The sequence below is a fragment of the Mycobacterium sp. NPDC050551 genome (genome assembly GCF_040674075.1).
GTDB lineage: Bacteria > Actinomycetota > Actinomycetes > Mycobacteriales > Mycobacteriaceae > Mycobacterium.
In genome coordinates this window covers 469,253-525,824 of sequence record NZ_JBFARC010000004.1, presented here as the reverse complement: position 1 = coordinate 525,824, position 56,572 = coordinate 469,253, and the positions used below count along the sequence as shown (strand labels likewise).

Below are 56,572 nucleotides of genomic sequence, written 5' to 3'. Positions count from 1 at the left end.
CGCCTTGGTGATCCGGTCGGCGATCGCGAACCCCGGCTGACCGTAGTGCACCCGCGCCGAATCCTTCAGCGCCGCTTTGGTTTTGATGGTGCCGAAGGTGATGACCTGGGCCACCCGGTCGCTACCCCACTTGTTGGCGGCATAGCGCAGCATCTCACCGCGACGGCGGTCGTCGAAGTCGATGTCGATGTCGGGCATCGAGACCCGCTCGGGGTTGAGGAACCGCTCGAACAGCAGCCCGTACGGGATCGGGTCGATGTTCGTGATGCCCATCGCGTAGGCCACCAGCGAGCCCGCCGCCGATCCGCGCCCCGGGCCCACCCGGATGTCCACCGAGCGGGCGTAGTTGATCAGGTCGGCGACGATGAGGAAGTACGACGGGTAACCCTTGTCGCAGATCACGGTGATCTCGAAGTCGGCGCGGTCGACGTATTCCTGCGGCACCGTGCCGCCCGAGAAGCGGCGCGCCAGACCGGCGCTCACCTCGTGCCGCAGCCAGCTCTCCTGCGAATGACCCTCCGGCACCGGGAACACCGGCATCCGGTCGCGCGGCTGCCACACGTCGGCGTAGGACTGCACGCGCTCGGCGATCAGCAACGTCGAGTCGCACGCACCGGGGACCTGCTGGTCCCACAGCGCGCGCATCTCCGACGCCGATTTCAGGTAGTAGCCGTCACCGTCGAACTTGAAGCGGGTGGGGTCCGACAGCGTCTTGCCGGTCTGGATGCACAGCAACGCCTCGTGGTTCTGGGACGCGTCCCGGGTGACGTAGTGGCAGTCGTTGGTGGCCAGCGGCGGGATCGAGAGCTTGCGGCCCACCTCCAGCAGCCCCTCGCGGACCCGGCGCTCGATGTCGAGGCCGTGGTCCATCAGCTCGAGGAAGAAGTTCTCCGGCCCGAAGATCTCCCGCCACTTCGCCGCCGCCTCCAGCGCCTCGCGCTCGTGTCCGAGCCGCAGCCGCGTCTGCACCTCGCCGGACGGACAGCCGGTGGTGGCGATGATGCCCTCGGCGTGCTCGGCGATGATCTCGGCGTCCATCCGGGACCACTTGCCGAGCTGCCCCTCGAACGACGCCAGTGACGACAGCTTGAACAGGTTCCGCAAGCCGGTGGCGTTCTCGGCCACCATCGTCATGTGGGTGTAGGAGCCGCTGCCCGACACGTCGTCGCTCTTCTGGCTCGGGTCTCCCCAGAGCACCCGCTTGGTGTCGAAACGCGAGGCCGGGGCGATGTAGGCCTCGACCCCGATGATCGGCGTGATCCCGACATCGGTGGCGGCGTTGTAGAACTCGCTGGCGCCGAACATGTTGCCGTGGTCGGTCATCCCGAGCGCGGGCATCTCGAGCCGTTGCGCCTCGGCGAGCATCGGCTTGACCTTCGCTGCACCGTCGAGCATCGAGTATTCGGTGTGGTTATGCAGGTGCACGAAAGACCGTGAATCAGAACCGCTCATAGGGTGGCCAGTCTATGACCGACCTCCGACACCGCTCGGCGTGTCGCGATGCGTGTCTTCGGCCTCAACCCGGGCGGTCGCCTGCGCCCTCGGTGGACAGTCCGCCGGCGAACAGCCGGACCAGCTGCCGGGTCACCGGCTCCATGTCGTCGGGACGTGCGACGAAGCTCGCGTAGCAGCCGAGCCCCCACATCACGACGTGCAGCATCGACACGATCGCGGCGGTGTCGGCGTCGGCCCGGATCTCGCCGTGCGCGACGCCGTCCTCCACCACCCTGGTGAGGAACTGCCGCACCGGGGACGGCGCGCTGAACGGCAGCAGCTCGGGGTTGCGCTGCGGCTCCAGCCGCGCCGAGATGGTGAACGCGATGGTCGACCGGTCGCGCTGCTCGGCCTCCTGCAGCGCGACGAAGAAGGTGGCCAGCCGGTCGAGCAACGCGTCGTGGGCCAGCGAACGCTCGATCGCCGACGTCAGCATCGATTTCGCCTCTTCCATCACCGCGCGGTACAGATCCTCGCGGGTGGCGAAGTAGTAGTGCAGGGTCGGCCTGCTCAGTCCGGTGTGCTTCGAGATCGCCTGGAACGTCATCGCCGGATAGCCCCGCTGGTTGATCACCTCACGCGCGGCACGCACGATGCGGCGGCGGGTCTGGGCGGAGTCCGCGCCGACGGGGCGACCACGCCCACGCGCAGCCGGCACGCTGCGACCCCCTCGCTGCACGAGCAAACCGTATGACATCGGTGTTGATCATGGCAACGGCCTGCGGTCCCGGCATCCGGTCATCACAGCTGCCGCCGCAGATGGGCGGCCACGCCGGCGTCGCCGGTCAGCTCGATGGCGCGCCGGTAGGCGGCCGCCGCCTCGTCGGTCCGGCCCGCCTCGGCGAGCAGGTGACCACGGGTCGTCCACGCCGGCTGGAAGCGGACGACCGCCGGGTCGGTGATCGCGTCGAGCAGCCGCAGACCCGCGGCCGGACCGTCGATCCGCGCTTCCACGGCCGCGGTCGCCACCGCCGCGCCGAGTGACGGCGCAACGCGCATGAGTGCCCGGTGCAGACGGCGCAGCGCCTCGAGGTCGACGGGCCCGTGCCTGCGTGCGCAGTGTGCGGACTGGATCGCCGCCTCGTACTGGAAGCGCCCGGGCCTCGCCCTGGCGTGCGCGCGCCGCAGCAGGTCCTCTCCGCGCGCGATGAGCCTGGCGTCCCACCGTGCGGTGTCCTGCTCGTCGAGCGGGACGAACGCCCCGTCGGGGCCGCGCCTGGCCGAGCGGCGGGCCTCTGCGAGGCAGATCAGGGCCAGCAGGCCGAGCACCTCCGGTTCGTCGGGCATCAGTTCGGCCAGCACGTCGGCCAGGTGCAGCGCGTCGGCGGCCGGCGTCTGCGACGCGTCGCCGGCCGGACAGTCGATGGCGGGCCAGTCGATGGAGTAGGCCCCGTAGACCGCCTCCAGCACGGCGGGCAGGCGAACCGCCAGTTCGGCGGGATCGGGGACGACGAACGGGATCCCGGCATCCCGGATGCGCTTCTTCGCCCGCACCAGCCGTTGCGCCATCGTCGCCGGCTCCACGGCGAACGCCGCGGCGATGTCGGCGGCCCGCACGCCGAGCACCGTCTGCAGCATCAGCGGCGTGCGGACGTCGGCTGCGATCGCGGGATGTGCGCACACCAGCATGAGCTCGAGGCGGCGGTCCGGGATCGCGACCGGCTCGTCGGCCTCCGCCGCCCGCTCGTCGGTCCCGGTGAGCGGCCGGGTGCTCCGATGGGCCGCGGACTTCCAGGTGTCGCGCAGCCGGTTTCGCGCCACGGTGAGCACCCAGCCCTCCGGATTGGCCGGGACGCCGTCGTCCGGCCAGCGCCGCAGGGCGCGCTCGAAGGCGTCGGCCAGCGCGTCCTCCGCCGCGGCGATGTCGCGGCTCGGCGCGGCCAGCACCGCGAGCAGCCGGCCGTACGACTCGCGGGTGAGCCGGGCGAGCTGCGCGGCGGGCGCGTTCTCACTCAGGGCGGTACCAGCCGCGGCCGCTGGCGTAGGTGACGGCCACCGGACGGATCTCGACCGCACCGAACTGCGCGGCGGGATTGCGCTGCGCCCACCCGATCGCCGCGTCGAGGTCGGGCACGTCGATGACGAAGATGCCGCCCAGCCGCTCCCTGGTGTCGGCGAACGGACCGTCCTGGATGTCGACGGCGCCGGTGCGCGCCGTCACCGTGGTGGTGGCCGCCGCGGACTCCAGCACCTGCGTGCCGACGAGCACGCCTGCGGCATCGAGGTCGTCGGCGTAGCGGGCGAAGGCGGCCCGGCCCTCGGCCAGCGCCTCCTCGGGCACGCCGGCCTCCGCGCCCTCCTGGTAGTGGGTGATCAGGCAGTACTGCATGGCTCCTCCTCCGTCGCGGTGTGCACCGCGTCGTGCGGTGTCACCGTGATGACGATCCGGACGTCGCCGGATCGACAGGTGAAGCCTCGCCGTCCGGTTTCCTGCGCAGTGCGTCGAACGTCATCACCGCCAGCGCCGTCCAGATCAACGCGAAACCGACCCACCGGGCCACCGGCATCGGTTCGTGTCCGATCAGCACGCCCCACACCATCTGCAGTCCGGGGTTGAGGTAGAACAGCAGCCCCATCGTCACGAGCGGCAGCCGCTGCGCCGCCGCGGCGAACAGCAGCAGCGGGACGGCCGTGATGGGCCCCGAGAGCACCATCAGCACCGAGTGCGCGGTGCCCTCGTGCGGGAAGTGTCCCTGCCCCAGCACCGCCAGCACGACGAGATAGCCGCCCGCCACCGGCAGCGAGATGAAGTTCTCGACGGCCACGCTGACCCGAGGGTCGGCCACCACCACCTTCTTCACGACGCCGTACACCGCGAACGACACCGCGAGGACGCCCGCGATGTAGGGCGGGGTGCCCACGCCCACCGTCAACACCACCACCGCCACCGCGGCGAGCACCAGCGCGACGAGCTGCCACCTCCCGATGCGCTCGCGGAACACCAGCACGCCGAGCGCCACCGTGACCAGCGGATTGACGAAGTACCCGAGCGCCGCATCGACGACGTGACCGTTGGTCGCGGCGTAGATGTAGACCCCCCAGTTCAGGGCGATCAGCACCGATGCGGCCGCAAGCAGCAGCCAGGTGCGCGCACTGAGCCTGCGCAGATCGCCGAACCGGCGGACCACCAGCAGCACCAGCGCCATGCACACAGCACTCCACACGATGCGGTGGGCCAGCACCTCGACCGATCCGGCGGGCAGCAGCAGCGGGAAGTAGCCGGGGCACAGGCCCCACCACGTGAAGGCACCGACGCCGAACAGTGTGCCCGTGCGCCTGGTGCGGGCGTCGCCGGTCACAGCGCGTGATCGCGCAGCACGTCGAGGGCGTGCCGCAGATCCGCGGGATACGGGCTGGTGATCTCGACCCGCCGGCCGTCCGCGGGATGCACGAACGCCAGCGACCGCGCGTGCAGCCACTGCCGTTCCAGCCCGAGGCGGCGGGCCAGCGTGGGATCGGCGCCGTAGGTCAGGTCACCGCAGCACGGGTGGTGCAGCGCGGCGAAGTGCACCCGGATCTGATGCGTGCGCCCGGTTTCCAGCTCGATGTCGAGCAGGCTGGCGGCCTGGAACGCCTCGACGGTGTCGTAGTGCGTGATGCTGTGCCGCCCGCCCTCGGTCACCGCGAACTTCCAGTCGTGCCCGCGGTGCCTGCCGATGGGCGCGTCGATGGTTCCGCTGCTGGGGTCCGGGTGACCCTGCACCAGTGCGTGGTAGCGCTTGTGCACGGTGCGTTCCTTGAACGCCCGCTTGAGCACGGTGTAGGCCCGTTCGGACAGCGCAACGACCATCACCCCGGAGGTGCCGACGTCGAGCCGGTGCACGATGCCCTGGCGTTCGTGGATGCCCGAGGTGCTGATCCGGAATCCCGCCGCGGCCAGCCCGCCGAGCACCGTGGGGCCGTGCCAGCCGACGGTGGCGTGCGCCGCCACCCCTGGCGGCTTGTCGACCGCCACGATGTCGTCGTCGGAGTACAGGATGTCCATGCCCTCGATGTCGACCGGGGTGTTCTCCACCGGCGCCGGCGCCTCGGGCAGCCGGACCTCCAGCCACGCCCCCGCGGTGAGCCTGTCGGACTTGCCCGCCGGGGCGCCGTCGAGATCGACCCCGCCGTCCTCGGCGAGCGCCGCCGCGGCGGTCCGCGACAGCCCGAGCAGGCGCGACAGACCGGCGTCCACCCGCATACCGCTCAGCCCCTCGGGGACCGGCATGGATCTGGTGGCCACTACGCGTTGTCGACGGTCGGGTCGGCGGGACGGTCGGCCGGCGTCCCGGTGGCCGTTTCCGACGTGCGGCGGGTCGGGCTGTCGAAGTCGAAGCCGAACAGCGACAGCGCCACCAGCAGGATCGCGCCGCCCACCACCGACGGGTCGGCGACGTTGAAGACGGGGAACCAGCCCACCGAGAAGAAGTCGACGACGTGACCGCGCAGCGGCCCGGGCGAACGGAAGAAGCGGTCGACGAGGTTGCCCGTCGCGCCGCCGAGGATCATGCCGAGGCCGAGCGCCCACCACGGTGACACCAGCCGCCTGCCCATCCAGATGATGCCGATCACCACGCCCGTGGCGACCAGGGTGAGCGCCCAGGTGTAGCCGGTGGCCATCGAGAACGCGGCGCCGGAGTTGCGCACCAGCGTCCACGTCACGGTGTCACCGATGATCGAGACCGGCTGACCCGGTGTGAGCAGCTTGACGGCCAGCACCTTGGTGACGATGTCGCAGATCAGCACCACCGCGGCCACGCTCACCAGCAGCCGCACCCGGCGCCGCGGCGGCGCCTCGTCAGGCGCCGCGGCGCCGCCTGCAGCGGCTCCGGTCGCCCGTTCGAGGGGGCCCGGTGTTTCGTCAGTCACCGGACCATCATCCCAAACCGGCGGATGGGGAAGAATTCCGCACGTGAGCCTCGTCGTGATCACCACCGGTGGAACCATCGCTACCAGCGTCGACGACGCCGGTGTCCGCCGACCGACCCGCAGCGGTGCCGACCTGCTGGGCGGCCTCGGCACCGCCGATGGCCCGGACGTGCGCTGGGTCGACGCGCTCTCGCTGGACAGCTCCGAGCTGACCCCGGCGGACTGGGACACCATCCGGTCGGCGGTCGGCGACGCCGTCGGCGCCGGTGCCGGTGCCTCCGGGATCGTCGTCACCCACGGCACCGACACCATGGAGGAGACGGCGCTGTGGCTCGAGATCACCTATGACGGAACGGTTCCCGTGGTGCTGACCGGTGCGCAGCGCAGTGCCGACGCGCCCGACGCCGACGGTCCGGCCAACCTCCGCGATGCGCTGGCCGTGGCGGCCCACCCGGATGCCCGCGACCTCGGGGTGGTGCTGAGCTTCGCGGGCGCGGTGTGGCAGCCGCTCGGCCTGCAGAAGGTGGCGACCGGCGACCTGCGGGGATTCGCCGGGCGGGCGGTGGGTGCGGTCACCGGCGGCGAGTTCGTCCGCACCGCGGAGAAAACCAGGCCGTATCTGGGTGCGGTGACGGGCGCAGGCGCCCCACGGGTCGACATCGTCGCGGTGTATCCCGGCAGCGACGGAGTGGCGATGGCGGCGTGCGCACACGCGGGTGCGCAGGCGATCGTGCTCGAGGCGCTCGGCGCAGGGAACGCAGGCCGGGCGGTGGTCGACGAGGTGCGGCGGCTCTGCGCGGCCGGGCTGACCGTGGCGGTGTCCACCCGGGTGCCGGGCGGGCGGGTCAGCCCCGGCTACGGGCCCGGCCGTGCGCTGGTCGACGCGGGCGCGGTGCCGGTGGCGCGGGTGCGCCCGTCGCAGGCGCGCGTCCTGGTGATGGCCGCGCTGGCCGCCGGTTCACCGGTTGCCGACGTCCTCGACCGCTGGGGATGACACGCTGGTGCCATGAGGTGGCGTGGTTTCGGGGCCGCATCGGGTCTGGTCGTGCTGGCCGCAGCGCTGGCGCCGGCGTCGCACGCCCAGCCGCCGCCCGGCGTCGCTGAGACGGCCACCTATCCCCTGGCCCAGGGCCGTTACACCTCGCCCACCGACTTCTACTGGGTGTTCTTCAGGACACCGGACGGCCGGTCCTGCGGAATCGGCCCGAACGGCGGCCCGGTCGGCTGCGACGCAGTGCCCGTCGACGCCCCTGAGGGCATGAACCAGACAGTGGTCAACAGCTGGGGCCCGGCCGAGTATCGCCACTCGGACGCCGCGACGTTCACCCGCGACGTCGACGTGCTCCCCGAGGGCCACCGGCTGGAGAACTGGGGTGCCGGCTGCGCGGTCGGCCACCAGGGCACGGTCACGTGCACGACCTACGGGCAGCACGGATTCATCCTGTCGGCCGTCTACAGCGAGTTCTGGTAGGCCGCCAACCCGTCGATGTAGTCCGGCCAGTCGAGGCTGTCCACCGGATTGGCGCGCACCACCTCCGGCGCCGGGTCGGGGAAGGTGCGGGCGATACCGGGCCCGGTGCTGCGGGTCTCGAAGCGCACCGTCATGACGCCGTGCCCGGCGCCCTGGATCCAGCCGTGCCCGTGTTCGGGGTGTGCCACGTCGTCCCCGACCCGCCAGGCCGGCGCGGTCGACGCGGCGTCGCTCACCGACGGCGGCACCGGTACCGCGGCCACCGGTGCGCCGCCGTCGTCGGCGACGAGGTCGAGATCGGGGAACAGCGACTCCTGGCGCACCTCGGTCAGACCCGAGAACGCCACGCCGACAAGGCGTATCGGCCCGATCTCCACCGGGTCGAGCAGCAACCGGCGTGCCATCGCGATCAGTGTCGCGGCGTCGGCCGTGGCATAGGGCAGGGTGGCCGAGCGGGTCAGCGTGCTCATGTCGGACTTCTTCAGCTTCACGGTGACCGTGCGCGCTCCCCGGCCGTCCTTCTCCAGCCGCCGGTGGGCGTGCTCGCCGATCGGTCCGGCGGCTTCCCGCAGCTGGTCCAGGGTGATGAGGTCGGCCGGGAAGGTCGATTCGGCGCTGATCTGCTTGGCCTCGGCGCGCTCGGCGACCGGCCGGTCGTCGATGCCCCGGGCCAGCCGGTGCAGCGCCGGGCCGACGGTGCCGCCGAGCACGTTGGCCACCTCGGCGTCCGACAGCGCCGCGAGCTGGCCGATGGTCCCGATGCCCAGGCGGTGCAGCCGCTCGTCGGCCACCGGTCCGATGCCCCACAGCCGCCGCACCGGCAGACCGTCGAGAAGCGAACGCTCCTCGTCCGGGCCGACCACCCGCACCCCGTCGGGCTTGGCCAGCTCGGAGGCGATCTTGGCGACCTGCTTGCCGGACCCCGCCCCCACCGAGGCGACCAGACCGGTCTCGTCGCGCACCCGTGCCCGCAGTGCCTCGCAATAGGCGCTCACCTCTGCGGTGGCAGCGCCGACGAGCTCGGCGGGCTCGGCGAAGGCCTCGTCGAAGGAGAGTTGCTCGAGCACGGGCACGACCGCGCGGACGACGTCGAACACCCGGCGGCTGGCGACGCCGTAGACCACCCCGCGCGGCGGCAGGACGACCGCGGGGGCACCGACGAGCCGGCGCGCCTGGTGCATCGGCATGGCCGAACGCGCGCCGTGCACACGGGCCTCGTAGCTGGCGCCGGCCACCACGCCCCGCCCGCCGAGCCCACCGACCAGCACCGGCCGGCCCTTCAGCGTCGGCCGGGTCAGCTGCTCGACCGACGCGAAGAACGCGTCCATGTCCAGGTGCAGGACCCACCGCGCGCCCACACCCGCCGATGCTAGGGCGCTAGCCTGACGTGCATGCACGAGGTGCCCATCGTCGACGAGTCGATCCGGCTCGGCCAGTTCCTGAAACTGGCCTCGCTGCTGGACTCCGGTTCGGATGCGAAGGCGGCGATCGCCGACGGGCTGGTGAGCGTCAACGGCGAGGTCGAGGTGCGTCGCGGCCGCCAGCTGCACCCCGGCGACACGGTGTCGATCGGCACCGAGTCCGCCCGCGTCGTCCGCGGCTGAGCGCCGCGGATCACGCCTTGGTGAGCGCGACCCGCACACCGTCGCCGATCTCGGCGCCGTCCACCACGTCGCCGAAGTCGAAGCTGGTGGCCAGGATCTCGCGCGCGATCAGCTCGCGGTGCGTGTGCGCCCACTCGGCCTGCCCGGCGGGCACCGACATCACCACCGAGACCCGGTCGGACACGTCGAGTCCGGTCGACTTGCGCAGCTCCTGGAGTTCGCGGATGCGGTCCTTGGCCCATCCCTCGGCCTCCAGTTCCGGGGTGACGGTGCCGTCGAGCACCACCAGCCCGGAGCCGTCGGCGAGCGCCGCGGTCCACTCCGCGTCGGCGGCCACCAGCCGGGAGCTGAATTCACCGGGCTGCAGCACCGCGGGTCCCGCCGTCAGCGTGCCGTCCGGATTCACCACGCCCTGACCGGCCTTCACCGCCTTGATCGCGGCCTGCACCTCTTTACCGATGCGGGGGCCGGCAACGCGCGCATTGACGGTCAACTCGAACCGCCCGTACGCGGCGATGTCGTCGCTCAACTGCACGGCCTTGACGTTCAGCTCGTCGGCGATCAGATCGGTGAACGGCACCAGCGCCGCCGGATCAGCAACGGCCACAGTCAGTTTCGGCAGCGGGAGCCGCACCCGCAGCTTGTTGGCCTTGCGCAGCGCCGACGCGGTCGAGCACACCTCGCGGACCTGGTCCATGGCGGCCACCAGGTCGGGGTCGCGCGGCAGATCGTCGGCCGACGGCCAGTCGGCGAGGTGCACCGACCGCCCGTCGGTCACCCCCCGCCAGATCACCTCGGTGATCAGCGGCAGCAGCGGCGCGGCCAGGCGGCCGGTGACCTCCAGCACGGTGTGCAGGGTGTCGATCGCGTCGGCGTCCTCCTCCCAGAACCGCGACCGGGAGCGCCGCACGTACCAGTTGGTCAGCGCCTCGGTGAACTGCCGCAGTTGGTCGCACGCGACCGAGATGTCGCAGGTGTCGAGCGATTGGGTGAGGTCGTCGCGCAGCTGCGCCAGCTTGGCCAGGATGTAGCGGTCCAGCACGTGCGGCGAGTCGGTGCGCCAGCTGCCCCGCTGGGGTGCGTAGAGCGCCAGGAACGTGTACGCGTTCCACAGCGGCAGCAGCACCTGCCGGACCCCTTCGCGGATGCCCTGTTCGGTGACGATCAGGTTGCCGCCCCGCAGGATCGGCGACGCCATCAGGAACCACCGCATCGCGTCGGAGCCGTCGCGGTCGAACACCTCGGTGACGTCGGGATAGTTGCGCAGCGACTTGCTCATCTTCTGCCCGTCGTTGCCGAGCACGATGCCGTGAGCCACACAGGTCTTGAACGCCGGGCGGTCGAACAGCGCGGTGGCCAGCACGTGCAGCGTGTAGAACCACCCGCGGGTCTGGCCGATGTACTCGACGATGAAGTCGCCCGGGAAGTGCGCATCGGCGCCGCCGTGTCCGTCGGCTCCGCTGACGCCGTCGAACCACTTCTGGTTCTCGAACGGATAGTGCACCTGCGCATACGGCATCGACCCCGAGTCGAACCACACGTCGAGCACGTCCTCGATGCGCCGCATCGTCGAGCGCCCGGTCGGGTCGTCGGGATTCGGCCGGGTCAGCGCGTCGATGTAGGGCCGGTGCAGGTTGTCCGGCCGCACCCCGAAGTCGCGTTCGAGCTCGTCGAGGCTGCCGTAGACGTCGACCCGCGGGTACGCCGGATCGTCCGACGTCCACACCGGGATCGGGGTGCCCCAGTAACGGTTCCGCGAGATCGACCAGTCCCGCGCGCCCTGCAGCCACTTGCCGAACTGACCGTCGCGGACGTGCTCGGGGTACCAGGTGATCTCCTGGTTGAGTTCCACCATCCGGTCCCGGAATGCGCTGACCTTGATGAACCACGACGACACGGCGCGGTAGATCAGCGGGTTGCGGCACCGCCAGCAGTGCGGATACGAGTGGTCGTAGGTCTCGTGCCGCAGCAGCACGGCGCCGTTGACGCCGGCGGAGCCGCTGCCGTTCTTGAGGTCCCGGATGATCTGCGGGTTGGCATCGAAGACGTGCTGTCCGGCGTAGTCGGGCACGGTGGCGTCGAAGCGGCCCTTCGCGTCGACCGGGGTGACGGCGACGATGCCGGCCGCCTGGCAGGTCGCCATGTCGTCCTCACCGTAGGCCGGGGCCATGTGGACGACGCCGGTGCCGTCGTCGGTGCTGACGAAGTCGCCCGGCAGCACCACGAAGGAGCCCGCGGCGTCGGCGAAGTACGGGAACGGCGGCAGGTAGCCGGTGCCGAGAAGGTCTCGCCCGGTGCAGGTTCCGAGGATCTCGGGCTCGTCGCCGAACTCGCGGGCGTAGGCGCCCAGCCGGGCCTCGGCCAGCACGAAACGCCGGCCGTCCGCGGACCGGATGTGCGCGTAGGTGACGTCGGGGTTCACCGCGACGGCCTGGTTGGACGGCAACGTCCACGGTGTCGTCGTCCAGACCAGCAGGTGGGCGTCGGCGAATTCGCCTCCGCTCAGCCGGAATCCGACCGTCAGCGCCGGGTCCTGCCTGCTCTGGTAGACGTCGTCGTCCATGCGCAGCTCGTGGCTGGACAGCGGGGTCTCGTCGTTCCAGCAGTACGGCAGGACGCGGTTGCCCTCGTAGGCGAGGCCCTTGTCCCACAGTTGTTTGAAGGCCCAGATCACCGACTCCATGAAGCCGATGTCGAGGGTCTTGTAGTCGTTGTCGAAGTCCACCCAGCGGGCCTGGCGGGTGACGTAGTCGCGCCACTCGTCGGTGTACTTGAGTACCGACGCCCGGCAGGCGTCGTTGAACTTCTCGATGCCCATCGCCTCGATCTGCGCCTTGTCGGTGATGCCGAGCTGGCGCTGCACCTCGAGCTCGGCGGGCAGACCGTGGGTGTCCCAGCCGAACCGGCGCTCGACCTGGTAGCCCTGCATCGTCCGGTACCGCGGCACGATGTCCTTGACGTATCCGGTCAGCAGGTGGCCGTAATGCGGGAGCCCGTTGGCGAACGGGGGGCCGTCGTAGAAGACGTATTCCGGGGCGCCGTCCCGCTGGGCGATGCTGGCCCGGAACGTGTCGTCGCGGTCCCAGTAGTCCAGGACGTCGGCTTCGAGCGCCGGGAAATTCGGCGCGCCACCGGCAGGCTTCGGATAGGCGGTCACTGCGTAGTCTCCTGTGCCACGTTCAGGCACGGGGACGACGTCGCGCTGGTGCGCGAGCGCCGCGGTACCACCCCGCTTGCGCGCCTCGCGGTGCGCCGCTCTTCGCTGGCTGTGACGGGCCAACCCGTCCGGTTCTACTTGGCCCCGCGCGTGTGCCGGGACCGTTCTTCCGGAGGCTCCCCGGTGATGTCCGGATCCGTGCCGATGAAGGAGATTCTAGCGTCAGGCCGCGGCGGTGGCTTCCGAGGTCAGCTCGATGAGCGCGAACGGGAACTGCTCGGTGAGTTCGAGCACCGTCACCCGGTCGAACCGGCTGCTGTCGTACCACCACTCCAGCTGGACCCCGTCAGCCGTGCGGTACAGCCGCAGTTCCAGCGCGTGCCCCATGACCGGCTGACCCGACGGCGCCTGCGACCGCTCGCCGAGATCGTTGAAGAAGACCTCGGACGCGGGGTGCGCCGACCCGAAGTAGTGCAGGATGCCGTGCCTGAAAGTGCGGTGCGGCATCGTCGCGAGGGTCCGGTGCACCGCACCGATGGCGTCGTCAGCGCTCACCTGGCGCTCGGTGGCACAGGTCAGCTCCACCGGGTGCAGGACGGCCCGCCCGTTGCGAGCGACGTCGACGGCGAGCACGCCGTGACCGATGGTGCGGGCGATGGTCCGGCCCAGCGCGGCGAGCAGGATCTCGTCGGCCGCGAGGCCGAGGCTGCCGGCCGCACCGTCGAGTTCCATGGTCAGCATGTCGGTCAGCGGCATCGCCAGCCGGGTGTTGGCGATCGGACTGCCTGGCGCATCCCGGTCCGCGATCCGTAGCCGGATGTGGGCGGGGTCCACCGAATCCGTCGCGTAGTTGCCGGAATGGGCGAGATATGGGGCGACCATGGAGACCACGCTACGCCCCGTGTCCCAGATATGGGAGACCCGTGCCAAAACTGTGACGGCCCTGTCAATAAAGGCAATACCTTTCTGTCACTGGTTGCCACTGCCCAATGTCGGGAACTGCCGCTAAGGTGGGTGGGTGCCCCGGACAGACGAGAACGGCAGACAGCTGAAGGCGTTGCTCGACTACCTGCTCGACGGCGACGTCGAGGCCAAGGACATCTACGACGCGCTCGGCATCTCGAGCAGCACGTACTACCGGCGCATCAAAGAGCAGGACTACCCCGATGCCGAGGAGCTGCGGAGAGTCTCCGACAGGTTCGCGCTCAGCTATCCCGACCTGCAGATTCGGTTCGGGCTGATGAGCCGCCAAGAGGTGTGGAGCTACATCGAGTCCGCTCCGTTCTCGGTGGCGACGGCGGTAACCGAGGCGACCAGGACGGAGGCCCGGCCGGCGAAATTGTCGGAAATGGCGCCGCGTCCGGACGCACCGCCGCTCTAAGCCGTACAATTTGCTGGACGATCCCCAGCCCGGAAAGCGGTTTCATGGCCCTCGCAACGCTGATCGCGATCACACTCCTGTGTATCGCGTGGAGCCTGTGGATCCGCCGTGTGACGTGGGGCTGCCGGTGGGAGGTTGCGGCCACCCTCAACATCGCGCTCCAGGGCATGGCGGTGTTCCTGATGTCGCCGTTCGCCTCCGAGACCGTCGGGCACTGGCTCTATGCGCTGACCGGTAAGTGGAACCTCGAGGACTACATCGGTCACGACTGCTACATCGTGGCCGCCTCGGCGATCGTCTACAACGCGCTGGGCCGCCTCGCCGACGATCACGCGATGCAGGTGTCGTTCAAGCAGTACGTGGAGCGGCCCGCCACGCTGTGCATCCCCCTGCTGCTGGCCACGTTCTCCCTCGGCAACGGCGCCGCCATCTACCGGCCCGACTTCTTCGACGTCCCCACCGACCTCTGGCTCAGCGTGTACTGGCTGCTGCTCTGCGGCACCCTGATCTACCTGCTGGGTTACGGATCCCGGGCGCTGCTGATCCTGCGAAAGGATCCGCGGTCGCGCCGGATCGCCAACGTGTACCTGGCGGCCTCGGCCAGCGGCATCATCGCGTGCGTCGTCCGCATCACCACCGCTTTCGTGCCCAGCCTGCAGGCAGTCGAGGGCGGCACGCTCGTGTGGATCTTCGCCTGCGTGTGCGGCGCCGGCTTCGCGTTGGCCTCGGCACACTCCTGGCGCATCAGGACCAAGTGGTTCGCCCGCGCCGACCGCTGACCGGCGGGGCGCTCGAGATCTAGCCGGTGGCCGTCTCGGCCACGGCGAACGACGAACCGAAATCCGGCACCGTCTGGTAGCCGCGCCGGCGTGCGCGCGCCGCGTCACGGCGGATCAGCACGTTGAGGCCGGCGAACGAACCCATGTCCAGCAGCATCGGCGTCAGCAGACGGTTGTGCACGTATCCGATCGCCAGACCGCTCTCGGGATCGGCCCATCCGAGCGATCCACCGAGACCGACGTGGCCGAAGCCGCGCATCACCCCGAACGGCAGCGAGTGGTAGCCCAGATGGAAAGCCAGCGGCACCATGATGTTGCGGTCCGGACGCAGATCGGGCTCGCCGGTCAGCGCCGCCGTGGTCTCGGTGGACAGGAACCGGGTGCCGTCGATCGACCCGCCGTTGGCGATGGCGCCGTACATCCTGGCCAGACCGCGGGCGGTGGCGACGCCGTTGGCGGCCGGGATCTCCGCATCGAGGAACGGGATGTCCCCCTGCACCACGGCCTTCATGCCCGGGAAGTACATCGACCCGAATCCACCGGAGAACTGCAGCCTGGCCACCTTGGGGGCGACGAAGTTGAACACCGGGTTGGCGATCCGGTTCTGCGGCACCAGGATCTGCGCCACCCGGGTGGGCGACTCGGCAGGCGGGCGGCCCAGGTGCAGCCCCTCGGTGCCGAGCGGTTGCGCCAGCTCGGTGCGGATGAGGTCACGCATGCCCTGCCCGGTGACCGCACGGGCCAGGCCCGACATCAGCCACCCGTAGGTCAGGGCGTGATAGGCGGAATGCCCGTACAGCAACCGGTTGACAGGAGCGTCGGCCATCCGTTGCTCCATCGCGAGATGGTCGAGCAGATCGACCCTGCCGACGCCGTTGAGCTGTGACAGCCCGGCCCGGTGGCGCATCACGTCCCGCACCGTGATGTGGGCCTTGCCGTTGGCGCCGAAGTCGGGCCAGTACTCGGCGACGGGCATGTCGTAGTCGATCAGGCCACGGTCGGCGAGCCGGTGGATCACCGTCGACGCCATGCCCTTGGTCGCGGAGAACACCATGGCGCCGGTGTCGGCCGTCCAGTACTGGGTGCCGCGGCGGTCGGAGTACCCGGTCCACACGTCGACGACCGGCTCGCCGTGCAGGTAGATGGACAGCGCCCCACCGCCGAACCGCCGTCCCGGGAACAGCTGGGAGAAACCGCGCAGGGTGCAGGCGAAATTCCGGTCCGCCGCACCCTGTACGCCGTGCGGGAGCGCTGCGTTGCGGTCCCGTTTCGGTACGTCCGTCACAGATGTGAATTTACTCGCAACCCCGGCAAATAAACCAGGCGTTACCGAGTCGTTAACCGGCGGAGGATTCCTGCCCTCCCCAGCCGGCGGCGTCGAGGATCTGCTGCGCCGCCAGCGCCGGGGTGAGCTCACCGTCGCGTACCCGGCGTTCGAGTTCCCGGCGGCCCGCCTTCACGTCCGGGTGGGACAGCACGCGGTCGAGCACGGTGTCGCGCACCATCGCCCAGGTCCACTCGACCTGCTGGGTGCGGCGCCTCGCCTCGAACTCGCCGGCCTCGGTGAGCACCCTGCGGTGCTCGAGCACCGTGTCCCACAGCTCGGTCAGGCCGGCGCCGGTCAGTGCGCTCGTCGTGAGAACCGGTGGGCGCCAGAGTGTTTCGCGGGGATAGATCAGCCGGATCGCACCGGCGAGCTCGCGCGCGGCGGCCTTGGCCTCGACGGCGTGCTCACCGTCGGCCTTGTTGACCACCACGACGTCGGCGAGTTCGAGCACGCCCTTCTTGATGCCCTGGAGCTGATCGCCGGTGCGGGCCAGGGTGAGGAACACGAAGGTGTCCACCATGTTGGCGACCGTCACCTCCGACTGGCCCACCCCGACGGTCTCCACCAGGATGACGTCGAATCCGGCCGCCTCGAGCAGCACGATCGTCTCGCGGGTCGCCTTCGCGACCCCGCCGAGCGTGCCCGACGTGGGTGACGGCCGGATGTAGGCCTCGGGGTGCACGGCCAGCTTCGCCATCCGCGTCTTGTCGCCGAGGATCGAGCCGCCGGTACGGGTGGACGAGGGATCGACGGCCAGCACCGCGACGCGGTGTCCCTGCTCGATGAGGTGCATGCCGAGCGCCTCGATGGTGGTCGACTTCCCCACCCCGGGAACGCCGGTGATCCCGACGTGAAGGGCGTTTCCGGCCTCCGGCATCAGCTCCAGCAGGAGTTCCTGCGCCCGCTCGCGGTGGTCGGGGCGCGTCGACTCGACCAGAGTGATGGCCCGCGCGAGCGCTGACCGGTCACCGCTGCGGACGGCATGCGCGAGGTCCTGCGGGCTGGTGCTCATCGAGCCGATGGTGTCCGGCCCTAGCCGAGTTCGTAACCCAGCCGCTCGGCCAGCTTCTGCAGCAGGCCGATGGCCGCGTCGGCGATGACGGTGCCGGGCGGGAAGATCGCGGTCGCGCCCGCCGCGTACAGCTCGTCGAAGTCACCGGGCGGGATGACGCCGCCCACCACGATCATGATGTCCGGGCGGCCCACCTCGGCCAGCGCGTCGCGCAGCGCGGGCACCAGGGTCAGGTGCCCCGCGGCCAGCGAGGACACGCCGACGACGTGCACGTCGTTGTCGGCGGCCTGGCGCGCCACCTCGTCGGGCGTCGAGAACAGCGAGCCGACGTCCACGTCGAACCCGATGTCGGCGAAGGCGGTCGCGATCACCTTCTGCCCGCGGTCGTGGCCGTCCTGGCCCATCTTGGCGACCAGGATGCGCGGCCGGCGGCCGTCGGCGTCGGCGAACTTCTCCACCAACTCGGTGGCAGAGGAATAGGGGCTGATGTTTCCGCCTCCTCCCGAGACCTCGTCACGGTAGACCCCGGAGATCGTCCGGATCTCGGCCTGGTGGCGGCCGTACACCTTCTCCAGTGCGTCGGAGATCTCGCCGACGGTGGCCTTGGCGCGCGCGGCGTTGATCGCCAGCGCCAACAGGTTGTTGCCCAAGCCGTCCTCCCCGCCGCCAGGCGCGTGCTCACCGGCGGCCCGGGTCAGGTCGGCCAGCGCCGCCTCGACCGCCGCCGGATCCCGGTCGGCTCGCAGCTGTTCGAGTTTGGCCAGCTGCTCGGCACGCACCCGGCTGTTCTCGACCTTGAGCACCTCGATCTCGTGGTCCTCTTCGACCTGGTACTTGTTCACCCCGATCACCGGCTGCGCCCCCGAGTCGATGCGGGCCTGCGTGCGGGCGGCGGCCTCCTCGATGCGCAGTTTCGGGATGCCGTCATCGATTGCCTGGGCCATGCCGCCGTGCTCGGCCACCTCACGAATGTGCGCGCGGGCCTTCTCGGCGAGCTGATGCGTCAGCCACTCGACGTAGTACGAGCCGCCCCACGGGTCGATCGGGCGGGTGGTGCCGGACTCCTGCTGCAGCACCAGCTGGGTGTTGCGGGCGATGCGCGCCGAGAAGTCGGTGGGCAGCGCGAGCGCCTCGTCGAGCGCGTTGGTGTGCAGCGACTGGGTGTGGCCCTGCGTCGCGGCCATCGCCTCGATGCAGGTGCGGGCGACGTTGTTGAACGCGTCCTGTGCGGTCAACGACCAGCCGGAGGTCTGCGAATGCGTGCGCAGCGACAGCGACTTCTCGTTGCGCGGCTCGAACTGCGAGACGAGCTCGCTCCACAGCAGCCGGCCGGCCCGCAGCTTGGCGACCTCCATGAAGAAGTTCATGCCGATGCCCCAGAAGAAGGACAGCCGGGGCGCGAACTTGTCGATCGACAACCCGGCGTCCAGCCCGGCCTTGATGTACTCCACCCCGTCGGCGAGCGTGTACGCGAGCTCGAGATCGGCTGTCGCGCCGGCCTCCTGGATGTGATAGCCGGAGATCGAGATCGAGTTGTACTTCGGCATCCTGGTGCTGGTGTAGCCGAAGATGTCGGAGATGATCCGCATCGACGCCTTGGGCGGATAGATGTAGGTGTTGCGGACCATGAACTCTTTGAGGATGTCGTTCTGGATGGTGCCCGCCAGCTTCTCCGGCGGCACCCCCTGCTCCTCCGCGGCGGCGACGTACAGCGCCAGGATCGGCAGCACCGCGCCGTTCATCGTCATCGACACCGAGACCTGTGACAGGTCGATGCCGTCGAACAGCTGGCGCATGTCGAGGATGGAATCGATGGCGACGCCGGCCATTCCGACGTCACCCTGCACGCGCGGGTGGTCGGAGTCGTAACCGCGGTGGGTGGCCAGATCGAAGGCCACCGACAGGCCCTTCTGGCCGGCGGCCAGGTTGCGCCGGTAGAACGCGTTGGACTCCGCGGCGGTGGAGAAGCCGGCGTACTGACGGATCGTCCACGGCTGGTTGACGTACATCGTCGGATACGGGCCGCGGACGAACGGCGCGGCGCCGGGGAACGAGTCGAGCGGATAGCCCGCGGCGACGGCCTCGTCGCGGTCGGCGGCGATGTAAACCGGCTTGACCTCGATGCCCTCCGGGGTGAGCCAGTCCAGTTGCTCCGGGGTGTAGCCGTGCGCGGCGGCGGCCGCGTCGACGTGCTGCTCGACCGCCGCGACGGTGGGCTCCTCGCCGCTGCGCTCACCGCGCAGCGGCACGTCCTCGAAGCTGCCGATACCCTTGCCGACGTTCGTGGTCGCAGTCATCTTCAGGCCCCCAATCTGCCGAGCAGGTCCGACAGTGCGCCGACCGCATCGATTTTCGCGGTGAGGAAGTCGTCGGGTCTCGGGTCCGCCTCCGCGACGGCCTTCTCCGGCCCCGCCAGGTACACCCGGGAGATTCCCGCATCGCGGGCGGCGCTCACCACGCCTGCCGCCTCCGCGGCGTACCGGCTGTCGGTGCCGCAGATCACCGCGACGTCCGGCGCACCCGCATCGACGACGGCCTGGGCCACCCCGGCGGCGTCCAGCGGGCCCGGGTTGACGGCCTCGATGCCGCCGGAGGCCAGCAGGTTGACCGCGAACGTGGCGCGGATGTTGTGTTCGGCCAGCGGCCCGATCGGCAGCAGCAGCACCTTCGGCCGCGCACCGGTGCGGTCGAGGAAGGCGTCGGACCGATCGCGCAGCTTTTCGAAGCCCGCGGCGTAGGGGGCCACGGCCGCGAACGAATCCCCCTGCGGCAGCGGTGGTTCGGCGAGGTTCGGATACTCGTTGACGCCGGTGACCGCGGTGCGCCGGTGCGCGATGTCGTCCTCGCGGCGGGCCGCGACCTCACCGATCCCGGCGGTGACGACGTCGCGGGCGGCGGCGAAACCACCGCGGGCCTCGATCTCCTGGAAGTGCCGCCACGCCTGTTCGGCCAGCTGTTCGGTCAGGTCTTCGACGAACCACGATCCGCCTGCGGGGTCGAGCACGCGGCCCAGATGCGACTCCTCGAGCAGCAGCAGCTGGGTGTTGCGGGCGATCCGCCGGGCGAACGTGCGCGACGTGCCGGGGAATCCTTCCGGGATCGCGACGTCGAAGGGCTGCACGAGCACCGTGTCCGCGCCGCCCACCCCGGCCGAGAAGGCCGCCAGCGTGGTGCGCAGCATGTTCACCCACGGGTCGCGGCGGGTCATCATCGGCAGCGAGGTGACCACGTGCACGGTCGCGTCACCGGCGTCCGGCGCGCCCACCACCTCCGCGACCCGGGCCCACAGCCGGCGCGCGGCGCGCAGCTTGGCGATCGTCATGAACTGGTCGTCGTCGGCGGCGTAGCGGAAGCTGATCTGCGCCACGGCGTCCGGGGCCGCGACACCCGCGTCGCCGAGCAGCCGCAGATAGTCGACACCGGCGGCGACCGCACCGGCGAGTTCCCAGGACGCGTTGGCGCCCAGGTTGTGCAGCGCGGGACCGTCGACGGTGATCGCGCGGACGCCACCGTCGAACTCCGCGAGGCCCGCCGCCGTGGCGAGCACGTCGGCCACCTCGGGCGACGGCCGCAGGCTCAGGGCCGCGGTCAGTGGATCGGCGCCCAGGTCGACCGACAACCGGCCGCGCTGGTCGGCGTCGAGGCCGGCGAGCAGCGGCAGGACGGCCGCGGCGGCCGCGGCGAAGTCCGCACCGGCATCGAGGATCACCGGGACCAGGTCGAGGAAGACGCCGTCGAGCAGCCGGTCCAGCTCGTCCGCGGCGATGCCGTCGGGGCCGCCGATCCGCAGTGCCAGCGCGCTGACCCCTTCGGTGAGGGCCACCAGCACGGACCCGTTGACCTCGCCGACCGCGGCGGGCGCGGCGGGGAACGTCTCGGCGACCCGCCAGCCCGCCTTGACGTCGCGTCGCGCATCGGCGCCACGGACGAACGGCCACCGCCCGGGCAGCGGATGTTCGGGCAGTGCATCGGCGCCGGTGTAGAGCGCGCGGATGACGAAGTCCTCATAGGTGGGCGAATCGAGCAGCCGTTCCGGTTCGGCGGGCAGGTCGGCGGGATCGCGGCGGGTGCTCTTGGCCAGCACCCCGGCGACCGCGGTGCGCCACTGCTCGCGGTCGGCTTCGACCGCACTCGACCCCTGCACGGACACCGGCATCTCCTGTTGTCGCAGCGTGTGAGCTTCCACCCGTCCATCAGGCTAAATGATCGCCGTCACGGTGATGCGCCCCGGTCGGCCGGTTCGACAGGCGCGCCGAGCGCCGGCCGTCGGTGCGTGCCCGTAGGCTGGAAAACCGTGAACACCGTCGTCAGCACCGTGCGCCGGCTGCGCGCGGCGCTGATCGCGACCGCCGCACAGGTACCACCGCGCCGCTTCCTGGCGGTCGTGCTGGGGAGTGTGATTCTCGTCGCAGCGGCGCTGGTCGTCCCGTTGCCGACCGCGCTGCAGCTGAGGGACTGGGCCACCTCCGTCGGACCGTGGTTCCCGCTGGCCTTCCTGACCGCCCACATCGTGCTCACGGTCCTTCCGTTCCCCCGCACGGCGTTCACCCTCGCCGCCGGCCTGCTCTTCGGTCCAGCGCTGGGCATCACGCTGGCCGTGGTGGCCAGCACCGCCAGCGCATTGATCGCCCTGCTGCTGGTGCGCGCGGCGGGCCTGCAGCTCAACCGGCTGTTCCCGCATCCGCGCGTCGACGCGCTGGACGCCCGGCTGCGGCTGCGCGGCTGGCCGGTGGTGATGTCGATGCGGATGATCCCGGCAGTGCCGTTCTCGGTGCTCAACTACGCCGCGGGCGCCTCCACGGTCCGGGTGTGGCCCTACACGTGGGCGACGCTGGTCGGACTGCTGCCCGGCACCGCCGCGGTGGTGATCCTCGGCGACGCGCTCACCGGCCGGGTCGATCCCCTGCTCGTGGTGATCTCGGCGGTGACGGCGGGCGTCGGGATTGTCGGGCTGTTCTACGAGGTGCGCCAGCACCGCCGCACGCCCTCCGCCGACGACGCGGCCGCACACGAGGCGGACGTCGCGGCCACCCCCGTCCCGCGCTGATACTCAGCGGCGGTCGTCGACCCGTCGCGGACCGCGCACGGCCATCACGGTGTGCAGCACCAGGAACGCCGCCGCGGGCAGCGTGTTGACCGCCTTGTCCTTGATCCGCAGGTGCGCCCCGACCGCGAGGACGAAGTAGACCGCCAGCATCGCGCTGGTCAGCCGGGCCAGCCAGGGGTAGCGGGGCGCGGAGAGCAACCCCACCACCGATGCGGCCTTGGCGGTCGGCAACACCCACCGGATCCGATCCGGCACGCCGTAGCTGTCGAGCGCCTTCGCGATCGGTGGCAACGGGATGCCACACGCCACCGCGTCGCCGGCCTGGAAGGCGGCGAGGGCCACGTAGGTACGCGGCGCGGTCAGCGTGTCGGCGATCACTCCGGGCTACCGGCGTGCCGGCCGAACGTCGGCGGCAGCGAGTCCTGCTGCTGCTGGGACAGCGGCGGGTACTGCATCGGCTCGGGCTCCGGCGGCGCCGACGGAACAGCGGACTGCACGGGTGTGCGGGCCTCGGCCTCGGCCTTCGCCACGGCCCGCACGATCTCGGGGTCGGTCTGGGTGGTGAACCACTCCGCGACCTCGTCCGTGTCGTCCTCGGGCTTGGGCAGGTTCTCCTCCACCGGCGACGGCTGATAGCGGAAGACGCCGTCCTCTCCCGGCGCGCCGAGCATCTTGGTGAAGCCCTGCAGCGCCGTGCCGAAATCGCTGGGCACCAGCCACACCTTGTTCGCCTCGCCCTTGGCCATCTGCGGCAGCGTCTGCAGGTACTGGTAAGCCAGCATCTCGGGGGTGGGCCTGCCGGCCTTGATGGCGGCGAACGTCTTCTCGATCGCCTTCGCCTGGCCCTGGGCGACCAGGTACTGGGCGGCCCGTTCACCCTGGGCGCGCAGCATCCGCGACTGCCGGTCGGCCTCGGCCGCGAGCACGGCGGCCTGCTTGGCGCCCTCGGCGGCGAGGATCTGCGCCTGCTTCTGGCCCTCGGCCTGCATGATCGCCGCCGCGCGGCTGCCCTCGGCGGTCAGAATCATCGCGCGCTTCTCCCGGTCGGCGCGCATCTGCTTCTCCATCGAGTCCTGGATGGACGGCGGCGGGTCGATGGACCGCAGCTCGACCCGGGCGACGCGCAGGCCCCAGCGGCCGGTCGCCTCGTCCAGCACTCCGCGCAGCTGTCCGTTGATCTTGTCGCGTGAGGTGAGCGTCTGCTCCAGCGTCATGCCGCCGACCACGTTGCGCAGCGTCGTGGTGGTCAGCTGCTCGACGCCGACGATGTAGTTGCTGATCTGGTAGACCGCGGCCTGTGGATTGGTCACCTGGAAGTACACGACGGTGTCGATGTTGACCGTCAGGTTGTCCTCGGTGATCACCGGCTGCGGCGGGAAGGACACGACGCGCTCGCGCAGGTCCACCCGCGCGCGGATCTTGTCGATGAACGGGATGAGCAGCGTGAGCTGACCGGACACGGTCTTGCTGTAGCGACCGAGCCGTTCGATCACCGCCGCCTCCGCCTGGGGTATCAGCGCCACCGACTTGGCGACGACGATCGCCGCGAACACGACCAGCACGATCAGAAAGACGAGGCCGGCTACGGCACCATCCATGACGGGTCCCTCCTGCTCAGGGGTTCTTCCAGACGACGGCGGTGGCGCCGTCGATGTGCATGACGGTGACGTTGTCGCCCGGCTCGTACACATCGTTGTCGTTCAACGGGCGGGCCGTCCAGACTTCGCCCTCGAGTTTCACCTGGCCCTCGTGGCGTGCCACCCGGTCGAGCACCAGCGCCTGCTTGCCCTCGAGCGCCTTCGCGGGTTCGGGCAACCCCTTGCCCGCCGTCAGCCGGCGGCGCAGCGCCGGCCGCACCGAGGCCAGCAGCAGCACCGAAACCACCAGGAACACCGCGCCGTCGGCCCAGATGGGCCAGTCGAGCAGCCAGCTCGAGCCGGCGGCGGCGAGTGCCCCGCCCGCAAGCATCAGCAGGAACAGGTCGCCGGTCAGCGCCTCGGCCCCGGCCAGCACGAGTGCCAGGATCACCCAGATCAACGGAAGGGGCACGCGGTCACCCTATCGCGGAACCGACCCACACAGCGTTGAACAATTACACTGCGAGCATCATGTGGTGTCCCAGTGCAACGCTCGCGGCGTGGGCCAACGCCTGGCTCTCAGGTGCCGCCGCGCCCGACGATGTCCTCGACTCGCTATCGCTGTGGGCGCCAAGGCATTCCGTGACCGCCTACGACTCGGTCGCGGCGGGCGCGACCGGCCTGCCGTGGCCGGACCTCAACGATTCCGGCGCCGTGTCGCTGCTGCAGACGCTGCGCACCGCCGCAGGCCCGGCGCGCACCGGCCCGGCCCTCGGCATCGCCCTGCCGGTGCCCGGCGACGTGCGCGGGCTGCCCGCGGGCACGCAGTTCCAGCGCGACGCCGTCACCTCCGGTGAGGCGGTGCTGGTCACCGATTCCGGCGATCCCACCGCGGTGGTGGGGCTGGTGCCGGAGTTCGAATACGACGAGGGCTTCGACGATTCGGACTTCGATCCCGAACCGACCGCGCTGGCGTGGACGGTCTACTCGGTGCCAGGCGCGCCCGGTACCGAATACGTCGAACTCGGCGAGGCCGAATACGCGTTGCGTTCGGCCGTGCGTTCGGCGGCCGACGCGCTCGGCGCGCTGCGTGCGGGCGCGGCCGGAGCCGACGTCGACGACCCGCGCGGACTGGTCGAGGAGGTCCTGGAGTCCTCACGGGTGCACCGGGCGCCCGACCACGCTCCCCCGCGCGCACTTCGGGTGCTGGAGAACGCCGCGCACGTCGACGCGATCATCACCGTCAGCTCCGGTCTGATGCCCATCGGTTTGCAGACGTCCTCGGAGGTGCAGATCGCCAGCGACGCGCTTCGGCCGTTGGGTCAGGTGGTCCGGCGGGCGCGCGTCGCCGCGCTCACCGCGATCCTCTACTCGGCGTGGGGATGATCGTCGCCTGACACCGCGGCGACACCGAGCACACCTCACCGTTGACGCTGTGACCACAGCCCGGCGCCGGGTCCGGTCCGGGCTGCCGGGCGGGTTCGGCGCCGGTGCGCAGTTCGTCGATGAGATCGGCGGCCAGCCGGGCGAATCGGCGGTCGGCGTTGGGCGTCGTCGTGCGTGCCAGCACGATGCCTGCCTCGTCGGCCTGTTCGCGTAGCTCGTTGTCGAGATCCCACACCACCTCGATGTGGTCGGCGACGAAGCCGATCGGGCAGACGATCACCGCCCTGGTGCCCGCCGCGGCAAGCGTCGTCAGGTGGTCGCCGACATCGGGCTCCAGCCACGGGATCTGCGGCGGTCCGGAGCGCGACTGCCAGACCAGGTCGTAGTCCGCGGCGTCGCGGCCCGCGGCCGCGGCCACCAGCCGTGCCGCGTACGCGACCTGCCTGCTGTACAGGTTCGGGCCGTGCCGGTCGTCGGCGGCGACCGGGATCGAGTGTGCGGTGAACACCAGCCGGGCGCCCTCACGCAGTTCGGCGGGCAGCGAGGCGGCGGCAGCCCCGATCGCGTCGGCGAACATCTCCACGAACAGCGGGTGGTCGAAATAGTGGCGCAGCTTCACCAGCTCGGGTGCCTGCGCACCGGCGGCCGCCCGGCCGCGGGCGACGTCCTCGATGTACTGGGTGCAGCTGGAGTACCCACCCCACGCGGAGGTGGTGAACACCGCGGCCCGGCGGACTCCGTTGTCACGCATGGCCGTCACGGTGTCCTCGACGTAGGGCTCCCAATTACGGTTCCCGAAGTAGACCGGCAGCGGATTGCCGCGCTCGGCCAGTTCGGTGCGCAACACCTCGATCAGCCTGCGGTTGATGCCGTTGATCGGCGACACGCCGCCGAAGTGCTGGTAGTGCTCGGCGACCGCGTCGAGGCGCTCCGGCGGGATGCCACGGCCCCGGGTGACGTTCTCGAGGAACGGCCGGACCTGCTCCGGCCCTTCGGGACCGCCGAAGGACAACAGCAGGACGGCGTCGAAATCCACGCGCAGTGTCACCCGGGCTACAGCAGCTGGGTGCTGGCGCCACCGTCGGCGTAGACGATGGTGCCGGTGGTGGCGGGCAGCCAGTCCGACAGCAGCGCGCAAACCGTCTTCGCCACGGGCGTCGGGTCTTTCATGTTCCAGCCGAGCGGCGCCCGCTGATCCCAGCCCTCCTCGAGCAGCTGCATCTGGGCGCCGGCTTCGTCACCGAGGGCGCCGCCGACAATGGCGCTCATCGCCAGTGTGCGGATCGGTCCGGCGGCAACGAGATTCGACCGGACCCCGAAGGGGCCCGCCTCACGCGCGACGAACCGGTTCACCGACTCCAACGCGCTCTTGGCGACCGTCATCCAGTTGTAGGCGGGCATCGCGCGGGTGGGGTCGAAGTCCATGCCCACGATCCCGCCGCCGGAATTCATCACCGGCAGCACCGCTTTGGCGAGCGAGGCGTAGGAGTAGGCCGAGATGTGGATGCCCTTGGCGACGTCGTCGTAGGGCGCGTCGAAGAAGGGGTTGATGCCCATGCCGGTCTGCGGCATGAAGCCGATCGAGTGCACCACCCCGTCGAGCTTGTTGCCGGCGCCGATGACCTCGGTGACGCGGTCGGCCAGCGTCGCCAGGTGCTTTTCGTCCTGCACGTCGAGTTCGAGCAGCGGCGGCTTGGCCGGCAGCCGATCGAGGATGCGCTCGATCAGCCGCAGGCGGTTGAAGCCCGTGCAGACGACCTCCGCGCCGGCCTCCTGCGCCACCTTGGCGATGTGGAACGCGATGGACGAGTCGGTGATGATCCCCGTCACGAGGATGCGCTTGCCTTCGAGCAGACCTGTCATTGTGCTGACTCCTTTTCAGGGTTCGTGGTGGGCGGCGAGAGCCGGTGGCTCAGTGGCCCATGCCCATGCCGCCGTCGACCGGGATCACCGCACCGGCGATGTATCCCGCATCCTCGGACGCCAGGAAGCTGACCGCCCCGGCGACGTCCTCGGCGGTGCCGACCCGCTTGGCGGGGATGAACTGCAGCGCCCCCTCCTGGATCCGCTCGTCCAGCGCCCGGGTCATCTCGGTGTCGATGTAGCCCGGCGCGACCACGTTCGCGGTGACGCCGGCCTTGGACAGCTCGCGCGAGATGGAGCGCGCCATCCCGATCAGGCCCGCCTTGGCCGCCGCGTAGTTGGCCTGGTTGCCGATCCCCCACATGCCGGACACCGACCCGATGAAGATGATCCGGCCGAACCGTTTGCGCTGCATGCTGCGCGACGCGCGCTGCGCCACCCGGAACGCGCCGGTGAGGTTGGCGTTGATGACGTTCTCGAAGCGCTCCTCGGTCATCCGCATCAGGAACGCGTCCTGGGAGATGCCTGCGTTGGACACCAGCACCTCGACCGGGCCCTGGTGTTCCTCGACCTCTTTGAACGCGCGGTCTACGGCCTCGTTGTCGGTGACGTCACAGACGACGCCGAACAGGCCCTCGGGGGCGCCGGAGCCGCGGTGGGTCACCGCCACCTTGTGGCCGTCGGCGGCCAGCCGTTGCGCAATGGCCAGTCCGATGCCCCGGTTACCGCCGGTGACCAGCACCGAACGCGACACGAAGGACGGGCGGCCCCCGGCGGTCTCGGCGCCGGCCCGCGCGGGATTGTCGGTCACAGTCATGACGGCCAACTTAACGCCTCGCCGCCACCAGCCAGAAATCGCCAGGAGGCGTCGTCACGGGGAGGCACCGCGACGCCTAGCTCGGCAGTCGGCGGTTGATCAGCAGCGCCGCGAGTGCCGCCACGGCCAGCAGCAGTGCGCCGAGGCGCAGCCAGCCGACACTGGCGTCGCCCTTGATCGTCTCGTAGCCGATCTGCTGCTGCAGGTTGCTGTAGACCTCGCGCAGCTGTTCGAGCGTCGAGGCGGTGTAGGCCTCCCCGCCGGACAGGTCGGCGATCCGCTCGAGCATCTCGTCGTCGACCGGGACCGGCTGGCGCTGCTCGTTGATCTCGACGTAGCCGTAGGGGGTGCCGAAGCTGATCGTGGAGATCGGGACGCCCTGGTCCTTGGCGGTGCGCGCCGCGGTGAAGGCGCCCTTGGGGTTGTCGGGATTCGACGGCACGGTCTCCTTGCCGTCGGAGAACAGCACGACGCGGGCCGGTGGCGCTTCGTCACCACCGCCGATCACGGCGCCGACGGTGGCGATGGCCTGCAGCGCGGTGAAGATGCCCTCGCCGGTCGCCGTGCGGTCGGCGAGTTGCAGCTTGTCGATCGCGTTCTTGGTGGCGTCGCGGTTGGTGGTCGGCGACACCAGCACCGTCGCGGTGCCCGCGTAGGCGATGAGGCCGAGGTTGATCCCGGGGGTGAGCTCGTCGGCGAACTGCTTGGACGCCTCCTGCGCGGCCGCCAGCCTGCTGGGCGCCACGTCGGTGGCGCGCATCGACTGCGAGACGTCGATCACCAGCATCACCACCGCGCGGTTGCGCGGGATCCGGACGTCCTGGGTGGGCCCGGCCATCGCGACGGTGAGCAGCGTCAGCGACAGGATCAACAGGATCGCGGGCAGGTGCCGAAACCTGTTGGGCCGCGTGGGCGCCACGCTCTCCAGCAGCTCCATGTTGGCGAACCGCAGGACCCGCTTCTGCCGCGCCGCCTGCACGATGATGTAGAGCGCGACGAGCCCGAGCACCACCAACAGGAACGTGAAGAACCACGGGTGTTTGAAGTCCGAGAGCGTCATCGGACCCAGAAGCGGCAAAGTCATGTACGGCTTGTCATTTCGTCGTGGTTAGCGGCCCGCCAGCGCGCCACGTCGCCGGTTCGCGACGAAGCGGACCACGTCGGCGATCCAGTCCCGGTCGGTGCGCAGGGTGAGCAGCGGTGCGTTGCAACGCCGCAGTGTGCGGGCGACCTCGGCGCGGTGCGCCGCTGCGGCCTGCTCGAAATCGCTGCGCAGCTGATGGTCGATGGTGAACTCGCGGGTGACGCCGGTCTCGGTGTCCTGCAGGATCACGTCGCCCACCTCGGGCAGTTCGACGTCGCGCGGGTCGAGCACCTCGATGCCGAGCACCTCGTGGCGGCCCGCGATCGCCCGCAGCGGCCGCATCCAGTCGATCGGGCCGAGGAAGTCACTGATGATGACGGCCATCCCCCGGCGCCGTTCGGGCCGGCGGAGCGCGTCGATCGAGGCGGCCAGGTCGCCGCGCACACCGACCGGTGCCCGCGGGGTGGTCGCGATCGCCCGCAGCAGTTCCTGCTCGTGGATGCGGCCCGAGAGGGCGGGCACCCGGCGCACGGTGTCTCCGTTGGAGATGACGGCGCCGAGCCGGTTGCCGCCGCCGCTGTTGAGGAACGCGATGGCGGCCGCGGCGGCGACGGCCAGATCGCGCTTCTCGCACCGCGCCGTGCCGAAGTCGAGGCTGGCGGACATGTCCACCACCAGCCAGGTCTCCAGCTCGCGGTCGGCGATCATCTGCCGGACGTGCGGCGCGGTGGTGCGGGCGGTCACCGACCAGTCCATCCGCCGCACGTCGTCGCCGGGCTGGTAGATCCGCGATTCGCCCGGCTCCGAGCCGGGTCCGGGGATCAATCCGAGGTGGTCGCCGTGCAGCACCCCGTCGAGCTTGCGCCGGACGGTCAGTTCGAGCTTGCGCAGCGCCGCCGACAGCGCGGGGTCGCGGATCTGGCCCCGCTGCAGGGACGGCGGGTCGACCGAACGGCCTTCGTCGCCGGTCACCGACCGCTGGCCGCTGCGGCGGGTACGGCAGAGGGCACCGAATGGCCTTGCTGCGGAATGGCGTTGACCTGAGGCAGCGCCACGGTCTGCATGATGCGGTTGATCACCGTCTCGGCGGAGACCTCGTCGGCGAGCGCGTCGTAGGTCAGCACGAGGCGGTGCCGCAGCACGTCGGGGATGACCTCGACGACGTCCTGCGGGACCACGTAGTCGCGGCCGCGGATCAGCGCGAGCGCCCGGGAGGCGGCGATGATGCCGAGCGAGGCGCGCGGCGAAGCGCCGTAGGCGATCCAGGCCTTGGCGTCGGGCATGCCGAACTTCTCCGGCTCACGCGTCGCGGTGACGATCCGCACCACGTAGTCGACCAGCGCGTGGTGGACGAAGGTGTTGGCGGCCACGTCCTGCAGCCGGATGAGGTCACCGGGGTTGAGGATCTGCTTGGGCTCCGGGGGCTTCACGCCCATCCGGTAGATGATCTCGCGCTCCTCCTCCGGCGTGGGGTAGTCGATGTTCAGCTTGAACAGGAACCGGTCGCGCTGGGCCTCGGGCAGTGCGTAGACGCCCTCCTGCTCGATGGGGTTCTGCGTGGCCATCACCAGGAACGGGTTGGGCAGCGGGAACGTCTTGCCGCCGATGGAGATCTTGCGCTCGGCCATCACCTCGAGCAGGGCGGACTGCACCTTGGCGGGTGCGCGGTTGATCTCGTCGGCCAGCAGGAAGTTCACCACCACGGGGCCGAGTTCGATGTCGAACTCCTCTTTGCCGACGCGGTAGATCCGGGTGCCGACGATGTCGGTGGGCACCAGGTCGGGGGTGAACTGGATGCGGGCGAAGGTGCCGCCGACGACCTTGGCGAAGGTCTCCACTGCGAGGGTCTTGGCAACGCCGGGGACACCCTCGAGCAGCACGTGACCCTTGGCGAGCAGACCGACGAGCATCCGCTCGACGAGCCGGTCCTGACCGACGATGATCCGCTTGACCTCGAAGATGGCCCGTTCCAGCGTGTGCACTTCACCCTGGAGGCCGCCGTTGTGTCCGGACGGCGCGGGGGGCTGGGTTCCGGTCGGGGCGGGAGCGTAACCCTGCGCCGGGGCCGAGCCGGGGTGCGCTCCGGCGCCCTGCGGCGGACCACTCGGTGACGTCATCAAGATCCTCCCAATGTGCTGTCTGGTCACGACGCCGTTCTCACTGCGTCAACACGCATTCTGCCGGGCCGGTCAGGTGCCCGCCGTCAACTATTCCAGGCAGTCCGGAATCCGTCGACGTCGCCCACGATGCCTCAGGCTGCCCTCAGGTTGCGGTCAGTACTCGATGATCCGCGCGACGTAGGGCTGCAGACCCGATTTGCGCAGCGGGCTCACGGTGACTTTGCCCGCGCTGCCCGACGCCTCGAGCATCTGCCCGCCGCCGAGGTAGATGGCGACGTGCTGGCTGCCGCCGGGGCCCCAGAACAGCAGGTCGCCCCGCTTGCCCTGGGCCAGCGGCACCCTGCGGCCGGTGTCGTACTGGTCGCCGGAGTACTTCGGGATGAGCACGCCCACCCCGGCGAACGAGAACTGGGTGAATCCCGAGCAGTCGAAGCCGACGGTGTTGGCTCCGGAGTCGATGCCGCGGCTGGGGCCGTTGGGCTTGCCGCCGCCCCAGGAGTAGGGCACGCCCATCTGGGAGGCGCCGCGGCGGATGACGTACTCGACGGCCTGCGGGCCGCGCACGACGCCGGGCGCCACACCGGCGGGCACGGCGTCCTTGGGTGCCAGGCCGATGTTCTGCAGGAACTTCTTGCCGAGGCCCATGGTGACCTCGGTGGCCTGCGCGGTGGCCGCCAGCGACGCGTTGGCGATGGCGAGCGGGTCACCGGGTGCGCCGGCGCTGATCAGCTTCGGCAGCGTGGGATCCCACTGGCCGTCATCGGGCGCGGCGGTGGCGGGCATCGCGAGGCCGAACGCCAGCGCGATCGCCGCGACGAGCACAGCAAGACCTTTCGCGCAGCCGAAAGTATTGCGGAAGAACAGGAGCACTCGGTTCACCACTCGATGAGACGGGTCACGTATGGCGTCATACCGCTCGTCCGGACTGCGGAGACCTTGACGTGGGAACCCGTGTAGGGCGCCTCCAGCATCTGGCCGTTGCCGAGGTACATCGCCACGTGCTGGCTGGCGTTGGGTCCGTAGAAGATCATGTCGCCCCGGCGCATCTGCGATGACGGCACCTTCTGGCCCGCGTTGTACTGCGAACCCGAGTAGTGGTCGAGCTTGATGCCGACACCGGCGAAGCCGTACAACATCAGACCGGAGCAATCGAACCCCACGGTGCCGGCGCCGGAGTCGATCCCACGGCTCGGGCCGTTGGCGTTGCCGCCGCCCCAGGAGTAGGGCACGCCCATCTGCGACCCCATGCGTTTGATGACGTACTCGGTGGCCTGCCTGCCGTAGACGCGTGGGATCGCGCCGTTGGTGTAGCCGGTTGGCGTGGGCAGCAGGCCCATCTTCTGCAGGAAGCCGCGACCCATCTGCTGGGTGAGCTGAGCCGACGTCGACGAGATGCCGAGCACCGTGTTGATGATCGCGATCGGGTCGCCGCTGACGAACGCGCTGGGGATCGCCGGCAGGGTGGGATCCCACGCGGTGTCCCATTTCGCGCCTCCGGGCGCCGTCGCTGCGGCGCGGTCCCAATTGCCCGCGGGATCGGTGTTGCGGGCGAGCGGCGCAGGCGTGCCCGCGGGCGCCGGTCCGGGATTCGCCGCCCTGGCCTGCTCGAGCCGCGCCTGGGCGGCACTCCGCTCGGCGGTCAGCCGGGTCAGCTCGGCCTGCTGGGAGCCGAAGGTGCCCTGAGCCTGGGTCAGCTCCGTGACCGCGGCATCCTGGCTGACCTGTGCAGCGGCCGCGGCATCGTCGGCCTTCTGCTTGGCCAGCCGTGCCGCCGACTCCCTGTTCACCTGTTCGGTGCGGGCCCGCTGCAGATTCGCGAGCACCTGCTGCGAACTCGTCGAGAGTGCCTGGCCGGTGGCGGCGGTGGAGATGACGTCCGCCGGGTCGGACGCCGTCAGGTAGGAGCTCGACGGGCCGTTGACGTAGGTGGCCGCCGCGAAGGTGTCGAAGCGCTTCTGGGCGGCGGTGATGGCGATGTTGGCGTCCTCGATGCCGGTGCGGCTCGCCTCGACCTCGCGCTGTGCGGCGGCGGCCGCGTCGCGGGCGGTCTGGACGTCGACGATCGCCTTGTTCACGCTCTCCTGCTGGGCCTGCACGGCGGCGCCGAGTTCCTGCAGTTCCTGATTGGCGTTGGCGACCTCCGCCACCAGGCTGGCGACTCCGGGGGCGCCGTTGGGGTCCGCCGCGGCCACCGGGCCACTCCACAGTGCGGTGGCGAGCAGCATGCCCGCAGCGAGGGGCAGTGCGCAGATCCGGTACGCCGAGGCGCGAGAGAAGGTTCTCATGTCGACTCAGGTCTCCTCGAGATCAACGGACGCGCGGCGATACGCAGTCACAGCGGCACCTCTGATCGCGTCAGTCACATCCTGCACAACTGCATCAATAGGCACCGAACGCACCGTACGTCACAATGGACGCTAAAGAAACTTAAGTCACAAATTACAAGCATGTAATTGAATTGGGCGTGACCGAATTGTGATGTTTGTAATTTGCCGCCATCACTGCGGCACAACCACTAGGGCTGCTGCACAACACTTTCCGTGTTTCGACGTGCATGAGCACGTTTGCCGCGTATCTGCAGCAACCGCGTGGCAACGGTCGCCGCGAGCACCCCGACGACAAGCACAATCGTCAATGCCGTCCAGGGGAAATCCCCGGTTTGCAACTGGCTGACGAAATTGGCGGACGACTGCACCGGGTCGCCCGTCTTGGCGAGGTCCTGGCCCGCCTCGAGCGTGACGCGGTCGAACGTCGTGCTGTACGTGCCGGCATAGGAGGGGCTCAGGACGAGCACCGTCGAATCCGGGTAGACCTCGCCGATCTCGGTGGCGACGTCGCGCAGTGGCGTGTCGATCGCGGGGTTGCGGTCCAGGACGACGACCTTGAGGTCGATGCCGTCGGCCCGGGCGTCGGTGACCACCTGTTGCAGCGCCGCGACCTGTTCGGGCGATGCTCCCCGGGCGCTCACGCCGTCACCGTCCACGTCGGCGCGGACGATGTCGACGCACGTGGCGATGGCTCCGGGTTGCGCGGGGTCCACGCCGACGGTCTGACACAACTCCTGCGGGATGAAGGCGGGCAGGAACGGCGGCACGTGAGGTCCGGTCACAGGAGGAAGGTACCGAATCGAGTCGGCGGGCAGGAGCGAAGCGACCCGGGGTGAGTCCCCGGCACGAGGGTGGGTACCCGTCCGGTGGCACGCACCACCGGGGGCGACGAGACTGGACAAACCCCCCTTGGGTTCTTTGCAGGACAAGCGTACTGTTAGAATCGGAACGCCGCCGACACAGCCCGTCGCGGCACGTTGACAGCCGGGAGTTGAAGTGAGCAGCAAGGATTCGGTGAATTCGTTCGGAGCCCGCGACACGCTGACAGTCGGGGACAAAAAATACGAGATCTACCGCCTCGACGCGGTGGAGGGCACCGACAAGCTGCCCTACAGCCTCAAGGTGCTCGCGGAGAACCTGCTGCGCACCGAGGACGGCACCAACATCACCAAGGACCACATCGAGGCGATCGCCAAGTGGGACCCGGAGGCCGATCCCAGCATCGAGATCCAGTTCACCCCGGCGCGCGTCATCATGCAGGACTTCACCGGTGTGCCGTGCATCGTCGACCTGGCCACCATGCGTGAGGCCGTGGGCGACCTGGGCGGCGACCCGCAGCAGGTCAACCCGCTGGCGCCGGCCGACCTGGTGATCGACCACTCGGTGATCGCCGACCTGTTCGGCACCGCGAACGCCTTCGAGCGCAACGTGGAGATCGAGTACGAGCGCAACGGCGAGCGCTACCAGTTCCTGCGCTGGGGACAGGGCGCCTTCGACGACTTCAAGGTCGTCCCGCCCGGCACGGGAATCGTCCACCAGGTCAACATCGAGTACCTGGCCAGCGTCGTCATGGAGCGCGACGGGGTCGCCTACCCCGACACCTGCGTCGGCACCGACAGCCACACCACCATGGAGAACGGCGTCGGCGTGCTGGGCTGGGGCGTCGGCGGCATCGAGGCCGAGGCCGCCATGCTGGGCCAGCCGGTGTCGATGCTCATCCCCCGCGTCGTCGGCTTCAAGCTGTCGGGCGAGCGCCGCCCCGGCGTGACCGCCACCGACGTGGTGCTCACGGTCACCGAGATGCTGCGCAAGCACGGCGTGGTCGGCAAGTTCGTCGAATTCTACGGTGAGGGCGTCGCCGAGGTGCCGCTGGCCAACCGGGCCACGTTGGGCAACATGAGCCCCGAGTTCGGCTCCACCGCAGCCATTTTCCCGATCGACGAGGTGACGATCGACTACCTGAGGATGACCGGTCGCAGCGACGAGAAGCTGGCGCTGGTCGAGGCGTACGCCAAGGAACAGGGTATGTGGCACGACCCATCCCGCGAGCCGAAGTTCTCCGAGTACCTGGAACTCGACCTGGCCGACGTGGTGCCCTCGATCGCCGGGCCCAAGCGCCCGCAGGACCGCATCGCACTCGACGACGCGAAGTCGGCGTTCCGCAAGGACATCCACAACTACGTCGAGAACGGCAACTCCGCCGAGCACTCCAACGTCGACGAGGCGGTCGAGGAGACGTTCCCGGGCAGTGACCCGGTGTCGCTGTCGTTCGCCGACGAGAAGTCAGTGGACGCGCGACCCTCCGCTGCCAACGGCGCCGAGGGCCGGCCCACCAAGCCGGTGAAGATCGAATCCGCCGAGGTGGGCAACTGCATCATCGACCACGGCGCGGTGGTGATCGCGGCGATCACGTCCTGCACCAACACCTCCAACCCCGAGGTGATGCTCGGTGCGGCGCTGCTGGCCAAGAACGCCGTCGACAAGGGCCTGACCACCAAGCCGTGGGTGAAGACCACGATGGCGCCGGGTTCGCAGGTGGTCACCGACTACTACGACAAGGCCGGGCTGTGGCCGTATCTGGAGAAGCTGGGCTTCTACCTGGTCGGCTACGGGTGTACCACCTGCATCGGTAACTCCGGTCCGCTGCCGGAGGACATCAGCAAGGCGATCAACGACGCCGACCTGTCGGTCACCGCGGTGCTGTCCGGCAACCGCAACTTCGAGGGCCGGATCAACCCCGACGTGAAGATGAACTACCTGGCCTCCCCGCCACTGGTCATCGCCTACGCGCTGGCCGGCACCATGGACTTCGACTTCGAATCCGACCCGCTGGGCCAGGACGACGACGGCAACGACGTGTTCCTCAAGGACATCTGGCCGACGCAGCAGGACATCACCGACACCATCGCCTCGGCGATCAACACCGAGATGTTCGTCAAGAACTACGCCGACGTGTTCAAGGGCGACGAGCGGTGGCGCAACCTGCCCACCCCCAGCGGCGACACGTTCGACTGGGACCAGGATTCGACGTACGTGCGCAAGCCTCCGTACTTCGACGGGATGCCCCCCGAGCCCGAGCCGGTCACCGACATCACCGGCGCCCGCGTCCTGGCACTTCTGGGCGACTCGGTGACCACCGACCACATCTCGCCGGCGGGCAGCATCAAGCCCGGCACCCCCGCGGCGCAGTACCTCGACGAACACGGCGTGGACAAGAAGGACTACAACTCCTACGGGTCGCGCCGCGGCAATCACGAGGTGATGATCCGCGGCACCTTCGCCAACATCCGGCTGAAGAACCAGTTGCTCGACGACGTGTCCGGCGGCTACACCCGCGATTTCACCCAGGACGATGCGCCGCAGGCGTTCATCTACGACGCCGCGCAGAACTACGCGGAGCAGGGCACTCCCCTGGTCGTGCTGGGCGGCAAGGAGTACGGCTCCGGGTCGTCGCGCGACTGGGCGGCCAAGGGCACGTCGCTGCTCGGTGTGCGGGCGGTGATCGTCGAGTCCTTCGAGCGCATCCACCGGTCGAACTTGATCGGCATGGGCGTGATCCCGCTGCAATTCCCCGAAGGCGAGTCGGCGGCGTCGTTGAAGCTGGACGGCACCGAGACCTTCGACATCACCGGGATCGAGGACCTCAACGAGGGCAAGACGCCCAAGACAGTGCACGTCAAAGCCACCAAGGACGGTGGCGATCCCATCGAGTTCGACGCCGTGGTGCGCATCGACACCCCCGGGGAGGCGGACTACTACCGCAACGGCGGCATCCTGCAGTACGTGCTGCGCAACATGCTGCAGTCCAAGTAGCACGTGCCGGCGAGCGCTGCACGAGGAGTTGACCCTTGCCGCGGGTAACGGACGACCATCTGGCGGCCCGCCGCCGCCAGATCCTCGACGGCGCTCGACGCTGCTTCGCCGAGAACGGATACGAGAACGCGACCGTGCGGCGGCTCGAACAGACCATCGGGCTGTCGCGCGGCGCGATCTTCCATCACTTCCGGGACAAGGACACGCTGTTCTTCGAACTGGCCCGTGAGGACGCCGAGCGGATGGCGGAGGTGGCGTCGCGCGAGGGCCTCATCCAGGTGATGCGCGACTTGCTGGCGGCACCCGAACAGTTCGACTGGCTGGCCACCCGGCTGGAGATCGCGCGCAAACTCCGCAACGATCCCGCCTTCCACCGGGGGTGGTCGGAGCGGTCGGCGGAGTTGACCACGGCGATCACCGAGCGGTTGCGTCGCCAGAAGCAGGCCGGCCGGTTGCGCGACGACGTTCCCAGCGAGGTGCTGCACATGTACCTGGATCTGGTCCTCGACGGCATCGTCGCACGACTCGCGTCAGGCGACGACCCCGAGAAACTCAGCGCGGTGCTGGACCTCGTCGAGGCGTCGGTGCGGCAGAAGTGATCGTCAGCTGGCGCGGCGGGTCCGGTGATTCGGCCCGCCCCGGCTGCGCATCGTGACACCCGCTTCGCGCAGCATGCTGTGCACCGACCCGTAGGACCGCCCCGTTTTGGTCACCAGGGAGCGAATGCTCGCTCCGCTCTCGTATGCGCTACGAAGCTCCGTCAGCAACTGCTCCCGGGACTTGTTGGCATCTTTCATCGACATCTCCCCGCCGTGTTAGCCCCGACCGTCCCGTCGAGTACCCAGGTTAGGAACTGTCAACCAGGAGGCGGGGCGAATTCCACAAAGGGTTCGCTTTCTGGCTACGCCAGTTCGATGAGATCGCGGTACTCGTCGGACCAGAAGTCCTCGGTGCCGTCCGGCAACAACACCACCCGCTGCGGGTCGAGGGCCTCGGCGGCGCCCGGGTCGTGCGTCACCAGCACGACGGCGCCGACGTAGCTGCGCAGCGCGTCGAGCACCTGTTCACGCGATGCGGGGTCGAGGTTGTTCGTCGGCTCGTCGAGCAGGAGGACGTTCGCCGTGGACGCGACCAGTCCGGCGAGCGCCAGTCGGGTCTTCTCGCCGCCGGAGAGTGTGCCGGCCGGCTGGTCCAGCTGCGCACCGCTGAACATGAACGCGCCCAACAGGCCTCGCAGATCCTGTTCGCCGGTGTCGGGGGCGGCATAACGGATGTTCTCCCACACCGAGGCGTTCCCGTCGATGGTGTCGTGCTCCTGGGCGAAGTATCCGATCTTCAGGCCGTGGCCGGGTTCGATGGCACCGGCGTCGGCTTTCTCCACCCCGGCCAGGATCCTCAGCAGCGTCGTCTTGCCCGCACCGTTGAGGCCGAGTACGACGACGCGCGAGCCCTTGTCGATCGCCAGGTCGACGCCGGTGAAGATCTCCAGCGAACCGTAGGTCTTGGTCAGCCCCTTGGCCACCAGCGGCGTCCGACCGCACACCGCGGGCGTCGGAAACCGGATCTTCGCGACCTTGTCGGCCACCCGCTCGTCGTCGAGCTCGGCGATCATCCGCTCCGCGCGGCGCAGCATGTTCTGCGCGGCGACGGCTTTGGTGGCCTTGGCGCCCATCTTGGCGGCCTGGGTACGCAGCGCGGACGCCTTCTTCTCCGCGTTCGCCCGCTCCCGGCGGCGACGCTGCTCGTCGGTGGCGCGGGCGTCGAGATACTTCTGCCAGCCCATGTTGTAGACGTCGGCCTCCCCGCGCACCGCGTCGAGGAACCACACCCGGTTGACGACGTCGGCGAGCAGGTCCACGTCGTGGCTGATCACCACGAGCCCACCGGAGTGGTTCTGCAGGAAGGCGCGCAACCAGCCGATGGAGTCGGCATCGAGGTGGTTGGTCGGCTCGTCGAGCAGGAGCGTGGTGTCCGATCCCGAACCCGTGTCGGACGCCGCGAAGAGGATGCGAGCCAGTTCGACCCGCCGTCGCTGACCGCCGGACAGCGTCCGCAGTGGTTGCGTCAGGATCCGTTCGGCAAGGCCGAGGCTCGCGCAGATCCGCGCCGCTTCGCTCTCGGCGGCGTAACCACCCAGCGCGGCGAAGCGCTCCTCGAGCTGACCGTAGCGACGCACCGCCTTGTCCCGGGTGGCGTCGTCGGCGACCTCGGCCATCAGAAGCTGTTGCTTCTCCAGGTCGGCCAGCAGGGTGTCCAGACCCCGCGCCGAGAGCACCCGGTCGCGCGCCAGCATGTCGAGGTCACCTTCACGAGGATCCTGTGGCAGGTAACCGATCTCGCCGGTCCTGGCGATCGTGCCGGCGTACGGCTCGCCCTCGCCGGCCAGGATGCGCATCGTGGTGGTCTTGCCCGCGCCGTTGCGGCCCACCAGACCGATGCGGTCGCCCGGCTGCACGCGCAGCGCGGCGCCGTCGGTGGAGAGCAGGGTGCGCGCCCCGGCGCGGACCTCGAGGTCCGTTGCGGTGATCACGGCTGCTCCTAAGCGGGGTGCTGATGTGGTGAGTTCACGGTTAGCCGTGAGCCCATCAAGGGTAGTCGCAGCCCGGCCGGAGACGCCAACCCGATGACCGCCGTCACACCGCCCCGGGGAAGCGACTAGGGCTTGTCGTCGGTGAACACCGCCGGGCGTTTCTCCGCACGCGCGGCGACCGCCTCCTCGAAGTTGGCGGTCAGCAGGCGCACGAACAGCTGCCCCAGTCCCTCGGCCTGCATGTGTCCCTCGAGGCTGCCTGCGTCCAGCCCGGACCACAGCGTGCGCTTGGTCAGCTCGACACCGGGACGGGAGAACGCGGCGATGCCCTGGGCTATGTCGAAGCACGCCTCGAGCAGCTCGTCCTCGGGCACCGTGCGGGACACCAGGCCGATCCGCTCGGCTTCCGCGCTGTCGACGTCACGGCCGGTGAGCATGATCTCGAACGCCCGCGACGAGCCGATCGCGCGGGGCAGCAGGTAGGACAGCCCCAGCTCGCTGGCCGTCAGGCCGTTGTTGATTCCCGCGGCGCGGAAGTAGGCGCCGGTGGCCGCGACGCGGATGTCGGCGGCCAGCGCCAGACACAGCCCACCGCCGATCGCGGCGCCGTTGACCGCCGCGATCACCGGCTGGTGGAGCTTGCGCAGCGCCAGGATCACCTCGTCGAGGACCTCCATGGACCGCAGGGCGAACGTCGGCCGGGTGAGCCCGTCGATGTGCGGCACCGAGCCCGCCGACTTGTGGTCGGCGCCCGAGGAGAAGCCCCGTCCCGCTCCGGTGAGCACCACGGCGCGCACCGAGTTGTCGTGGCTCAGCTCGGCGAGCACGTCGCGCAGCGGAACCATCACGTCGAACGCCATCGAGTTCATGCGTTCGGGCCGGTTGAGCGTCACCAGCGCCACCTGCGGGCGCGGCCGGTCGACGAGGACGAACTGCTGTGCTTCGGTCACCCGAGCACGCTATCGCGGGGCCAGGCGCGAGCCCCCGGGCAGCTAGGCCTGCGCGCCGTCGTCCTGGGCGGCGATCGCCGCGTCGACGTCGAACTCCCTGACCTTCTGCACCAGATCCTCGAGAGCCGCCGGCGGTAGCGCGCCGGCCTGGTTGAACACCAGCTTGCCCTTCTTGAAGACCATCAGGGTCGGGATCGAGCGGATGTCGGCGGCCTGCGCCAGCTCCTGCTCGGCCTCGGTGTCCACCTTGGCGTGCACGACGTCGGGGTGCTTCTCGGCCGAAGCCGCGAAGGTGGGCGCGAACGCGCGACACGGCCCGCACCACGACGCCCAGAAATCCACCAGCACGATGTCGTTGTCGTTGATGGTGTCGTTGAACTGTTCTGCGGTGATGTCTTGCGTTGTCACGACTGTCCTAACGTTGGGTTCCACATGCTTGTTCCCGCCGGCCGGCCGGTTCACGCCTGCCTGCGGGTCAGCGGTCGGAGGCGCGGGCGCGGCCCTCGGCGAAGAAATCCGCGATCCGCCGGGACAGTTCGTCCACGTCGTCGGCGGGGTCGAGGGCCAGCAGCGCCCCGAACGGTGCGTTCCAGAACGGGCCGTGCCGTGCGGTCCACGGGCCGACGTAGGCATAGGGCGTGGGGTGTTGGTCGTCGCCGGCCGAGACGCCGTAGTTCACCTCGCCCTCGGTGACCGCGACGTCGAAGTGCTCCGGCCAGAGCACCGGATGCTGTTCGGGCAGAGCGTGTTTGATGGCGAAGCCACCGGCGTAGAGGCTGCGGTACAGCAGATCGGCCGCCGCCGGGTCGATGTCGAGCACCGCGTCGGCGGCCAGTGGGTCGACGATGTCGTAGACACCTTCGGGCGGACCCGCCGTGATGCCCGCGGCGGTGGCGAGCGCACCGACCGGACCGGCCAGCGCAGCGCTGCCCTGCGGCCACACCAGCTCCGTGCCCTCCACGGCGATCGGCAGCGAGACACCGGTGAAGCCGTCGGGCCGCACCGCCAGGCGGATGGTGCCCGCCGCGCGATGCTGCGGACCGGCGATCAGGCTCTCGGCGACACCGCGCAGCTGCCTGCGGGTGGCGACGTAATCGGGGCTCATACGAAATGACTACCCGCCCGCGGCGCGATCCGCGTTGGCCAGCAGGTGCCGCTGCCGCCGCGGCCACCAGAACACCTCCAGCAGCAGCAGCGCGAGATAGATCGCCGAGACCACGGCGTTGCCCCAGGTGCCGTAGAACGCGTCCCACACAGCCATCACCACCCCGACGACGAGGACCAACGGGATCAGCCAGCGGTACGGCCGGGCCGTCTCGGCAGCCGCGCGCATACCCGATCCGTACTCGGCGAGCGCCTGCGCGAGGCGCGGTGATCCGACCGGTTCGCCACGGCGTGCGGCGCGGGCGACGGCCACCCGCTCGTCGCCGGTGAGCGCCGCGGCGCCCGGCCAGAACCGCGCCATCCGGCGTTGCATCACGATGCCATAGGCCCCGCCCACGACGACGGTGACGACCACGCCGGCCACGACCTGACCCGAGTCGAGCCAGGCGAGCACCCCGAGGAACACGCCGACGGCGGCGCCGACCGTCAGCGCCCGGGCGACGGGTCCGCCGCGCCACACCGCCGCAGGTACGGTGACCATCCGGTCATTGTGCCCCGGTGCGGCCGGCTGACCGGCAGATTCGACGCGTCAGACGGTGAAGCCGAGCGCCCGCAGCTGTTCGCGGCCGTCCTCGGTGATCTTGTCCGGACCCCACGGCGGATTCCACACCCAATTGATCTTGATCTCGTCGACCAGCCCTGCACCCACGAGTGCGTTGCGCGACTGGTCCTCGATCACATCGGTCAACGGGCACGCCGCCGAGGTCAGCGTCATGTCGATCAGCGCGACGTTGCCGCCGTCGCCCTCCTCGATGTTCAGCCCGTACACCAGGCCGAGGTCGACGACGTTGATGCCGAGTTCGGGATCGACGACGTCACGCATCGCCTCCTCCAGATCGGCCAACAGCTCATCGGGTGCGGTCATCCTGCCTCCTCGAATTCTTCTGACGCCTGCGCCAGCGCGGCCTTGAAAGCCGTCCAGCCCAGCAGCGCACACTTCACCCTCGCCGGGTATTTGGCCACGCCCGCGAACGCCACGCCGTCGCCGATCACGTCCTCGTCGCCCTCGACGGCGCCGCGCGACGACACCATCTCGGTGAACGCCGCGACGGTCGACAGTGCCTGGTCGACACTCTGGCCGATCACCTGGTCGGTGAGCACCGACGTGGCGGCCTGGCTGATGGAGCAGCCCTGACCGTCGTACGAGATGTCCTCGACCGTCCCGCCATCCTCCGACAGCGCCACCCGCAGCGTGACCTCGTCACCGCACGTCGGGTTCACGTGGTGCACCTCGGCGCCGAAGGGTTCGCGCAGTCCGCGGTGGTGCGGGTGTTTGTAGTGGTCCAGGATCACCTCCTGGTACATCTGCTCCATCCGCACGGTGCGCTCAATCCCGCCCGAAGAACTCGCCGGCCCGCTTGATCCCCGCGACCAACCGGTCCACCTCGTCGGGCGTGTTGTACACCGCGAAGGACGCCCTGGCCGTGGCGTGGATGCCGAAGCGGCGGTGCAGCGGCCACGCGCAATGGTGCCCCACCCGCACCGCGACGCCCTCGTCGTCGAGCACCTGCCCGACGTCGTGGGCGTGCACGCCGTCGACGACGAAGCTCACCGGCGAACCACGGTCGGCCATGTCGGTCGGCCCGACGACCCGGACACCCGGGATGCCGGCCAGCCCGTCGAGGGCGGCTTCGACCAGTCGGGCCTCGTGCGCCTCGACGGCGTCCATCCCCAGCGCATCGAGATAGCGTGCGGCAGCGGCCAATCCGACGACCTGTGACGTCATCGGGGTGCCCGCCTCGAAGCGCTGCGGCGCCGGGGCGTAGGTGGTGGCCTCCATCGTGACGGTCTCGATCATCGACCCGCCGGTGATGAAGGGCGGCATCGCGTCGAGCAGCTCCCGACGGCCGTAGAGCACACCGATTCCGGTGGGGCCCAGCATCTTGTGCCCCGAGAACGCGGCGTAGTCGACGTCGAGCGCGTGGAAGTCGACGGCCTGGTGCGGCACCGACTGGCAGGCGTCCAGCAGCGTGAGCGCGCCGACCTGCTTGGCCCGCGCCACCAGCTCGGCGACCGGGGCGATCGCGCCGGTGACATTGGAGTGGTGGCTGAACGCGACGATCTTCACGCGCTCGTCGAGCTGCAACGAGTCGAGGTCGATGCGCCCGTCCTCGGTGACGCCGAACCAGCGCAGCGTGGCACCGGTGCGGCGGGCCAGCTCCTGCCACGGGATCAGGTTCGCGTGGTGCTCGAGTTCGGTGGTGACGATGACGTCGCCGGGTCCGACGGCACGGCCCTCGAACCTGTTGTCCCCCAACGCGTACGACACCAGGTTGATCGACTCGGTGGCGTTCTTGGTGAACACCAGCTCGTCGGTGTCGGCGCCGACGAAGGCCGCGATGTCGGCGCGGCCCTGCTCGTAGGCGTCGGTGGACTCCTCCATCAGCTGGTGCGCACCGCGGTGCACCGCACCGTTGAACATGGTGAGGAAGTCACGCTCGGCGTCGAGCACCTGCCGCGGCTTCTGCGACGTCGCACCGGAGTCGAGGTAAGCCAACTGGTTGCCGCCGCGCATCACCCGCGACAGGATCGGGAAGTCCGCCCGAACCGTCTCGAGGTCCACCGCCAGGGCCGGGCGTTCCGTGGAGGCCGTCATCGCGCCGCCTAGGATCCCGCCGCCGGAGCGTGGGTGAAGCGTTCGTAGCCGTTCTCCTCGAGCTCGTCGGCCAGCTCGGGGCCGCCCGACTCGATGATCCGGCCACCGACGAACACGTGCACGAACTGCGGCTGGATGTAGCGCAGGATCCGGGTGTAGTGCGTGATGAGCAGCACGCCGCCGTTCTCGGCCTCCGCGTAGCGGTTCACACCCTCGCTGACGATGCGCAGCGCGTCGACGTCGAGACCCGAGTCGGTCTCGTCGAGGATCGCGATCTTCGGCTTCAGCAGCCCGAGCTGCAGGATCTCGTGACGCTTCTTCTCGCCGCCGGAGAAGCCCTCGTTGACGCTGCGCTCGGAGAAGGTCGGGTCGATGTCGAGGTCGCTCATCGCGGTCTTGACCTCTTTGACCCAGTGCCGCAGCTTCGGCGCCTCGCCCCGCACCGCGGTGGCCGCGGTGCGCAGGAAGTTCGACATCGACACCCCGGGCACCTCGATCGGGTACTGCATGGCCAGGAACAGTCCAGCCCTGGCGCGCTCGTCGATGCTCATCTCCAGGACGTCCTCGCCGTCCAGGGTGATCGAGCCGGACGTCACGGTGTACTTGGGGTGCCCGGCAATCGCATACGACAGCGTCGACTTGCCCGAACCGTTGGGCCCCATCACCGCGTGGGTCTCCCCCGACTTCACGGTGAGGTTGACGCCCTTGAGGATCGGGATGTCGGTCCCGTCCTCGGCGGAGACGACGGAGACGTGCAGGTCCTTGACTTCCAGTGTGGTCATGTCAGCTACTTCTCGATTCCGTGATCGCTAGTTCTCGTTCGATGGCTTCGGTGAGGCGCTCGCGCACGGCGGGGACGGCGATCTTGGCGATGATCTCGCCGAAGAATCCGCGCACCACCAGCCGGCGGGCCTGCTCCTCGGGAATGCCGCGCGCCCTCAGGTAGAACAACTGCTCGTCGTCGAAACGCCCTGTGGCGCTTGCATGTCCGGCGCCGACGATCTCGCCCGTCTCGATCTCCAGGTTCGGCACCGAGTCGGCGCGGGCCCCGTCGGTCAGCACCAGGTTGCGGTTGACCTCGAAGGTGTCGGTGCCGGTGGCCTCGGCGCGGATCAGCACGTCGCCGATCCACACCGTGTGCGCGTCGGGCCGGTCGGAGTTCGGATCGCCCTGCAGTGCGCCCTTGTAGAGCACGTCGGACTTGCAGTTGGGCTGCGAGTGGTCGACGAGCAGTCGCGACTCGAAGTGCTGGCCGTCGTCGGCGAAGTAGGTGCCGAGCATCTGGGCTTCGCCGCCCGGGCCGGTGTACCGCACCGTCGCGGTGGTGCGCACGACGTCCCCGCCGAGGGTGACGTTGACGTGTCCGAGCACGGCGTCGCGGCCCAACCGGGCGTGATGCGCGCTGACGTGGACCATGTCGTCGGCCCAGTCGGCGATCCAGATCACCCCGACGCCTGCGGAGTCGCCGACGAGGATCTCGACGTTGTCGGCGTAGGTTCCGCTGCCGCGCAGGTCGACGACGACGATGGCCCTCGCCAGTTCCTCGACGCGGATCTGCAGGTGTCCGTACGCCACCGCGCCCTCGCCCGGGCCGTTGACGACGACCTCGATCGGCTCGGCCACCTCGGTGTCGCGCGCGACCGTCACGATGGTCGCGGACTCGAACGACGAGAACGCTTGCGCCGCAACACGATCAGCGGGCACCCCGGCCTGGCCGAGCCGGTCGTCGCCGCGCTGCACCGTCTCGACCGTCACGCCCGGCCGCTCGGTGACCTCGATCGCGGCGCGCCCGGTCGCGGGAGCCGAGCCGTCGTGCAGCCCGCGCAGCCGCCGCAGCGGGGTGAACCGCCACAGCTCGTCGCGGCCGCCGGGCACCTCGAAGGCGGCCACGTCGAACGACGCGAACTGCTCGCCCTTGTTGGCGCCGGCGAGGGCCGAGCCCGGCTTCGCGCCTCCCTCGACGGCGGTGGTCAGGTTGGTATCAGTCACTGCCTGTTCCCCGTCGCTTCGCTCGCCCCCATCAGCCGACCGCGCCTTCCATCTGCAGCTCGATCAGGCGGTTGAGCTCCAGTGCGTACTCCATCGGCAGTTCCTTGGCGATCGGCTCGACGAACCCGCGCACCACCATCGCCATCGCCTCGTCCTCGGTGAGGCCGCGGCTCATCAGGTAGAACAACTGTTCCTGGCTGACCTTGGACACCGTGGCCTCGTGGCCCATCGTGACGTCGTCCTCGCGGATGTCGACGTACGGGTAGGTGTCCGACCGGCTGATCGTGTCGACCAGCAGCGCATCGCACTTGACGCTCGCACGGGAACCGTAGGCGCCCTTGTTGACCTGGACCAGGCCGCGGTAGGACGCCCGGCCGCCGCCGCGGGCCACCGACTTGGACACGATGTTGGACGACGTGTGCGGCGCGAGGTGCAGCATCTTGGCACCGGTGTCCTGGTGCTGGCCCTCGCCGGCGAACGCCACCGAGAGCACCTCACCCTTGGCGTGCTCACCGGTCATCCACACGGCCGGGTACTTCATGGTGACCTTGGAGCCGATGTTGCCGTCGACCCACTCCATGGTGGCGCCCGCCTCGGCCCTGGCCCGCTTGGTGACCAGGTTGTAGACGTTGTTCGACCAGTTCTGGATCGTGGTGTAGCGGCACCGGCCGCCGGGCTTGACGATGATCTCGACGACGGCCGAGTGCAGTGAGTCGCTCTTGTAGATCGGCGCAGTACAGCCCTCGACGTAGTGCACGTAGGCGTCCTCGTCGACGATGATCAGCGTCCGCTCGAACTGGCCCATGTTCTCGGTGTTGATCCGGAAGTACGCCTGCAGCGGGATGTCGACGTGGACACCCTTGGGCACGTAGATGAACGAGCCGCCCGACCACACCGCGGTGTTGAGCGCCGAGAACTTGTTGTCGCCCGCCGGGATCACGGTGCCGAAGTACTGCTTGAACAGCTCCGGATGCTCCTTCAAGGCGGTGTCGGTGTCCAGGAAGATGACGCCCTGGGCCTCGAGGTCCTCGCGGATGGAGTGGTAGACCACCTCGGACTCGTACTGCGCGGCGACGCCGGACACCAGACGCTGCTTCTCGGCCTCGGGGATGCCCAGCTTGTCGTAGGTGTTCTTGATGTCGGCGGGCAGGTCGTCCCACGTGGCGGCCTGCTTCTCGCTGGACCGCACGAAGTACTTGATGTTGTCGAAGTGGATGCCGTCGAGGTCTGAGCCCCAGTTGGGCATCGGCTTCTTGTCGAAGGTGCGCAGTGCGCGCAGCCGGGTCTCGAGCATCCACTCCGGCTCGCTCTTCTTCGCCGAGATGTCACGCACCACTGCCTCGGACAGCCCGCGCTGCGCGCTGGCACCGGCGACGTCGGAGTCCGACCAGCCGTACCCGTACTTCCCGAGCGAGGCGATGGTCTCGTCCTGGGTCAACGGCTCGGCCTTGGCGACCGAGGTCTCGGGGGTAGCGGTCATGTCGACGCTCCTTGGGTTGAGGTGGCGGCTTCGGCGCGGGCTGTGTGCCGAAGTTCCTTGGCGAGTGGTACATGGGTGGTGCAGGCGCAGTCGCCGTTGACGATCGTGGCCAGCCGCTGGACGTGCGTGCCCAGGATCTCGGCGAACGCCTCACGCTCGGTCTGGCACAGCTCCGGGAACTCCTCGGCGACGTGCGAGACCGGACAGTGGTGCTGGCAGATCTGCACGCCGTGGACGGGTCCGCCCGCCGGCGTGGTGGTCGTGGTGGTGGCGTAGCCGGCCCGGGTCAGCGCCGCGGCCACCCGGTCCGCAGTGGCTTCAACGCCATCGGGGCCCTCGGTTACTCCCGACAGGATGGTGTCGATCCGGCGGCGGGCGAAGGTGCGCACGGCGTCGTCGCCGCCGATCTCGCGCAGCTGGCGGATCGCCGCGACCGCCAGGTCGTCGTAGGCGTGGCCGAGCTTGGCGCGGCCCGCGGCGGTCAGCCGGTAACGCTTGGCGGGCCTGCCGCGGCCCGAGTGCTGCCACGCCTCCGCCGCGCTGGCCTGCGCGTCACCCGCGTCGATCAGGGCGTCGAGATGACGGCGGACACCTGCGGCAGAGATGCCGAGACGGTCACCGATCTGACCGGCGGTGATCGGCCCCTCCATCAGCAATTGGATGATGGCCGTTCGGGTGTGACCGTCCGAGGCGGGCACGACGGCAGGCGTCATGTCCGCAGCTCGCTCCCGGTCGAATTCCACAACACCATTGTGTCGGAATTCCCTGACCGGTTCCAGCAAGGGGACCCTTACCGCGAGCGTGAGAGCCACCACACCCCCGACCGTTAGTCTGCTCTGATGGCTCCACTGGCCGGGCGCCTCCAGATGTTCAGCTCCTCGATCGCCCGATGGCACGGCGACGAGCCGGTCGCCGGTTCCCCGCTCAACAGCGCCGAGATGGTGGCGCTGCGCCACACCCGGCTGTTCGGCGCCACCGGCACGGTGCTGATGGCGATCGGCGCGCTCGGCGCCGGTGCGCGGCCCGTGGTCCAGGATCCCACCTTCGGGGTCCGGCTGCTCAACCTGCCCTCGCGGATCCAGACCGTCTCGCTGACCATGACCACCACCGGCGCGGTCATGATGGCGCTGGCCTGGCTCATGCTCGGCCGGTTCGCCCTCGGCAGCCGCCGGATGTCGCGCGGCCAGGTGGACCGCACGCTGCTGCTGTGGGCGCTCCCACTGCTGCTCGCCCCGCCGATGTACAGCCGCGACGTGTACTCCTACCTGGCCCAGAGCGAGATCTCGCGGCTCGGCCTCGACCCGTACAAGGTGGGCCCCGCCACCGGCCTCGGGCTGGACCACGTCTTCACGCTGTCGGTGCCCAACCTGTGGCGGGAGACTCCGGCGCCCTACGGCCCGCTGTTCCTGTGGATCGGCGAGGGCATCTCGACGGTCACCGGCCAGAACATCGTCTGGGCGGTGCTGTTCCACCGGCTGGTCGTCCTGCTGGGCGTCGGCCTCATCGTCTGGGCCACCCCGCGGCTGGCCCGCCGCTGCGGCGTCGCCGAGGTCAGCGCGCTGTGGCTGGGGCCGTGCAACCCGCTGCTGTTCATGCACCTGGTCGCAGGCATCCACAACGAGGCGCTGATGCTGGGCCTGATGCTGGCGGGCACCGAGTTCGCGTTGCGCGGGATCGACGCCGCGCAGCCACTGCTCCCGCGGCCGCTGCGCAGACCGGTCACCCGCGACGACTGGCACCGCTGGTATCCGCTGGCCATGCTCGTCGTCGGGGCGGTGCTGATCGCGCTGTCGTCGCAGGTCAAGCTGCCGTCGCTGTTGGCGCTGGGGTTCGTGGCGATGGCGCTGGCCTGCCGGTGGGGCGGCACGGTCAAGGCGTTCGTGATCGCCGGCGGGTCGTTGACCGCCCTGTCGGTGGCGGTGATGGCGGTGATCGGCTGGGCCAGCGGGCTGGGGTTCGGCTGGCTGTTCACGCTGGGCACCGCGAACGTGGTGCGCAGCTGGATGTCCCCGCCCACCCTGATCGCGCTGGGCACCGGTCAGGTCGGCATCCTGCTCGGCCTCGGCGATCACACCACCGCGGTGCTGGCCCTCACCCGCGCCATCGGTGTGATCATCATCGCCATCCTGGTCACCTGGCTGCTGCTGGCGGTGCTGCGCGGCCGGCTGCACCCCGTCGGCGGACTGGGTGTGGCCCTGGGTGCGACGGTGCTGCTGTTCCCGGTGGTGCAGCCCTGGTACCTGCTGTGGGCGATCATCCCGCTGGCGGCCTGGGCCACCCGCCCGGGTTTCCGGGGATCGACGATTGCGATCACGCTGGTCATCGGCATCTTCGGGCCCACCGCCAACGGCGACCGGTTCACGTTGTTCCAGATCGTGATGGCCACGCTCGCCAGCACGCTGGTGGTCGCGCTGCTGATCGCGCTCACCTGGCGCCGGTTGCCGTGGCGACCGATCCCCGACCCCGATGCCGACGACGTTCCGGACGCCGACGCGGTGGCCGAGGAGACTCCCGATGCGCAGCCGTCACCGCCACCGCGGCAGCACCCGTCGAGCACCGACGCATACGCTGAATCCCCGTGACGTCCGGATCCGCTGTTCCCGTCCTGCTGCGCGGGGTGACCAAGCGGTACGGGTCGACGACGGCGGTGTCGGGACTCGACCTCGACGTGCAGCGGGCCGAGGTGCTGGCACTGCTGGGGCCCAACGGCGCGGGCAAGACCACGACCATCGAGATGTGCGAGGGCTTCCTGCGGCCGGACGCCGGCTCCATCGAGATCCTCGGCCTCGATCCGGTCTCGGACAACGCCAGGCTGCGGGAGCGGATCGGCGTCATGCTGCAGGGCGGCGGCGGCTACCCGGCCGCCCGCGCCGGTGAGATGCTCGCGTTGGTGGCCGCGTACGCCGCCGACCCGCTCGACCCGCAGTGGCTGATGGACACCCTCGGGCTGACCGAGGTGGCGCGCACCACCTACCGCCGGCTGTCCGGCGGCCAGCAGCAGCGGCTGGCGCTGGCCTGCGCGGTAGTGGGACGTCCCGAGCTGGTGTTCCTCGACGAGCCGACCGCCGGGATGGACGCGCATGCACGAATCGTGGTGTGGGAGTTGATCGACGGGCTGCGTCGCGACGGGGTGACCGTCGTGCTGACCACCCACCAGCTGACCGAGGCAGAGGAACTGGCCGACCGGCTGGTGATCATCGACCACGGCGTGGCGGTGGCCACCGGCACGCCCGCAGAGCTGATGCGCTCCGGCGCCGAGAACCAGTTGAGGTTCCGCGCCCCGCGGATGCTCGACCTGGCGCTGCTCGTCGCCGCGCTGCCCGAGGGGTACCAGGCGGTCGAGGCCGCGCCGGGTGAGTACCTCGTCGAGGGTCACATCGACCCGCAGGTGCTGGCGACCGTGACGGCGTGGTGCGCACGGCTGGACGTGCTCGCCACCGACATGCGGGTGGAGCAGCGCAGCCTCGAGGACGTCTTCCTCGACCTGACCGGACGGGAGCTGCGGCCGTGACGTGCGCTTGCGCGAGGAGGATCGGGACATGACACGCGATCCCAGGGGCGTGACCAATCGTTTCGCACCGGGCACCTTCTCCCCCGACCCGCGGCCTGCGACGGTGCCGACGATGCTGGCCGCCCAGTTCAACCTGGAACTGAAGCTGCTGCTGCGCAACGGCGAGCAGCTGCTGCTCACCATGTTCATCCCGATCACACTGCTCGCCGGATTGATCCTGCTGCCGCTCGGCTCCTTCGGCGACGACCGTGCCGGCACGTTCGTGCCCGCCGTGATGGCGCTCGCGGTCATCTCGACGGCCTTCACCGGGCAGGCCATCGCGGTGGCGTTCGACCGCCGCTACGGGGCGCTGAAACGGTTGGGCGCCACCGCACTTCCGGTGTGGGGCATCATCGTCGGGAAGTCACTGGCGGTGGTCGCGGTGGTGTTCCTGCAGTCGATCGTGCTCGGCGCCATCGGTGTCGCGCTGGGCTGGCGGCCCGCGCTGGCCGGGCTGGCGCTCGGCGCGGTGGTGATCGCCCTGGGCACCGCCGTTTTCGCGGCGCTCGGGCTGCTGCTCGGCGGGACCCTGCGCGCCGAGATCGTGCTGGCGGTCGCCAATCTGCTGTGGTTCGTCTTCGCCGGTTTCGGCGCGCTGACGCTCGAGGGCCAGACGGTGCCCGGCGCCGTGGCCTGGGTGGCGCGGCTGACGCCGTCGGGTGCGCTGACCGAGTCGCTGACGCAGGCGATGACGTTGTCGGTGGACTGGTTCGGCCTCGCCGTGCTCGCCGTCTGGGGCGCGGTGGCCGGGCTATGCGCGCTGCGCTGGTTCCGCTTCACCTGACCGCGCGAGCTCGGGCAGCAGGAACTCGAGCTGTCCGACCTCTTCGATGTTGTGCTTCACCCACGCGCGGGTCTTGTCTTCGGGGAAGTGGCCGGACACGATGCGGTTGACCGGCGAGAGTCTGCGGGTGCCGAGGTCCATGACCGTGACGTAATGCGCGCCGTCGGCGCCGGCAGACCAGGTGTGCTCGAGCTGGAAGACGATGACGCCGGCCACCCGCAGCACGAGGCGGATCCCTGTCTCGTCGAGTTTCTCGACGCGGGCGACCTCGTCCACCAGATATTCGGGCCGACCGCCGAACGCCTCGACCATGTGGAACCGCGCACCTTCTGCGGCGCCGCCGGCCGGCGCAGGCCGCGCCAGTTCCCATCGGATGTGGTCGACCGGATGCCACGCGAGATAGCGGTCGATGACCTTGCCGCCGTAGGACATCGTGCCGCCCAGGTTGCTGAACCAGTCGAGCAGCATCGCCGGGGTGATGCCCGGCAGTGGCCGGTGGTCGATGGTGATCCGGCGCCGGTGGTGCGGGAGTGCGGTGTACCGCACCACTGCGGTGTCGACGGTGCGCATCGGATAGAGCACCGGACGGGGCTCCGGGAACGTTGTGTCGTGGGACATCGCCACCTCCAAGATACGGGAACGTTTCTTAGAACCGTATGCGGGCGCGCTAAGATACGCAAGCGTTTCTTCGAGGAGGTGGCATGCAGCGGCGGCACGGCGAAGAGCTCGATGCGGCGATCCGTTCGGCGGCACTGAAACTGCTGGCCGACCACGGCCCGGGTGGCGTCACCATGGAGGCGGTCGCCGCGGCGGCGAAAACGAGCAAGCCCGTGCTCTACCGGCGGTGGCCGGACGCCACGGCGCTCATGCGCGACATGCTGCTCGGCCTGGCGACCACGGCGATCCCGCACCGCGACACCGGGAGCTACCGCACGGACATGCTGGCGGTGCTGCGGGGATGGGCCGCGTTGTTCACCGGACCGGACGCCGCCGTGCTGCGCGCGGCGATCGCCGCGGCCGCCCACGACCCCGTGCTCACGGCGACGTTCCAGCAGGACGTCATCGGCTGGCGCAAGGCCGAGATGGCCGCACTGCTGCAGCGCGGCATAAAGCGCGGGGACGTGCGGCCCGACGTTCCGGTGGAGCTGGCCCGCGAACTCGGCCAGAGCGTGCTGTGGCACCGGTTGCTGATCACCGGCGACCCGATCACCGACGACCTCGTGGTGCAGCTCGTCGACGAGGTGCTGGTGCCGTTCACCGCCCCGCGAAAGGCCGCTCCGTGACGCCCTACTACGGCATGTAGTTGGCCATCGCCTACCATCGGGGCGTGCGACCCATGTTCACCGGCCTGTTCGTCGGCCTTGTCGACCGGCTCCCGATGCCGAGCCTCGGCGTGCAGCGCGCGATCGCCGTCGCGGTGATCCTGACCCAGGGCGGCATCGCAGTCACGGGTGCGATCGTGCGGGTCACCGCGTCGGGCCTGGGGTGCCCCACCTGGCCGCAGTGCTTCCCCGGCAGCTTCACCCCCGTCCCGCACGCCGAGGTGCCGGGCATCCACCAGGCCGTCGAGTTCGGCAACCGGCTGATCACCTTTCTTGTCGTGCTCACCGCCGCCCTGGCGGTGCTCGCCGTGGTGCGGGCCCGCCGCCGCCGCGAGGTCCTCGTCTACGCCTGGCTGATGCCTGCTTCGACCGTCGTGCAGGCGGTGATCGGCGGGATCACCGTGCTGACCGGCCTGCTGTGGTGGACCGTCGCGATCCACCTGCTGGCTTCGATGACGATGGTCTGGGTGGCGGTGCTGCTCTACGTGAAGATCGGCGAGCCCGACGACGGGGTGGCCGAACGCACCGTCCCGAAACCGTTGCGGCAGTTGACACTCCTGACCGGGATCGCGCTGGCCGCCGTCCTGGTCACCGGAACGCTGGTCACCGGCGCGGGTCCGCACGCCGGCGACAAGAGCATCGACGCTCCGGTGCCGCGCCTCGAGGTCGAGATCGTCACCCTCGTGGTGACGCACGCGACGCTGCTGGTCGCCTACCTGTCCCTGCTGGTGGCACTCGTCTTCGGCCTTCGCGCGGTCGCCGCCCCCCGCAACGTCATGCGGCGCCTTGCCGTCCTGCTGGCGCTCGTCGCGGCCCAGGCACTGGTCGGGCGGGTGCAGTACGCCCTCGACATCCCCGCGGCACTGGTGGCACTGCACGTCGCCGGCGCCGCGGCGTGCACGGCGGCCACCGCCGCCCTATGGGCGTCGATGCGACAGCGGACCAAGCCCGAGCCGGTCGAGCGCGGCCTCGACACCGAGGGCGAAGTCGCGCTGACGGCGGTCCCTGGTGTCGGCGTCCAACAGCCGCCACCCCAGTGACGGCTCCACCAGCTCGAGTTCGAGCAGCCGGGGGTCGTCGATCCCGCCGATGACGTCGGCGCGGGCGTAGAGGAAGTCCGAGGGCATGGCGCCCAATTCGGCGGCGGCGGCCGCCAGCGCGGCGTATCCGACGTCCCAGAGCTCGTGGTCGGGGTCGGCAGGCGTCAGCGACTCCTCGGCGAACGTGCCCGTCTCGTCGAACACCGGCGGCCCTGCGGCGGGCAGCAGCGGCGCCTTGGTGAACGCGTGCGACGCGCGCCCGGCCAGGAACACCATCGCCGTCTCACCGTGTTCGATGCGGGCGTCGTACGGCTGCACCAGCACCGTGGAGCCGGCGCCGTGCAACGCCCGGGCGTGGGCACGAGCCGCGGCCGGATCGGCGAACCGGCGCGCTCCCCCGGCCCCGGCGCCGACGGCCGGCTTGACCACCACCTCTCCCGCGGGCAGCCGCACAGCGTCACCCGGCGCGAAGAACCGGCTCGGCACGGTGGGTACGCCGCGCCGTTCGAGATCGGAGAGGTAGCGCTTGTCGGTGTTCCAGGCGACCACGCCTGCGCCGTTGAGGAGATTGCGCACCCGCCGCGTCCAGGCCAGGAAGTCGTCGAGCCGCTCCACGTAGTCCCACGTCGCGCGGAGGATCACCAGGTCGGCCTCGAGCGTCGCCGGATCGTCCCACGACCGCCAGCGGGCGTGGAGTCCGCGGCCGCGCAGCGCGTCGACCAGTCCGGCGTCGTCGCCGTCGCCCTCCGGCAGCGCCGGGCAGCCCGCGAGCACGATGCGCGGGTGGCGGAGGTCGGGACGGGCCAGCTTCATGGTCGAATGATGCCAGCACAGGGCGATCCGAGCGGCCGGCGGATGTTCGGCAATGATGGAGCCATGTACGCGATCGAAGTCGCCGAGACCGGCGGACCCGAAGTCCTGCGCCACGTCGAGAAGCCGCCACCCACCCCGGGTCCGGGGCAGGTGCTGATCAAGGCCGAGGCGATCGGCGTGAATTTCATCGACACCTATTTCCGGTCCGGGCTGTACCCGCGGGAGTTGCCCTTCGTGGTGGGCACCGAGGTGTGCGGCACCATCGAGGCGGTCGGCGAGGACGTCGCCGCACTCGGTGTCGGCGACCGGGTGGTCACCGACAAGGCGTTCGGCGCCTATGCCGAATATGCGCTTGCACCAGCTGATTTCGTGGTCTACGTGCCGGAGTCCGTGCCGTCGGAGGTGGCCGCCTCGGCGCTGCTGAAGGGCACCACCGCGCACTACCTGATCAAGTCGACCTACCCGGTGCAGCAGGGCGACACTGTGCTGCTGCACGCAGGCGCTGGCGGCGTCGGGCTGATCCTGACCCAGTGGGCGACCAGCCTCGCCACCCGGGTCATCACCACGGTGTCCACCCCCGACAAGGCCGAACTGTCGAGGCAGGCCGGCGCCGTCGCGGTGCTCGACTACCCCGACGACCCGCAGGAGTTCGGCGCCCGCATCCGCGAACTCACCGACGGTAAGGGCGTGGCCGCGGTGTACGACGGGGTCGGCGCGGCGACGTTCGAAGCCAGCCTGGCCAGCCTGGCGAAGCGCGGCACGCTGGCGCTGTTCGGCGCGGCCAGCGGCCCCGTGCCGCCGTTCGATCCGCAGCGGCTCAACGCCGCCGGGTCGGTGTTCCTGACCAGGCCGAGCCTGGCGCATTACACCGGTACCGCCGACGAATTCGGCTGGCGCGCAGGCGAAGTACTCGACGCGATCGCCACGGGGACCATCACCGTGACGGTCAGCGAACGGTACCGGCTGGCCGACGCCGAGCAGGCACACCGCGACCTGCAGGGCCGCAAGACGGTCGGCTCGGTGGTGCTGGTGCCGTGACGTGACGCAGGACCTCGCCGTCACGCCGGCGTTCGTGATACCCGCGTCCGAGTTGAGCGAGCGCTTTTCCAGGTCCTCGGGTCCCGGCGGCCAGGGCGTCAACACCGCGGACAGCAGGGTCGAGCTGTCGTTCGACGTGGCCCGCTCACCGTCGGTGCCGCCGCACCTGCGCCACCGAATCCTGTACCGGCTGGGCAGTCGGCTCG

56 protein-coding genes (2 of these 56 cut by a window edge) are annotated in these 56,572 nt (G+C 70.0%); 16 read left to right on the top strand and 40 right to left on the bottom strand.

Going from position 1 to position 56,572, the window contains the following annotated elements; translation table 11 throughout:
* From dnaE to lspA, 7 genes are all read right to left on the bottom strand, one after another.
* Positions 1-1,452: the 5' end (the start) of a DNA polymerase III subunit alpha gene (dnaE, locus tag AB0K11_RS19035; RefSeq protein WP_364979958.1), read on the bottom strand. 2,094 nt of this gene lie to the left of the window's left edge; the window shows 1,452 of its 3,546 coding nt (coding positions 1-1,452); it begins with the start codon at positions 1,450-1,452; its stop codon lies beyond the left edge, outside the window.
* 64 nt (positions 1,453-1,516) lie between these two features.
* Positions 1,517-2,173 (bottom strand): TetR/AcrR family transcriptional regulator, encoded by a 657-nt coding sequence (locus tag AB0K11_RS19030; RefSeq protein WP_364979955.1) that lies wholly within the window; start codon positions 2,171-2,173, stop codon positions 1,517-1,519.
* A 62-nt stretch (positions 2,174-2,235) separates the two neighbouring features.
* Positions 2,236-3,510 carry a DUF6596 domain-containing protein gene (locus AB0K11_RS19025; protein WP_364979952.1) on the bottom strand — a complete coding sequence of 425 codons (1,275 nt, stop codon included), beginning with the start codon at positions 3,508-3,510 and terminating at the stop codon, positions 2,236-2,238.
* Positions 3,443-3,823, bottom strand: coding sequence for a YciI family protein (locus tag AB0K11_RS19020; protein ID WP_364979949.1), 381 nt, complete (start codon positions 3,821-3,823; stop codon positions 3,443-3,445). The genes AB0K11_RS19025 and AB0K11_RS19020 overlap by 68 nt, the downstream gene beginning before the upstream one ends.
* Positions 3,824-3,863: 40 nt before the next feature.
* Positions 3,864-4,793, bottom strand: a complete 930-nt coding sequence (gene rarD / locus AB0K11_RS19015; protein ID WP_364979946.1) for an EamA family transporter RarD — start codon at positions 4,791-4,793, stop codon at positions 3,864-3,866.
* Positions 4,790-5,719, bottom strand: a complete 930-nt coding sequence (locus tag AB0K11_RS19010) for an RluA family pseudouridine synthase (protein WP_364979943.1) — start codon at positions 5,717-5,719, stop codon at positions 4,790-4,792. The genes rarD and AB0K11_RS19010 overlap by 4 nt, the downstream gene beginning before the upstream one ends.
* The gene (gene lspA, locus AB0K11_RS19005; RefSeq protein ID WP_364979940.1) at positions 5,719-6,345 is read right to left on the bottom strand and encodes a signal peptidase II; all 627 of its coding nucleotides are present in this window, start codon (positions 6,343-6,345) and stop codon (positions 5,719-5,721) included. Before lspA ends, AB0K11_RS19010 begins: the two co-directional genes overlap by 1 nt.
* Before the next feature lie 43 nt (positions 6,346-6,388).
* Between lspA and AB0K11_RS19000 the strand changes: the two genes are divergently transcribed.
* Together AB0K11_RS19000 and AB0K11_RS18995 are read left to right on the top strand one after the other, a co-directional pair.
* Entirely contained in the window at positions 6,389-7,339 is a 951-nt protein-coding gene (locus AB0K11_RS19000) for an asparaginase (RefSeq protein WP_364979937.1), read from the top strand.
* A gap of 12 nt (positions 7,340-7,351) precedes the next feature.
* Positions 7,352-7,816, top strand: coding sequence for a hypothetical protein (locus AB0K11_RS18995; protein ID WP_364979934.1), 465 nt, complete (start codon positions 7,352-7,354; stop codon positions 7,814-7,816).
* On the opposite strand, the gene AB0K11_RS18990 is transcribed toward AB0K11_RS18995, so the two are convergent.
* Complete coding sequence (locus AB0K11_RS18990) at positions 7,798-9,174, bottom strand: DNA polymerase IV (RefSeq protein WP_364979931.1); 1,377 nt, start codon at positions 9,172-9,174, stop codon at positions 7,798-7,800. The genes AB0K11_RS18995 and AB0K11_RS18990 overlap by 19 nt on opposite strands.
* A 33-nt stretch (positions 9,175-9,207) precedes the next feature.
* Here AB0K11_RS18990 and AB0K11_RS18985 point away from each other — a divergent pair, with 33 nt between their 5' ends.
* Positions 9,208-9,420 carry an RNA-binding S4 domain-containing protein gene (locus tag AB0K11_RS18985; RefSeq protein ID WP_364979928.1) on the top strand — a complete coding sequence of 71 codons (213 nt, stop codon included), beginning with the start codon at positions 9,208-9,210 and terminating at the stop codon, positions 9,418-9,420.
* A 10-nt stretch (positions 9,421-9,430) separates the two neighbouring features.
* Here AB0K11_RS18985 and ileS read toward each other — a convergent pair whose 3' ends face one another.
* Both ileS and AB0K11_RS18975 read right to left on the bottom strand, forming a co-directional pair.
* A complete protein-coding gene (ileS, locus tag AB0K11_RS18980; RefSeq protein ID WP_364979925.1) occupies positions 9,431-12,577 on the bottom strand; it encodes an isoleucine--tRNA ligase in 3,147 nt (1,048 codons plus the stop codon).
* A 222-nt stretch (positions 12,578-12,799) separates the two neighbouring features.
* Positions 12,800-13,459 (bottom strand): hypothetical protein, encoded by a 660-nt coding sequence (locus AB0K11_RS18975; RefSeq protein WP_364979922.1) that lies wholly within the window; start codon positions 13,457-13,459, stop codon positions 12,800-12,802.
* Between the two features lie 136 nt (positions 13,460-13,595).
* Between AB0K11_RS18975 and AB0K11_RS18970 the strand changes: the two genes are divergently transcribed.
* Together AB0K11_RS18970 and AB0K11_RS18965 are read left to right on the top strand one after the other, a co-directional pair.
* Positions 13,596-13,958, top strand: coding sequence for an XRE family transcriptional regulator (locus AB0K11_RS18970; protein ID WP_364979919.1), 363 nt, complete (start codon positions 13,596-13,598; stop codon positions 13,956-13,958).
* A 44-nt stretch (positions 13,959-14,002) separates the two neighbouring features.
* Positions 14,003-14,737, top strand: a complete 735-nt coding sequence (locus AB0K11_RS18965) for a hypothetical protein (RefSeq protein ID WP_364979916.1) — start codon at positions 14,003-14,005, stop codon at positions 14,735-14,737.
* A 19-nt stretch (positions 14,738-14,756) separates the two neighbouring features.
* Here the strand turns inward: AB0K11_RS18965 and AB0K11_RS18960 are convergent, their stop codons facing one another.
* The 4 genes from AB0K11_RS18960 to mutA are packed head-to-tail and all read right to left on the bottom strand — an operon-like array spanning position 14,757 to position 21,232.
* Positions 14,757-16,022, bottom strand: a complete 1,266-nt coding sequence (locus tag AB0K11_RS18960; RefSeq protein ID WP_364979913.1) for a serine hydrolase domain-containing protein — start codon at positions 16,020-16,022, stop codon at positions 14,757-14,759.
* A gap of 52 nt (positions 16,023-16,074) precedes the next feature.
* Positions 16,075-17,076: a methylmalonyl Co-A mutase-associated GTPase MeaB gene (gene meaB, locus AB0K11_RS18955; protein ID WP_364979910.1), complete on the bottom strand. Its 1,002-nt coding sequence runs from the start codon at positions 17,074-17,076 to the stop codon at positions 16,075-16,077.
* A gap of 20 nt (positions 17,077-17,096) precedes the next feature.
* Positions 17,097-19,373: a methylmalonyl-CoA mutase gene (gene scpA / locus AB0K11_RS18950; protein ID WP_364979907.1), complete on the bottom strand. Its 2,277-nt coding sequence runs from the start codon at positions 19,371-19,373 to the stop codon at positions 17,097-17,099.
* A gap of 2 nt (positions 19,374-19,375) precedes the next feature.
* On the bottom strand, positions 19,376-21,232 hold the full coding sequence (mutA, locus tag AB0K11_RS18945; protein WP_364980505.1) for a methylmalonyl-CoA mutase small subunit: 1,857 nt from the start codon (positions 21,230-21,232) through the stop codon (positions 19,376-19,378).
* Between the two features lie 138 nt (positions 21,233-21,370).
* Between mutA and AB0K11_RS18940 the strand changes: the two genes are divergently transcribed.
* Positions 21,371-22,123, top strand: a complete 753-nt coding sequence (locus AB0K11_RS18940) for a TVP38/TMEM64 family protein (RefSeq protein ID WP_364979905.1) — start codon at positions 21,371-21,373, stop codon at positions 22,121-22,123.
* Positions 22,124-22,126: 3 nt separating this feature from the next.
* Here the strand turns inward: AB0K11_RS18940 and AB0K11_RS18935 are convergent, their stop codons facing one another.
* Genes AB0K11_RS18935 through AB0K11_RS18925 form a run of 3 tightly spaced genes read right to left on the bottom strand, consistent with a single transcriptional unit; the run spans position 22,127 to position 24,172 of the window.
* Positions 22,127-22,486, bottom strand: coding sequence for a DoxX family protein (locus AB0K11_RS18935; protein ID WP_364980502.1), 360 nt, complete (start codon positions 22,484-22,486; stop codon positions 22,127-22,129).
* 11 nt (positions 22,487-22,497) lie between these two features.
* Positions 22,498-23,721 carry an SPFH domain-containing protein gene (locus tag AB0K11_RS18930; protein ID WP_364979902.1) on the bottom strand — a complete coding sequence of 408 codons (1,224 nt, stop codon included), beginning with the start codon at positions 23,719-23,721 and terminating at the stop codon, positions 22,498-22,500.
* Between the two features lie 16 nt (positions 23,722-23,737).
* Complete coding sequence (locus AB0K11_RS18925; protein WP_364979899.1) at positions 23,738-24,172, bottom strand: NfeD family protein; 435 nt, start codon at positions 24,170-24,172, stop codon at positions 23,738-23,740.
* Positions 24,173-24,231: 59 nt separating this feature from the next.
* Between AB0K11_RS18925 and AB0K11_RS18920 the strand changes: the two genes are divergently transcribed.
* Positions 24,232-25,086 carry a hypothetical protein gene (locus AB0K11_RS18920; protein WP_364979896.1) on the top strand — a complete coding sequence of 285 codons (855 nt, stop codon included), beginning with the start codon at positions 24,232-24,234 and terminating at the stop codon, positions 25,084-25,086.
* Here the strand turns inward: AB0K11_RS18920 and AB0K11_RS18915 are convergent.
* From AB0K11_RS18915 to AB0K11_RS18875, 9 genes are all read right to left on the bottom strand, one after another.
* Positions 25,055-26,122, bottom strand: a complete 1,068-nt coding sequence (locus tag AB0K11_RS18915; protein WP_364980499.1) for a ferrochelatase — start codon at positions 26,120-26,122, stop codon at positions 25,055-25,057. The two genes, AB0K11_RS18920 and AB0K11_RS18915, sit on opposite strands and share 32 nt — an antisense overlap.
* Before the next feature lie 17 nt (positions 26,123-26,139).
* Positions 26,140-26,949: an NADH-dependent enoyl-ACP reductase InhA gene (gene inhA, locus AB0K11_RS18910; RefSeq protein ID WP_364979893.1), complete on the bottom strand. Its 810-nt coding sequence runs from the start codon at positions 26,947-26,949 to the stop codon at positions 26,140-26,142.
* Positions 26,950-26,998: 49 nt separating this feature from the next.
* Positions 26,999-27,766 carry a 3-oxoacyl-ACP reductase FabG1 gene (fabG1, locus tag AB0K11_RS18905; protein WP_364979890.1) on the bottom strand — a complete coding sequence of 256 codons (768 nt, stop codon included), beginning with the start codon at positions 27,764-27,766 and terminating at the stop codon, positions 26,999-27,001.
* A gap of 76 nt (positions 27,767-27,842) precedes the next feature.
* Complete coding sequence (locus AB0K11_RS18900) at positions 27,843-28,850, bottom strand: VWA domain-containing protein (protein WP_364979887.1); 1,008 nt, start codon at positions 28,848-28,850, stop codon at positions 27,843-27,845.
* A 24-nt stretch (positions 28,851-28,874) separates the two neighbouring features.
* The gene (locus AB0K11_RS18895; protein WP_364979884.1) at positions 28,875-29,822 is read right to left on the bottom strand and encodes a DUF58 domain-containing protein; all 948 of its coding nucleotides are present in this window, start codon (positions 29,820-29,822) and stop codon (positions 28,875-28,877) included.
* Positions 29,819-30,967, bottom strand: a complete 1,149-nt coding sequence (locus AB0K11_RS18890; protein WP_364979881.1) for a MoxR family ATPase — start codon at positions 30,965-30,967, stop codon at positions 29,819-29,821. Before AB0K11_RS18890 ends, AB0K11_RS18895 begins: the two co-directional genes overlap by 4 nt.
* A gap of 156 nt (positions 30,968-31,123) precedes the next feature.
* On the bottom strand, positions 31,124-31,753 hold the full coding sequence (gene ripB, locus AB0K11_RS18885; RefSeq protein WP_364980496.1) for an NlpC/P60 family peptidoglycan endopeptidase RipB: 630 nt from the start codon (positions 31,751-31,753) through the stop codon (positions 31,124-31,126).
* A gap of 92 nt (positions 31,754-31,845) precedes the next feature.
* Positions 31,846-33,255 carry an NlpC/P60 family peptidoglycan endopeptidase RipA gene (gene ripA, locus AB0K11_RS18880; protein ID WP_364979878.1) on the bottom strand — a complete coding sequence of 470 codons (1,410 nt, stop codon included), beginning with the start codon at positions 33,253-33,255 and terminating at the stop codon, positions 31,846-31,848.
* Between the two features lie 230 nt (positions 33,256-33,485).
* A complete protein-coding gene (locus AB0K11_RS18875) occupies positions 33,486-34,079 on the bottom strand; it encodes a DUF6676 family protein (RefSeq protein WP_364979875.1) in 594 nt (197 codons plus the stop codon).
* A 214-nt stretch (positions 34,080-34,293) separates the two neighbouring features.
* Between AB0K11_RS18875 and acnA the strand changes: the two genes are divergently transcribed.
* Both acnA and AB0K11_RS18865 read left to right on the top strand, forming a co-directional pair.
* Positions 34,294-37,110 carry an aconitate hydratase AcnA gene (gene acnA / locus AB0K11_RS18870; protein WP_364979872.1) on the top strand — a complete coding sequence of 939 codons (2,817 nt, stop codon included), beginning with the start codon at positions 34,294-34,296 and terminating at the stop codon, positions 37,108-37,110.
* A 35-nt stretch (positions 37,111-37,145) separates the two neighbouring features.
* The gene (locus AB0K11_RS18865) at positions 37,146-37,709 is read left to right on the top strand and encodes a helix-turn-helix domain-containing protein (protein WP_364979869.1); all 564 of its coding nucleotides are present in this window, start codon (positions 37,146-37,148) and stop codon (positions 37,707-37,709) included.
* A gap of 3 nt (positions 37,710-37,712) precedes the next feature.
* Here the strand turns inward: AB0K11_RS18865 and AB0K11_RS18860 are convergent, their stop codons facing one another.
* The 13 genes from AB0K11_RS18860 to AB0K11_RS18800 form a co-directional block, all read right to left on the bottom strand.
* Entirely contained in the window at positions 37,713-37,907 is a 195-nt protein-coding gene (locus tag AB0K11_RS18860) for a helix-turn-helix domain-containing protein (RefSeq protein WP_364979866.1), read from the bottom strand.
* 104 nt (positions 37,908-38,011) lie between these two features.
* On the bottom strand, positions 38,012-39,640 hold the full coding sequence (locus tag AB0K11_RS18855) for an ABC-F family ATP-binding cassette domain-containing protein (RefSeq protein WP_364979863.1): 1,629 nt from the start codon (positions 39,638-39,640) through the stop codon (positions 38,012-38,014).
* A gap of 125 nt (positions 39,641-39,765) precedes the next feature.
* Entirely contained in the window at positions 39,766-40,590 is an 825-nt protein-coding gene (locus AB0K11_RS18850; protein WP_364979860.1) for an enoyl-CoA hydratase, read from the bottom strand.
* Between the two features lie 42 nt (positions 40,591-40,632).
* On the bottom strand, positions 40,633-40,998 hold the full coding sequence (gene trxA, locus AB0K11_RS18845; RefSeq protein WP_364979857.1) for a thioredoxin: 366 nt from the start codon (positions 40,996-40,998) through the stop codon (positions 40,633-40,635).
* Positions 40,999-41,065: 67 nt separating this feature from the next.
* Entirely contained in the window at positions 41,066-41,695 is a 630-nt protein-coding gene (locus AB0K11_RS18840; protein ID WP_364979854.1) for a hypothetical protein, read from the bottom strand.
* A gap of 9 nt (positions 41,696-41,704) precedes the next feature.
* Complete coding sequence (locus AB0K11_RS18835) at positions 41,705-42,235, bottom strand: hypothetical protein (protein WP_364979850.1); 531 nt, start codon at positions 42,233-42,235, stop codon at positions 41,705-41,707.
* Between the two features lie 48 nt (positions 42,236-42,283).
* Entirely contained in the window at positions 42,284-42,619 is a 336-nt protein-coding gene (locus AB0K11_RS18830; protein WP_264013834.1) for a metal-sulfur cluster assembly factor, read from the bottom strand.
* The gene (gene sufU / locus AB0K11_RS18825; protein ID WP_364980493.1) at positions 42,616-43,068 is read right to left on the bottom strand and encodes a Fe-S cluster assembly sulfur transfer protein SufU; all 453 of its coding nucleotides are present in this window, start codon (positions 43,066-43,068) and stop codon (positions 42,616-42,618) included. Before sufU ends, AB0K11_RS18830 begins: the two co-directional genes overlap by 4 nt.
* 13 nt (positions 43,069-43,081) lie before the next feature.
* Entirely contained in the window at positions 43,082-44,350 is a 1,269-nt protein-coding gene (locus AB0K11_RS18820) for a cysteine desulfurase (protein WP_364979846.1), read from the bottom strand.
* 8 nt (positions 44,351-44,358) lie between these two features.
* Positions 44,359-45,132, bottom strand: coding sequence for a Fe-S cluster assembly ATPase SufC (sufC, locus tag AB0K11_RS18815; RefSeq protein WP_364979843.1), 774 nt, complete (start codon positions 45,130-45,132; stop codon positions 44,359-44,361).
* A 1-nt stretch (position 45,133) separates the two neighbouring features.
* Entirely contained in the window at positions 45,134-46,324 is a 1,191-nt protein-coding gene (gene sufD / locus AB0K11_RS18810; protein ID WP_364980490.1) for a Fe-S cluster assembly protein SufD, read from the bottom strand.
* A 46-nt stretch (positions 46,325-46,370) separates the two neighbouring features.
* Positions 46,371-47,819, bottom strand: a complete 1,449-nt coding sequence (gene sufB / locus AB0K11_RS18805; protein ID WP_364979840.1) for a Fe-S cluster assembly protein SufB — start codon at positions 47,817-47,819, stop codon at positions 46,371-46,373.
* A complete protein-coding gene (locus AB0K11_RS18800; protein WP_364979837.1) occupies positions 47,816-48,532 on the bottom strand; it encodes a metalloregulator ArsR/SmtB family transcription factor in 717 nt (238 codons plus the stop codon). The genes sufB and AB0K11_RS18800 overlap by 4 nt, the downstream gene beginning before the upstream one ends.
* 126 nt (positions 48,533-48,658) lie before the next feature.
* On the opposite strand from AB0K11_RS18800, the gene mptB reads away from it, so the two are divergent.
* The 3 genes from mptB to AB0K11_RS18785 are packed head-to-tail and all read left to right on the top strand — an operon-like array spanning position 48,659 to position 52,153.
* Entirely contained in the window at positions 48,659-50,401 is a 1,743-nt protein-coding gene (mptB, locus tag AB0K11_RS18795; RefSeq protein ID WP_364979834.1) for a polyprenol phosphomannose-dependent alpha 1,6 mannosyltransferase MptB, read from the top strand.
* Positions 50,398-51,330, top strand: a complete 933-nt coding sequence (locus AB0K11_RS18790) for an ABC transporter ATP-binding protein (RefSeq protein WP_364979831.1) — start codon at positions 50,398-50,400, stop codon at positions 51,328-51,330. Before mptB ends, AB0K11_RS18790 begins: the two co-directional genes overlap by 4 nt.
* A gap of 28 nt (positions 51,331-51,358) precedes the next feature.
* A complete protein-coding gene (locus AB0K11_RS18785; protein ID WP_364979828.1) occupies positions 51,359-52,153 on the top strand; it encodes an ABC transporter permease in 795 nt (264 codons plus the stop codon).
* Here AB0K11_RS18785 and AB0K11_RS18780 read toward each other — a convergent pair.
* Positions 52,121-52,771, bottom strand: coding sequence for a hypothetical protein (locus AB0K11_RS18780; protein ID WP_364979826.1), 651 nt, complete (start codon positions 52,769-52,771; stop codon positions 52,121-52,123). The two genes, AB0K11_RS18785 and AB0K11_RS18780, sit on opposite strands and share 33 nt — an antisense overlap.
* Before the next feature lie 83 nt (positions 52,772-52,854).
* Between AB0K11_RS18780 and AB0K11_RS18775 the strand changes: the two genes are divergently transcribed.
* The 4 genes from AB0K11_RS18775 to arfB form a co-directional block, all read left to right on the top strand.
* Complete coding sequence (locus AB0K11_RS18775; protein ID WP_364979822.1) at positions 52,855-53,436, top strand: TetR/AcrR family transcriptional regulator; 582 nt, start codon at positions 52,855-52,857, stop codon at positions 53,434-53,436.
* Positions 53,437-53,489: 53 nt separating this feature from the next.
* Complete coding sequence (locus AB0K11_RS18770) at positions 53,490-54,515, top strand: COX15/CtaA family protein (protein ID WP_364980487.1); 1,026 nt, start codon at positions 53,490-53,492, stop codon at positions 54,513-54,515.
* 876 nt (positions 54,516-55,391) lie between these two features.
* Positions 55,392-56,366 (top strand): quinone oxidoreductase, encoded by a 975-nt coding sequence (locus AB0K11_RS18765; RefSeq protein ID WP_364979819.1) that lies wholly within the window; start codon positions 55,392-55,394, stop codon positions 56,364-56,366.
* A gap of 1 nt (position 56,367) precedes the next feature.
* Positions 56,368-56,572, top strand: the 5' portion of a protein-coding gene (gene arfB, locus AB0K11_RS18760) for an alternative ribosome rescue aminoacyl-tRNA hydrolase ArfB (RefSeq protein WP_364979816.1). The gene runs 227 nt beyond the window's last position; only the first 205 of its 432 coding nucleotides appear in the window; the start codon lies at positions 56,368-56,370; the stop codon falls past the right edge of the window.

Bases quoted from the DNA above. Each gene is read 5' to 3' on its own strand.
- AB0K11_RS19020 (WP_364979949.1), bottom strand. From the start codon at position 3,823: ATGCAGTACTGCCTGATCACCCACTACCAGGAGGGCGCGGAGGCCGGC.
- AB0K11_RS18995 (WP_364979934.1), top strand. From the start codon at position 7,352: ATGAGGTGGCGTGGTTTCGGGGCCGCATCGGGTCTGGTCGTGCTGGCC.
- AB0K11_RS18985 (WP_364979928.1), top strand. From the start codon at position 9,208: ATGCACGAGGTGCCCATCGTCGACGAGTCGATCCGGCTCGGCCAGTTC.
- AB0K11_RS18975 (WP_364979922.1), bottom strand. From the start codon at position 13,459: ATGGTCGCCCCATATCTCGCCCATTCCGGCAACTACGCGACGGATTCG.
- AB0K11_RS18965 (WP_364979916.1), top strand. From the start codon at position 14,003: ATGGCCCTCGCAACGCTGATCGCGATCACACTCCTGTGTATCGCGTGG.
- meaB (WP_364979910.1), bottom strand. From the start codon at position 17,076: ATGAGCACCAGCCCGCAGGACCTCGCGCATGCCGTCCGCAGCGGTGAC.
- scpA (WP_364979907.1), bottom strand. From the start codon at position 19,373: ATGACTGCGACCACGAACGTCGGCAAGGGTATCGGCAGCTTCGAGGAC.
- mutA (WP_364980505.1), bottom strand. From the start codon at position 21,232: ATGCCGGTGTCCGTGCAGGGGTCGAGTGCGGTCGAAGCCGACCGCGAG.
- AB0K11_RS18930 (WP_364979902.1), bottom strand. From the start codon at position 23,721: ATGGATGGTGCCGTAGCCGGCCTCGTCTTTCTGATCGTGCTGGTCGTG.
- AB0K11_RS18920 (WP_364979896.1), top strand. From the start codon at position 24,232: ATGTGGTGTCCCAGTGCAACGCTCGCGGCGTGGGCCAACGCCTGGCTC.
- inhA (WP_364979893.1), bottom strand. From the start codon at position 26,949: ATGACAGGTCTGCTCGAAGGCAAGCGCATCCTCGTGACGGGGATCATC.
- fabG1 (WP_364979890.1), bottom strand. From the start codon at position 27,766: ATGACTGTGACCGACAATCCCGCGCGGGCCGGCGCCGAGACCGCCGGG.
- AB0K11_RS18900 (WP_364979887.1), bottom strand. From the start codon at position 28,850: ATGACTTTGCCGCTTCTGGGTCCGATGACGCTCTCGGACTTCAAACAC.
- AB0K11_RS18890 (WP_364979881.1), bottom strand. From the start codon at position 30,967: ATGACGTCACCGAGTGGTCCGCCGCAGGGCGCCGGAGCGCACCCCGGC.
- ripB (WP_364980496.1), bottom strand. From the start codon at position 31,753: ATGCCCGCCACCGCCGCGCCCGATGACGGCCAGTGGGATCCCACGCTG.
- ripA (WP_364979878.1), bottom strand. From the start codon at position 33,255: ATGAGAACCTTCTCTCGCGCCTCGGCGTACCGGATCTGCGCACTGCCC.
- AB0K11_RS18860 (WP_364979866.1), bottom strand. From the start codon at position 37,907: ATGAAAGATGCCAACAAGTCCCGGGAGCAGTTGCTGACGGAGCTTCGT.
- AB0K11_RS18840 (WP_364979854.1), bottom strand. From the start codon at position 41,695: ATGAGCCCCGATTACGTCGCCACCCGCAGGCAGCTGCGCGGTGTCGCC.
- AB0K11_RS18835 (WP_364979850.1), bottom strand. From the start codon at position 42,235: ATGGTCACCGTACCTGCGGCGGTGTGGCGCGGCGGACCCGTCGCCCGG.
- AB0K11_RS18830 (WP_264013834.1), bottom strand. From the start codon at position 42,619: ATGACCGCACCCGATGAGCTGTTGGCCGATCTGGAGGAGGCGATGCGT.
- sufU (WP_364980493.1), bottom strand. From the start codon at position 43,068: ATGGAGCAGATGTACCAGGAGGTGATCCTGGACCACTACAAACACCCG.
- AB0K11_RS18820 (WP_364979846.1), bottom strand. From the start codon at position 44,350: ATGACGGCCTCCACGGAACGCCCGGCCCTGGCGGTGGACCTCGAGACG.
- sufC (WP_364979843.1), bottom strand. From the start codon at position 45,132: ATGACCACACTGGAAGTCAAGGACCTGCACGTCTCCGTCGTCTCCGCC.
- sufB (WP_364979840.1), bottom strand. From the start codon at position 47,819: ATGACCGCTACCCCCGAGACCTCGGTCGCCAAGGCCGAGCCGTTGACC.
- AB0K11_RS18800 (WP_364979837.1), bottom strand. From the start codon at position 48,532: ATGACGCCTGCCGTCGTGCCCGCCTCGGACGGTCACACCCGAACGGCC.
- mptB (WP_364979834.1), top strand. From the start codon at position 48,659: ATGGCTCCACTGGCCGGGCGCCTCCAGATGTTCAGCTCCTCGATCGCC.
- AB0K11_RS18785 (WP_364979828.1), top strand. From the start codon at position 51,359: ATGACACGCGATCCCAGGGGCGTGACCAATCGTTTCGCACCGGGCACC.
- AB0K11_RS18780 (WP_364979826.1), bottom strand. From the start codon at position 52,771: ATGTCCCACGACACAACGTTCCCGGAGCCCCGTCCGGTGCTCTATCCG.
- AB0K11_RS18775 (WP_364979822.1), top strand. From the start codon at position 52,855: ATGCAGCGGCGGCACGGCGAAGAGCTCGATGCGGCGATCCGTTCGGCG.
- AB0K11_RS18770 (WP_364980487.1), top strand. From the start codon at position 53,490: ATGTTCACCGGCCTGTTCGTCGGCCTTGTCGACCGGCTCCCGATGCCG.
- AB0K11_RS18765 (WP_364979819.1), top strand. From the start codon at position 55,392: ATGTACGCGATCGAAGTCGCCGAGACCGGCGGACCCGAAGTCCTGCGC.